Genomic DNA, 57,671 nt, shown 5'->3' with positions numbered 1-57,671 from the left:
TATTCGCAAGGGTTTGTGGTGATGCCTGGCGGTTTTGGGACTCTAGACGAAATGTTTGAGGCAATTACCTTAATCCAAACTAAAAAAATTGCCCGTTTTCCTATTATTCTTGTAGGGACTTCGTACTGGTCAGGCTTACTTGATTGGATAAAAACAGTTTTGATCGAACAAGAGAAAACCGTAAGCCCAGATGACTTAAAACTCATTAAAATTGTAGATACTGAGGATGAAGTGGTCGAGGTACTCGATGCTTTTTATAAGAAATACAATTTGAAACCTAATTTTTAACTAGAAGAGCTGTTTAACAACAGCTCTTTTTTGTTATTTTAGCTATCTACAATCTAATTGCCCCATTTATACGTAATTACTTTTACGATTTTAAACCTACTACCACTTGAGAAACTTGAGGACTATTGCGATTTTCGGTTTTGTTTTATTGGCCTCAATAAAACAATATGCTCAGCATCGTTCCCACATTTTTGCAGAGGTGAATCACGACACCAATACCTTAAATATCAAGCAGGAAATTCATTTTGTAAATAATAGCACAGACACTTTATCGACTATCGTTTTGAATGATTGGAATAATGCCTACGCAAATGTGAATACACCACTCGCTAAGCGATTTTCGGATGAGTTTTATAGAGGTTTTCACTTATCAAATGATAATGAGCGAGGAAGTACTAAAAACATTACCATTTTAGATGGTGCTAATTTATTTTTAAATTGGAACAGAATCAATTTGCATCCTGATGTGATTACGGTTGCGCTCCGAAAAAAACTGGCTCCTAATCAAGAAGCTAAACTACAATTGACCTACAGTGTGAAAATTCCCGCTGACCGCTTCACAAAATACGGATACGGCAGCGACGGAAATATGATTTTGAAAAACTGGTACCTTGCTCCTGCCCGTTTTGAGAATCACCACTTTGTAGTGCACAGCAATGAAAACTTAGACGATATTGCTAATGCACCTACTGACTATCAAGTAGAGATGAAAGTGGATAAAAAGTATGCCGTTACCACCGACTTAGATTTATCATTGACTACAGAGGAAGCTACAACTATTTATTATCAATTTAGTGGTGAAAAAAGAACTGATTTCACTGTTTACATAGAACCTAAAGCTAGTTTTTATTCGATTAGGAACAATGGTATGGAGGTAGTAACAAACCTAAGGGATGAAAATTTAAGTACAATACAACAGGCAAGAGTGATAGAATGTATATCCTTGTTTGTGGAAGATTTGATAGGGAAATACCCAAATAAAAAAATTATCGTATCGCAGCTAGAATATGAGCGTAATCCCTTTTATGGGTTAAGTCAGCTGCCCTCCTTTATCAGACCATTTTCTGATGAGTTTACCTATGAGCTCAAATTTTTAAAAACCTATTTGAATGCTTTTTTAAAAAACAGTTTACAAATAGACAATAGAAAAGATAGTTGGGTTTTAGATGGAATACAAGTGTATGCTATGATGCAATACATAGACAAAAATCATCCTGAAAGCAAAATGCTGGGAAGCGCATCGCAGTTTAAACTTTTAAAAAGCTACAACTTAGCTTCTATCGATTTTAATGAACAGTATAGTTATTTCTACATGCTAATGGCGCGTAAAAATCTTGATCAGCCATTGGAAAACGATAAAAACTCCTTAATTAAATTCAATGAGCAAATCGCCAATAAGTATAGAGCGGGTTTGAGTTTACGCTACTTAAATAAGTACTTAGAAAAACAGGTGATGCCTAGCAGTATTAAAGATTTTTATGCGCTAAATCAGCAGCAGCAGACCAACTCATACACTTTTGAAACTATCCTGAAATCAAAAACCGAGAAAGATATTAGTTGGTTTTTTAACTCTATTGTAAAATCACGACAGGTTGTAGATTATAAAATAGCTTTGGTTTCTAAAACAGCTGATTCGGTTTCCTTTACCTTAAAAAACAAAACAGGTCTGTTTGTTCCTGTACCAATCTATGGTATAAAAAATGGCGAAATTGTTTTAAAAAAATGGCTTGAGCCAAAGGTTGGCGACACTACTTATACTCTAGAGCGTAATGAAGCTGACAAATTAGTGCTCAATTATAAAAATGAAGTTCCAGAATACAATCTAAGAAACAACTGGAAATCTCTGACTGGCTTTTTTCCCAATAATCGCCCCATAAAATTTGTGTTTATGAAGGATTTAGAAGATCCGTATTACAATCAAATTTTATATGTCCCTACGCTAACGTACAACTTGTATGATGGATTAACACCAGGTTTGCGCTTGCATAACAAAACTTTTCTGGACAAGCCTTTTACTTTTGATGTGAATCCATCCTACTCCATGCGAACGAATAATCTATCAGGTTCAGGAGCAATAGCAGTCAATCAAAACTACAGAGAAAGTAGGCTGTTCAATGCCCGATACTCTTTGTCAGGTAATTATTTTCATTACGCTCCTGATGCTTTTTATACTAGAATTAATCCAACCGTTGTTTTAAGAATACGTGAAAATGATTTTAGAGATAATAAAAAGCAAAGTATCGTTTTGAGGCAGATTTTTGTTAATAGAGAAAAAAGTGTTTTTGTTAGCAATGATGGAGAAGATAAATATTCTGTTTTTAATGCTAAATATTTTAGTACTAGAACCGAAGTTACTGACCACAAAAGTTTTAGTACTGATTTTCAGTTAGCCGATAATTTCGGAAAAATAGCAGGAGAATTTGAATACCGCAAATTGTTTGAGAACAATCATCAGTTGAACTTTCGTTTTTATGCAGGGGCTTTTATCTACAATAAAACCAACTCTAACTTTTATAGTTTTGCACTAGACCGACCTACCGACTACCTTTTTGATTACAATTACTACGGACGATCTGAAAATACTGGTTTCTTTAGTCAGCAATTAATTATTGCCGAAGGCGGATTTAAGTCAAAATTAGCGACTCCTTTTGCAAACCAATGGATGACTACAATGAATGGCAGTTACAATATTTGGAACTGGTTAGAGGTTTATGGCGATGCTGGTTTTCTAAAAAGTAAAAACAGTAAAGAACGTTTTGTTTACGATAGCGGTATTCGTTTAAATTTGGTCACGGATTACTTCGAATTGTATTTACCCGTCTATTCTACCTTAGGCTGGGAAGTAGGACAACCACGCTACAGTGAAAAAATTCGATTTGTAGTCACTCTTTCACCAAAAATTTTATTTAATTTATTTAATCGAAAATGGTTTTAATTTGAAACAAAACCATACTAAAACATAACTATTATCATTTTTTTAGCATATTATATAAATTAAACAAAAAAATAAGTACTTTAAATTATATATTTTTGACAATAATTAAATTATATTTCTTTCAGCGAATTATGATAATAAGTACTTTTTAGCTAAATTTGCACTTCAAAGTTATACCTTTTAATTATGATCAAAGAAAAAGCAAGTTCGCCACTCACATTTGAAGATTTTAAAACGGAAGTTTTAAAGGATTACAAGTTAGCAATGATAAGTAGAGAATGTAGTTTATTGGGACGCCGAGAGGTATTGACCGGAAAAGCTAAATTTGGAATCTTTGGTGACGGAAAAGAAGTACCACAGCTTGCGATGGCCAAGTACTTTAAAAATGGTGATTTCCGATCTGGCTATTATAGAGACCAAACTTTTATGATGGCTATTGGTGAATTAACAATCGAGCAGTTTTTTGCTGGTTTGTACGGAAACACTTCTATTGCTCTAGAACCAATGTCAGCAGGAAGACAAATGGGTGGACACTTTGCCACGCATAGTTTAAATGAAGATGGTTCATGGAAAAACTTAACACAACAAAAAAATTCAAGTGCAGATATCTCTCCTACTGCGGGCCAAATGCCCCGTTTATTAGGTTTGGCGCAAGCATCTAAAATATACAGACAAGTTAAAGGGATTACCAATAAAGAAAATTTCTCAGTAGACGGAAACGAAGTCGCGTGGGGAACTATTGGTAATGCTAGTACCTCTGAAGGATTGTTTTTTGAAACCATCAATGCAGCTGGAGTATTGCAAGTACCTATGATTGTAAGTGTTTGGGATGATGAATACGGAATCTCGGTTCACGCAAGACATCAAACAACGAAGGAAAACATATCTGAAATTTTAAAAGGTTACCAACGCGATTCTGAGAATAAAGGATACGAAATACTTCGTGTTAAAGGTTGGGATTACTCTGATTTGATTGCGACTTATGAAAAAGCAGCAACTATAGCTCGAGAAGAGCATGTACCAGTATTAGTTCACGTCAATGAATTGACGCAGCCACAAGGTCACTCAACTTCAGGATCTCACGAACGTTACAAAGATGCAGACCGTCTAGCATGGGAAAGAGATTTTGATTGTATAAGACAAATGCGATTGTGGATGATTGCCATCAACATAGCATCACAAGAAGAATTAGAATTGATTGACGTAAGTGCTAAACAAGAAGTTTTAGTTGGTAAAAAAGCGGCTTGGAGTAATTTTATAGCTCCTATTCTAGAAGAGCAAAAAGAAGTTGTTAGTTTACTTGAAAGAATAGCACAAACTAGCACAAATAAAGAAGGAATTATAAAGCTTGTTGATCATATCAAAGGAATCAAAGATCCTTTGAAAAAAGAAATCTTAATTGCTGCTAGAAAATCATTGCGTCTTTTACTTAACGAAAGTGGACAAGAAGAAGTGGCTACTTGGATTAAGAATTACATTGCTAAAAATGAATATTCTTTTGGTAGCAACTTACATTCAGCATCTAAAGACAATGTATACTCTGTAAACCAAGTACTTCCTACTTACCCTGAAGGAGCAATAGAGGATACGGATGGACGTATGATATTAAGAGATAATTTTGATGCTATATTTACAAAATATCCTGAAGCTCTAATCTTTGGAGAAGATGCTGGAGCCATTGGAGATGTGAACCAAGGCCTAGAAGGAATGCAAGAGAAGTATGGGGAACTACGTGTAGCCGATGTTGGAATACGTGAAGCAACCATCATAGGTCAAGGTATAGGTATGGCTTTAAGAGGCCTTCGCCCTATTGCTGAAATTCAATACTTAGATTATTTATTATACGCAATTCAAATCATGAGTGACGACTTAGCAACCTTACAATATAGAACGGTAGGTAAGCAAAAAGCACCATTAATTATAAGAACAAGAGGTCATAGACTAGAAGGAATCTGGCATTCCGGATCCCCAATGGGAATGATCATAAATGCAGTGAGAGGAATTCATGTTTTAGTACCAAGAAACATGACGATTGCAGCCGGTTTTTATAACAGTTTATTAGAGTGTGATGAACCAGCTTTAGTAATAGAATGTTTGAACGGTTATCGATTAAAAGAAAAAATGCCATTGAACTATGGTGAATTCAAAACGCCGATTGGAGTTATTGATACGATAAAAACAGGTAACGACATCACATTGGTTTCGTACGGTTCTACGTTACGATTAGTGGAGCAAGCAGCAAAAGAATTGCTTGAAGTAGGTATTGATTGCGAAATAATAGATGTTCAATCTTTACTTCCATTTGATATCAACGAAGAGATTGTAAAAAGTGTCGCCAAAACAAATCGATTGCTTGTTATTGACGAAGATGTACCAGGTGGAGCTTCGGCTTATATCTTACAACAAATCGTTGAAAAACAAAACGGTTACCAGCACTTAGACAGTATGCCACAAACATTAACTGCTAAGGCACACAGACCGTCTTACGGAACTGACGGAGATTACTTCTCTAAACCATCTGCCGAAGATATTTATGAAAAAATTTATGCAATGATGAATGAGACTAATCCAACTCAATTTCCTACATTATACTAAGCCATTATTAGTTTCATATACAAATCCTAACCATTTTTGGTTGGGATTTTTTTTATAATGAATTTAGCAGTACATTGTTTCTCATTACTTTAAATCCTAAAAAAAAACAAAATGAAAAAAACAACGATTTTACTAACTAGTATGTGTTTAGTAGCTTTTATTTCTTGTAAAAAAGAAGAAGAAAAACCTGTTATTGAACAAACTATCGAAGTTACTGCTCCAAAAGTTGAGGAAGCAAAAGATAGTACCTCGATTAATATTGGTAAAGACGGAGTAGACATTAATACAAAACGCGGTACTAATTCAACTAACATATCTGTAGGTGGAGATGCCAAGCAAAAGTAAAAGTCTAAAAATAAAGTAGGATCAATAATGAGCCTAAAATTTAGCCAATGTCTATGCACATTGGCTTTTTTTTGATTATTTTAACATAGCCATAAAATTTAAAAAAGTACCTTGTCGTTATTAAAAGTGGTAAGATATAATTTTATATTCTAGACTGCTTTAACAACAAAATTTTAAATTATTATGGAAAAATACGCTTTATTAGCTCGCTTAGAAGCTAAACCAGGAAAAGAAAATGAAGTAGCTGCTTTTTTAAAAAGTGCTTTACCAATTGCAGTCGGAGAAAAAGAAACCGTTAAATGGTACGGATGGCAAATAGGACCTTCTACTTTTGGAATTTTTGATACTTTTGAAACTGAAGAAGGAAGAAAAGCACATTTAGCGGGTAAAATTGCAGCAGATTTAATGGAACATGCTGGAGATTTATTAGCATCAGATCCTGTGATTGAGTTTGTAGACTTACTTGCTGTTAAATAAGTTAGTAACAGTACTTAGATACACTGTTGTAACAAAGGAATAATAAAAATTTTCTATTCCGCTAAAGTACTAGTAATTTTAGTACTTACATCATAAAACCAACATGGTCTTTTTTATGTTGGTTTTATGATATTTATTTTAAATCCAATCTTAAAATTATATAGAATGACATCGTTAAAAGCTGTTTTACATACTATTCAAGATGTAAAAGTAATACAAGAAACCATTGCTTATAGTAACTATTTCCCTATTGATTTATCTGTAGATAATACGCAACTACAGGCAGTATCACTGACCAATGCAGATGAATTTGAGACCTATATCAATAAGTATCTAGATACAAATAAGGCAATAGTAGCTTATGGTGGTTATGATGAACAACGCAATTTGTATAAGAGAAGCAGTGTTTTTAAGGATGAACAAACAGAGGAACGAAATATTCACATAGGGCTTGACCTTTGGATAAAGGAAGGAACGGCTGTTTTAGCCGCTCTGGATGGCTCAATTCATAGTTTTCAAAACAATGATAGCTTAGGAAATTACGGTCCTACCATCATTTTAAAACATCAAGTTGAAAATTGTACGTTCTATACCCTATATGGACATTTATCATTGGAAAGTATCGCACAAATTAAAGTTGGACATATCGTTAAGAAGGGTGAGCAAATAGCGACGCTTGGAGGTGCTGCTGTCAATGGTGATTATGCCCCTCACCTACATTTTCAAATTATTGAAAATATTGGTGACCATATTGGTGACTATCCTGGAGTATGCAGTGCATCCGATAGAGCTTTTTATATAAATAATTGTCCTGATCCTAACCTATTACTAAAAATAAATCTTTAGAAATGAAAAAAGTTATAGTATTCCTGGTTTTAATTGCACTTGTTAGTTGTAAGTCAAAAAAGGTAAGCCCGACTCCTGTAATTGAAGAAGTAAAAACCGTTCAACTTGCACTTACTGCTGTTGACGCTAATCAAAAAGGAAAAGCTTACGATCTTGGCAAAAGAATTTTAATGACCTGTAACACCTCAAAATTCAAACCTTTTACTACTTCTGAAGCTACACAGTCGGTGATAAATAATATTACCTTAGAAAAATTAAGTAAGACATGTGCAAAGCACAGACAATGGTATGGTACATTTATTGACTTGAAATTAGTTGAAGTGTATCAAAACTCGGCAGAACAAAATACAGTTTACCGATTTAAAGCGATGTACACAAAAAAGGTGGCTAATAAAGAGTTACGTGTTTTTATGAATGACGAAAACCAACTAACAGCTATAAAAACATTAGATTGGAACAATGCTTTCACATACTAATAAAATAAACAAATGAATTTAAAACCACTGTTGTTCCTGCTGTTGCTACCACTATTTGCTCTCAGCCAAAATAGTATGCAATATAAAGGAAACACAACCTATCCCGCAACTCAAAGTTGGAATTTCATTTCAGAAAATTATGCGCTTACGGGCGAAGTTATTACGCAAATAGCCAAATCAGAAACTGGTGGAGTACTAAAAATTGCTGTTAGTACGACAAATCCTGAATATAGTATTAGAGGTACAGTCTATATTTACCTAACTGATAGCACTATAATAACTTGTGTTGATAAAGGTGTGTTTGAAAACAAAGAAGATAGGATCATGTCTTATTTTGTTTTATCTAATTCAGAAATGCAACAATTAAAAAAAGTAAATATTCAATCAATTCGATTTACTATTCAAGGAAAAAGTAACAGTTTCAGCAGTCAAGTTGGAAATTTTACCGCATATAATAAAAAGAACTTCTACAAAACAAATTACGGTACACAAATCGAATCATTTGAGACAGCTAAAGAAATAAAAGAACTGTAGACGCAGTACATTTAGTAACTCCTTACTTTCAAACACATTATAATTTTGTAATGTGGTTTTATTTTTTGCTTTTGTTTGTTATAATTTCATCATCTAACAATACTATAACTTTTAAGAGTAATTACGTAAAAGCGAACTTGTACAAGTGCTATATCTTTGTAGAGTAAACTTTAAATAGTATCATCATGTTTTTCTTGAGCTTAATAGCTGTTGTATTAGTTGCTTGTGTCGTTCTGTGGATTATAAATACTTACTTGCCATTTGATGGTGTTTTAAAGAAGATATTTAATACCGCTGTTGCACTAGCGATCATGATATGGATACTAAAATCAATTGAGATCTTTTAAGTTTATTACTTTAAAATTATTTTGATTTGTTTTCAATCACTTTTTATGAATCATAAATAGTAACCTTAATTATAAATACACAATTATGAATCTTAAAAGAATTTTCGGAACCGTTTTAACGACGTTAGGTATAGTAGCATTAATATATGTCGCTATACTATTTAGTGATACTGGAGGAAGCAATCAAGATATCAAGACACTAATAATATATGGAGTATTAGGACTAATATTTTTCACATCAGGTATTAGCTTAGTCAGAACAACGAAAGATGAATCATAAATCAATACTAACTTTATTGAGCTAGAGGGATCTATGTTGATTCACTACTAAGTTCAAAAAAATAAGTACGATTTATTATAAGACAGATCATCGACCTAAAAGCGATGATTTAAGTTTGGTTTTGGTTTGGACTGCTGAAATTCGGCAGTCCTTTTTTTATTTTTAGGAACAAGATATCTAAACCTACTTTCATAAGGGATAAAATAGGTAAAAGTGCAAATATTATAACATTTGCAAAAAGTACTGTAAGACATTATTTCTAGTAATTTCCGAAATTTGTTACATACAAAAAAGGATAACCTTCTAGGTTTAATCAAATAACTATTTATCACTAAAAATAAAAAATATGAGTAACTTACTTTACACCATCGCAGTTATCTTAGTTCTCTTCTGGGCTATTGGCTTTTTTGCCTATAGTGCAGGATCAATAATACACATATTGCTTGTGATCGCAATCATAGCAATCTTATTCAGACTTATTCAAGGAAAAAAATTATAAAAACAAAAACTATTAAAACAAAAACTATGAAAAACAATAAAGCACTATTAGGATTTTTAGGTGGTATAGCAGCAGGAGCATTACTAGGAGTATTATACGCTCCTGACAAAGGAAGTAAAACTAGAAAGAAAATTAAGCAAAAAGGTGGCCAATATGCCGATGATGCTAAAGATAAAGCAGAAGAAATTTTGGAAAATTTTTCTCAAAAATACGAAACTTTGAAAGCAGAAAGCAAAGATCTTATTGCTCAAGGGAAATCGAAACTAGGGAGATAATTCCTCCTATTGTCTTTTCTATTATAAAAATAGAAGTCGACACTCCTCCATATTAAACCACATTTAATACACTTTTCATATTAGTAAGTTTATGTATGTGGTTTAATTTTTTATGAAAATTATTAGATAATTTTCATCCCTACTTAAGACTAAATGAAAACTGTTCCCCATCAGTAATCAATAAATACCGCTAGTTGTTCATTTATAAGTTTCTATTTTAAATCTCATTATTAAGAGGTTGTAGACAACAAAACGAACTTCAAGCTTTAGTAAAATAGTATGTTTTACTAAATCGCTATAAAAATAAATACAGCAAACTATTTTGTCCTAGTCCTAAACGCTTAGTCTTTGGATTATTTTTTTACAATAAAAATTTTAGAATCCTAAATTTCAAATTAGTAATACAGGCGCGATACTCTTTTCCTTAATTGGAATAATAAGTAGTATCAAACCTTTCTTTTTAAAAATTAAAAAAACATATTATGTCTATACAAACAACAAATCCAGCCACGAATAAAGTTTTAAAATCATTCGATGAAATGACAGATGAACAAGTAGATACTGCCGTTACAAAGTCTAATAGCACTTTTAAAGAGTGGAAACAAACTTCTTACAAAGAGAGAGCTACTTTAATCCATAAAGTTGCCAAATTAATGCGTGAGCAAAAAACTAAATTAGCAGAATTAATCACTTTAGAGATGGGAAAAATTATCTCTCAATCAGAAAGTGAAATTGATTTAAGCGCAAACATTCTAGAATATTATGCTGATAATGCTGAAACGTTTCTAGCAGATAAAAAATTAAATCCAGACTCTGGTGAAGCTTTTGTAAGAAGCAGCCCTATCGGAGTACTATTTGGCGTTATGCCATGGAATTTCCCTTTTTACCAAGTAGTTCGTTTTGCTGCTCCAAATATTATGGTTGGTAACACAATTCTATTAAAACACGCTTCTATCGTACCTCAATGTGCCATAGCAATCGAAAAATTATTTCAGGAAGCTGGCGCTCCAGATGGACTCTATACTAATTTAATGATTTCTGGTAAAAGAAGTACAGCCTTAGTTGATGATGTTCGAATCAAAGGAGTTTCTCTAACAGGAAGCGAAGGTGCTGGTGCTAGTATGGCAGCTGCAGCCGGTAAAAATTTAAAGAGATCTGTTCTTGAACTTGGTGGAAGCGATTCTTTTATTGTTCTCGAAGATGCCGATATCGATAAGGCAGTTGAGATGGCTATTATAGGTCGCATGAATAATAATGGACAAAGTTGTGTTGCCTCAAAAAGATTTATTGCTGTAGAAGCCACCGCAGACGAGTTCTTAGAAAAATTTACCGCTGCAATCTCTAGCTTAAAAGTAGGCGACCCTATGGATACTAAAACTCAAGTTGGCCCATTGAGTAGCGAACAAGCATTAAAAGATTTATTGGATCAAGTTACAAGATTTGAAAAAGCAGGTGCTAAAGTTGCTACTGGTGGAAAAAGAGCATTAGAACAAGGTGCTTATATGCAGCCAACGCTATTAACGAATTTAAAAAGAGGTGAACCTACTTTTTACGAAGAATTATTTGGACCAGTAGCCTCATTTTACAAAGTCAAAGATGAGCAAGAGGCAATTGATTTAGCTAATGATTCCCCTTTTGGATTGGGAGGTTCCATTTATACAAAAGATATTGAAAGAGCCATAAAAATAGCAGATCAAATAGATTCAGGAATGGTTTTTATAAATCAACCTACTGCTTCGCAACCTGATCTTCCCTTTGGAGGAACTAAGCGCTCTGGGTATGGCCGCGAGTTAGCTGAACAAGGAATTCACGAGTTTGTAAATAAAAAATTAATTAGAGTAAGTTAATCAAAGTAGACTCTATATGTTATTGTGAGATGCGTAAAAAAAGCATCTGTAAATACTATAACTTTTACAAATAATACTATAAAGCTAATTTTTAAGAGGTTGGCTATCTTTGAACAGTTGTTAAAATAGTTGTGCGATTTAATGATATCATTTCGTATTACCTATGATTTAACTTCAAAACCAAAAACGACTAACCTTTAAATAAACAAACATGAAATCTAAATCAATCGGAATCGTATTAGTAGTAATTGGTGCTCTAATGGTAGTTTACAATGGATTTAATTATGTCACCGAGAAAAAGGTGGTAGACATAGGACCTATTGAAATTAATAAAAAAGAAAATAACCCAGTAAGTTGGTCTCCAATTTTAGGAGGCGTACTACTCGTAGGAGGTATAATTTTAATAGTTTCTGATAAGAAAAAATAAAAATAAGTATCTAAATATTAATTAAAAATAAAATAGAATGAAACCACATATAGGAATAACTGACAAAAATTTAAAAAACAGTATTGAATTACTTTCAATAACACTTGCTGATGCAATGACTTTGTATACAAAAACAAGAAAATTTCACTGGAATGTAACAGGAGAAAGTTTTATGGAAATGCACAAGTTATTTGAAGGTCAATACAAACAACTAGAAATGAGTATTGATGAAATAGCTGAAAGAATTAGTAAGTTAGGAGGAAAAACTATAGGAACAATGGCCGAATTTACTAAAATGGCTCGCTTGAAAGAAGCACCTGATAGCTATCCTGATCGTAAAGAAATGGTTGCTGAATTATTAAAAGATCATGAGGCTGTCGTAGTGCAATTAAGAAAAGACATCGAAACATCTGAGGAGGAAAATGGCGATGTTGGTACAGCCGATTTCTTGACTGCATTGTTACTAGAACATGAGTCAACTGCTTGGATATTAAGAAGATATTTGAGCTAAATCAATACATTCAAGATGCGAAAATTTTGATAAATATCGGTAACACTTGACTACAATCAATTATATTTTGAATAGTAAAAAGACTGTTTTTTTTATAAAGCAGTCTTTTTTTATGGTATAAATTGAATGGAAATTTACACAATATATGTTAATTGTAGCTTAACTTATTTTCTCACCTACTTACAATTGCAACTCATTTACTGACTAAAAGCTGTACTAAATGGTACGTATTTGTCCTCCTAAATATCAGCAATATTCTAATATAGAAAAAGTGTTAATTTTATAATTTTATATAAAAGTATCGCAACAATAAGACTCTATTTTTGATAGATCTTTACAAAAGTTCCATTATTGTAACTCTTACCATATTAACTCTATTTACTATTTTTTAGTAGGTAATTGATTTGCTCTTCATAAAAGTGAATGTTGCTTTTACCAAGTCTAGAAAAAGATCTGTAATAACTAGAGCTAAATTGACATATACAAATAGTTTCATTATAAAAAAGAAAGATTAAACTCTACTTATTTATCGTTTTTGAAGTAATTAAAAGAGCCGTAAACTGAAATAAAGAATCTTTTTTCAACTCGATATAATTTCAATATTAATTAATAAAAAATTAAAATATTAATCATAAAACTTTACTATTTTGACCACATACATTAAAAATAAACTCGATGATGCGGGACATTTAACGCTTTTTATTACTCGGTTTTTTAAAGAAGTTTTCTCTCCTCCCTACGAGTTCAAAGAATTTCTTAAACAAAGTTACAAAATAGGCTATAAATCAATCCCTCTAGTTGCCATAACAGGATTTATAATGGGACTAGTGCTGACGTTACAATCCAGACCTACCCTAGCTAATTTTGGTGCTGAATCTTGGTTACCGAGTATGGTTGCCCTGTCACTCATACGCGAAATAGCACCTGTTATAACAGCATTAATTTGTGCGGGAAAAATCGCATCAGGAATTGGTGCAGAACTAGGTTCTATGAAAGTCACTGAGCAAATTGACGCTATGGAAGTAGCGGCGATAAATCCCTTCAAATACTTAGTGGTTACTCGTGTTTTAGCGACCACATTCATGATTCCGCTGCTTGTCATTCTAGCAGACTTAATTGGAATTTTCGGTGGATATATTGGATTTAATATCCATGGAGATGCTAGTTTGTATTTATACATCATTAAAGTTTTTCATATCCTGACCTTTTCAGATGTATTTCCTGCTACTATTAAAACAATCTTTTTTGGATTTTTTATTGGAATTATAGGATGCTATAAAGGCTATAATGCAAGCAATGGAACTGAGAGTGTGGGTATGGCTGCTAACTCAGCAGTAGTGAGTGCATCTCTAAGTATTTTCATTATTGATATGCTAGCCGTTCAACTAACCGACTTATTATTTTAAGATGAAAGAACAAGCAATAACAGAAGAAGTGACGGTCGAATCTAGCGCAGCCATTGAAATCAAAAATTTACATAAAACTTTTGGCAAAGACAATCACGTCCTTAAAGGGATCAATTTAAGTCTGAATAAAGGTGAGGACTTAGTGATTTTAGGTAAATCTGGAACAGGAAAATCAATCACTATTAAATGTATCGTAGGATTAATTCAAGCTGATAAAGGAGAAATTAAAATACTGGGTCAGGACATTACTAATTTAGATACAGACGATTTAAATAAAATTAGGATTAAGGTTGGCTTCTTATTTCAAAATGCGGCTTTATATGACTCTATGACGGTTCGCGAGAATTTAGACTTTACGCTGCGCAGGCATTTTAAAACACTCAGCGAAAGCGAAATTGATCGAGAAATCAGAGAAGTTTTAGACAGTGTGGGTTTAGAAGAAGCCATTGACAAAATGCCTTCGGAATTATCAGGTGGGATGAGAAAAAGAATTGGCTTAGCTAGAACTTTAATATTAAAACCTGAAATAATTTTGTACGATGAGCCTACAACAGGTCTAGACACAATTACCTCCAAAGAAATAAGCGAATTAATACTTCGCATTCAGAAAGAGCGAAAAACCTCTTCAATAATAATTACCCACGATATGGCCTGTGCTAAAATGACTGCTGATCGAATTATGATAATAAGAGATGGAATAATCTATGCTGAGGGCACTTATTCCGAATTAGAAAACAGTAGTGATGAATGGATAAGCTCCTTCTTTATATAATATAATACTAAAAAGTAAAACGTTATGATCAAACAATCAACTCATATCTGGAAATTAGGAATGTTCGTTATAGGAGCAATAGTGGTTTTTGCTGCCACAATATTCTTTATTGGAAAACAAAAAAATCTTTTTGGATCGACCTTTCGTATCCATGCATACTTCAAAAATGTTAGTGGACTTAGTGTAGGTAATAACATTCGTTTTTCAGGTATTAATATTGGTACCGTAGATGAAATCCAGTTAGTCTCCGACTCCACTGTAGTTGTTAGTATGACAATTGAGAAAGAAGTTCAAAAATTTATTAAAATTGATGCTAAAGCCAGCATAGGATCAGATGGTTTAATGGGAGATAAAGTACTCACTATTTCTCCAGGAACACATTCTCAAAAAATGATATCTGAAAATGGCCGAATTGGTTCTGTAGCCGCTATTGAAATGGATGACATCATGAGAAGTGCTCAAGTCACAATGGAAAATGCAAGTGTAATTACGCAAGAGTTAGCACAATTTACTTATGACATGAATAATGGTAAGGGTACTATATCTAGATTAATGACAGATGAAAAAATGGCCAATAGTTTAGATAAAACAATGACAAATTTACAAAAAAGTACCAAAGGCTTGAACGAAAATATGGAAGCTGCCAAGCACAACTTTTTACTAAGGGGCTATTTTAAGAAAAAAGAAAAAGAAGAACAAAAGAAAAAAGAAGAATTAGAAAAAGCAAAACAAGAAGCAAACGAAAGCAAAAAAAATAAATAGCCATCACCTGTTTCTTACCTATTTATTACAATTCAAAAATAAAAATAAATGAGAAAAACAACGTACACTTTAGTATTCATTACAATCTTAGCTTCGACTCTATTTGTATCGTGTAAAGATACCGCTGATCAAAAATCTACTGAACTTGTAACCAAAGACAAAGGAACATCTGTATTGATAAAAAGTACACTGCAACAAAAGGAATGGGAGCAGTTTAAGGTAAAGACAGATAGTATAATAAAGAATAATGACGTGCGAATTGCTGAACTGAAAATTAAATTAAAAAATAGTAAGAAGAAGACTGATTCGATTTACTTAAAAAAAATAAAATTAATCGAAGATAAAAATCAAGCCTTGAAGACCAATCTTGATTCTTATACTAAGAAAACAACTAAAAACTGGAATGTTTTCAAAAGTGATTTTAGCAATGATCTTCAACAATTTGAATACTCATTTGAGCAGTTTAACGCTGAATTTAAAAGCGAAGACAAATAGCATAGTAACTTGAATCCTAAAAAAAACAACAATAGTTATACAAAAAGGTAAATAATATAACTTTTGAAGGAAGTTATATAACACATCAGCAGTAAAACCTACCGATCTTTGAATTATAAAATTAGTAGTAACAAAAAAACAAACAAAATGAAAAACACAAGCAAATTTTTACTAGCAAGCCTTTTTCTTAGCTGCATAGGATTCACAAACACATATGCACAAGACGGTAAATCGATCCCTGCAACCATAGGTTTTAAAGGAGGTATCAATTTTTCAAATCTGTATACCGATGATGTGGATGACCAAAACGTATTGACAGGATTTAATGCAGGTTTGTATGCAAAACTACCAATCACGAAGTCATTTGCTATTCAACCAGAGATCTACTACACAACTAAAGGTGCTGAATTGACATACAACACTTTAGGAGTAAATGGTGTTGCGAAATTTAATATAAATTATGTAGAGGTACCGGTATTAGCAGTTATTAATTTAACTGAAAATTTTAATATTCATGCTGGTCCTTATGCGGCTTACATGGTTAGTGGAAAAACGACTAATGATTCTAATCTTGGGAGTTCACAATCAACATTAGATACTAACGATTTTCAAAGATTTGATGCTGGTTTAGCTGCTGGTGTTGGACTTGATTTTGAAGTTTTAAGCTTTGGAGTCCGTTACAATTACGGATTAACTAAAATCGAAAAAGAACAATCAAATGGAAACACTTACACTGATGCTAAAAATAGTGTATTTAATGTCTACGTTGGATTATCATTGAATTAATATTAAATAAAAAATCTATTAACTAACTTAAAAACAATAATTATGAGCAATTTACTTTATACAATAGCAGTTATTTTAATCATTTTTTGGGCAATTGGATTCTTCGCATACAGTGCAGGAGGAATTATTCATATCTTATTAGTAATAGCATTAATTGCTGTAATATTGAGAATTATCCAAGGAAGACGATTATAAAATAGTTAAGGTGAAACTAAATCAGAGGTGATCTTCGAAAGACTACATCTGATTCAGAAAATGAACTAATACTTAAAAGGGTTAAATAAATCCTTTACAAACCAGCCATACTGTGTGTGACTATTTAAAAAGATAGTCAAGCATAGTATGGTTTTCTTCAATTGTTTAATCACGTGTGTAAGAGTTTAGTGCAGCTGACAAAATTATAAAGCAATAAAATAGTAATGCTACTGCAAAATTACCAGAATATAAATACTACTTTTACTACTATAAATACAACTCTAATGACCATAAACGAAAAAAAAATAGTAGAATTTTACACCGCTATAAGTACGTGCGACTCAAATAAAATAAGAGAATTATACGCTCCTAATGTTCGATTTCGAGATCCGGCTTTTGGATTATTAATTGGAAATGATGTTACTAAGATGTGGAAAATGTTATTTGCCAATAGCAAGGGTAAATTAAATATCGTTTATTCCGATATAACAGCCGATGACTATATAGGATCTGCTCGTTGGATTGCAACCTACACTTTTAGTAAAACAGGTAGAAAAGTTATCAATGAGATCCACTCTCAATTTCATTTTAAGGACGGTCTTATTATCAAGCAAACTGACTCCTTTGATATATGGAAATGGGCTAAACAAGCGTTTGGCTTTAGAGGATTCCTATTTGGCTGGACAGGATATATGCAAAACAAAATTCAAGAAAAGGCATTGCTTTCCCTACGAAATTATAGAGATAAATAATATTAGTCCTGAAATTTAAATTTTGAATTTTGTACTTCAGCTTTTATTCCTTTAAAATTCTCATCTATAACTGTTAATTTAAACAATTTGTAGGTTTACAAAGGAATAGTAAAACAGACTGTAATCTAACTATGCTACAAGTAGTATCACAGGTACGACACTCAAATAAACACCTAAGTAATTATTTACCAATTAGTTGACTCAATACTTATTTTATAAATAACTTTATTTTTGTTTGTAAGTTTAATCCGAATAAAAATTTCTAAAAATTTATTTAAAAGGATTTACTATAATATTGGGCATTTTATTTCAAATCATTATCTTGCAACCATTCTTACAATCAATAATAAAAAGGATAATGAAACAAGTACTGCATAAAAAATTAAACGAATTACAAGCAACTGCAATTTGCGGAAATGATATAAGTTCCTCTTGCCTTTACGTTTCAGCACTTACAATCATGTATGCTGGTCAATATGCATGGATTTCATTATTATTTGTAGGTGTTGTTTTATTTTTGTTTAGAAAAATATACGGTGAAGTTGTTGGAGCACTGCCTTTAAATGGTGGAGCTTATAATGTACTGTTAAACACATCTTCCAAAAGGCTTGCTTCAATTGCAGCTACTTTAACCGTCCTCTCCTATATGGCGACTGCAGTAATATCAGCTTCAGAAGGAATGCATTACTTGCATAACATTGCACCCGGAATTAATATCCCTATTGCTACAATTATCATATTACTAATTTTTACCGGATTAGCAATTGTTGGTATTGGCGAATCTGCTATAGTTGCCGTTGTTATTTTTATTACGCATTTAACAACCCTGACGTTATTGGTTGCAACTTCAGTTTGGTTCATTTTCATGAATGGTTTGGACGTTTTCAATCTAAACTGGAATCTTCCCATCACTTCAGGAACCATAATGAACGCTTTGTTTCTAGGATTTTCGGCTGCTATGTTAGGGATATCCGGTTTTGAAAGTTCGGCTAACTTTGTTGAAGAACAACAGCAAGGAGTGTTTCCAAAAACGCTACGTAATATGTGGGCAATTGTTAGTTTTTTCAATCCTGCCATTGCATTATTACTTATTTGCATTATTCCATTAGCACAAGTTGGAGAACATCAAGAATCATTACTTGCCTATTTAGGAGAGACAACAGGAGGATCATGGCTCGCTTACTTGATTTCTATTGATGCTGTCTTAGTTCTTTGTGGAGCAGTTTTGACTTCCTTTGTGGGAGTTTCTGGATTATTAAGTCGTATGACCTTAGATAGAATTTTACCCAACTACTTTTTAAAACAAAATAAACGAGGTTCCAATTACCGCATTATCATCAGCTTTTTAGTTTTATGCATCTCCGTTTTATTAGTTACCAAAGGAGAAATTGTGGCACTAGCAGGTGTATATACTTTTTCATTTTTAGCGGTGATGGGACTGTTTGGAGTTGGAAATCTTTTATTAAAATTTAAAAGAAAAAAACTACCAAGACCAGAAAAAGCACGTGGAATTTCAGTAGTTATTGCTGTTGCCTTAATCATAACCGCATTCATAGGAAATATGGAGTTAAATATTAATTCCTTTTATACCTTCTTACAATATTTAGTTCCTGCATTTGGATTTGTTGCTATCATGCTAAATCGCTCTTTGATTATTCGTCTTTTAATTGAAGCACTAGAGTATTTTTACAAACCGCTTCGCAGAATGGTTATAACAAGTAACCGTTATTTATCAAAAATGAATATTAAAATTCAATCACAAGAATTTGTGTTTTTCACCAAAGGGGATGATGTTGCTATCATCAATAAGGTAATGCAATATGTTGAAAATAACGAATCTACTAAAAAGCTTAAAATTGTTAATATCAATAAAGACAATGAAAATAACGATCTTTTAATCTCTGACTTAAAAGTATTAGATAGAGCTTATCCGGAAATTGATATCGAGTTTATTGAACTAGAAGGTGTTTTTGGGCCTGCAATTATCGACGAATTATCCATAAAATGGAATATCCCTAAAAACTTTATGTTTATTGGGTCTCCGGGAGATCGTTTCTCTTATCGTGTTTCTGAGCTTGGTGGTGTTCGTTTAATTATGTAGGGATAGGTTAACTACATCTTTATTTCATTCAAAGAGATTAAACGCCAGTTTTAACCTTGCAATCTACTACTTGCAAGTAGGTATGCCACAATTTGGTTGTAATCTTAAATCGGTTGCTCAATGGTTCTATTTTTAAACGTTTTGACAGTTTTTTTTAGATACCTATTTATCTTTCTATTTAATTCGATTTTACAACTTGAAAGGAGTTTACTATATTTAAATTAGTTTTATTCATCTTACTTAGGAATAACTCAAGATCATTAATCAAGTGAAATTAGCTATTTTTATAACGATTTTATAATATGTAATTAGAACGATCACACGTTTAAGATTAATATGTTCTGATTTATTTATAATTATTGCAAAGAAGTGTTCACTTTAACTCCTACATAATGGAAGAAGAAATAACCGCATACCTGTACAATCCCACCGTCGGTAAAATCGTAACTTTTTTTATTGGTGTTGCCGTAATTTGGATCATTTTAAAAGTAATTCAGAAAAACATATTTTCTAAAATTAAAGACAATGAAAACCGGTATAAGGCTAATAAATTCAGTGTTTTTGTTGGTTATGTATTGTCGATATTGCTTTTAACAATTATTTTTAGTTCCAAACTCGGAAATTTAACCGTTGCCTTTGGGGTAGCAGGAGCGGGAATTGCGTTTGCTCTGCAGGAAGTTATAGCCTCTTTTGCAGGATGGCTAGCTATTATGTTTGGTGACTTTTATGATACAGGTGATCGGGTACAGTTGGGAGGTGTCAAAGGAGATGTAATGGATATTGGCGTATTGCGAACGACTATAATGGAAACTGGACAATGGGTTGATGGTGACTTATACAATGGACGAATCGTTCTAATTGCCAATAGTTACGTTTTTAAAGAACCCGTCTTTAATTATTCGGGCGACTTTCCTTTTTTATGGGACGAAATAAAAATCCCCATACAATACGGAAGTAACTACGACCTCGCAAAACAAATTATTTTACAGGCTGGAACAGAAGTTGCTGGGGAATTAAGTGTTCAATCAAAACAAAAGTGGCATTCCTTGCAGAACAAATACCGACTAGAAGATGCTCAAACAGAACCAATGGTTTCTCTAATTGCCAATGATAACTGGGCCGAATATACACTGCGCTATGTTGTAGGCTACAAAAAAAGACGTTTCACAAAGACAGAATTATTTACTAAAATTCTAACAGCAATAGAGGCAACAAAGGGAGAAGTTAAAATGGCATCAGCAACTTTTCAATTAGTTGAGGCTCCTGACTTTAACATTAATATTAAAAAATAACTATGGACTTATTTCATCTTTTCTCCATACTCATTGTTCTTTCTGCGGGATTCGCCTATATCAATTTTAGAGTGTTGAAGCTACCTAATGCGATAGGTTTAATGTTAGTGTCGTTGATATTCTCTTTCTTTATTTTAATTATAGGCTACTATTTTCCCTCTTTTAAGGAAGATGTTGCCATAAAAATGGAAAGTATCAATTTTAGTGAGTTACTATTAGAGAGCTTGCTGAGTTTCATGCTTTTTGCAGGAGCAATACACATCAAATTCAAAGATTTAAATAATGAGAAATTAAGTATTCTGTTATTTTCAACCATAAGCGTATTAATCAGTACGTTTATAATTGGATTTGCCTCTTTTTATTTATTGAATTTCATGGGAATAGAAGTACAGTTAATTCATGCTATGCTTTTTGGTGCTTTAATCTCTCCTACAGACCCAATTGCAGTTTTAAGTATTTTAAAAAGTGCGGGAGTATCTAAATCTTTAGAGACTAAAATCGCGGGTGAATCCTTGTTTAATGATGGAGTTGCAGTAGTTGTTTTCATTACTATTTTAAAATTAGCAAAACCTGGAACCGAAATTAATATAAGTAGTATCCTAGTCTTATTTGGACAAGAAGCAATTGGCGGATTAGTTCTAGGGGCATTAATAGGCTACATAGGCTACAAACTAATTGCGAGTATCGACAATTACCAAGTAGAAGTTTTGATTACGCTAGCAATAGTAATGGGCGGCTACACATTTGCTCACTACACGCATGTTTCTGGACCACTAGCCATGGTTGTCGCAGGCCTAATCACAGGAAATCATGGCAAAAGTTTGGGAATGTCTGATGTAACTGCTGAATATGTAGATAAATTTTGGGAATTAATCGACGAAATCTTAAACGCGCTTTTGTTTGTATTAATTGGTTTAGAACTACTAATCATTCAAACCAATCAAAAGGTTGTATTTGCTGCTATCATCATCCTGTTAATCACATTAGTTACGCGATATATTTCTGTTTATATTCCATCAATCGCTGTACGTTTGAAAGAACGAATCAACCAGAAAACAATTTTAATATTGACTTGGGGCGGATTAAGAGGCGGAATCTCAATTGCATTAGCGCTGTCAATCAACCCAGAATACAATAAAGACATTTGGGTAACGATTACTTATGTTATTGTTTGCTTCTCAATCTTAGTACAAGGAATGACCATTGGGAAGTTTGCTCAAAAAATGAAGTAAAGAATTAGAGTTTACAAATTAGTATTAAAAAAAAACCGGCTAGTAAATAGTCGGTTTTTATGTCTAAATCTGATTCGAAAATTGCTCCAAACAGTGCTATATACTGTGAAAGTCAAACTGCCACTTTTTATCATTTTTATACCATAATTGTCCTTCAGAAACATCCAGAGGACAATCAAAATTATTCGTATAAAGCGCCCCAGTTCCTAATCCCTGAGGCATTAAATTCTGTTGTAAAAAGGTCCATTGTGCGATAGCATTTAGTCCTATATTACTCTCTAAAGCCGAGGTAATCCACCAACCTATATTATGCTTTTCAGCCAATGAAATCCATTGTTGCGTTCCCTTAAAACCACCCACAAAGCTTGGTTTTAGAATGATATATTGTGGCTTCGTTTTTAGAAGTAATGCCTCTTTTTCATCCATGCTATACACACCAATAAGTTCTTCATCTAAAGCAATAGGAAAAGGAGCTGTTTTACATAACTCTGCCATCCTGTCAGTATTGTTTTTTTGAATAGGCTGCTCTATACTATGTAGTTTAAATTCAGATATTTGTGTTAATTTACCTAAAGCATCATTTAACCCAAATGCACCGTTAGCATCAACCCTAATTTCGATTTGATTTTCATCAAAATTAGCCCTAATAAATCGCAACAAATCTAGTTCTTTTTCAAAATCAATAGCTCCTATTTTTAGCTTCACACAGCTAAAACCTTCGGCTAATTTTTCTTCAATTTGTTGCTTCATAAAAGCAGGTTCACCCATCCAAATTAAACCATTAATAGGTATCGATTTTTCCTCCTTTGTAAAGGCCGAGGGAAAGAGTAAAAAAGGAGTTTCACTTCGTAAAGATTGAAAGGCCATTTCGACTCCAAATTGTATCGATGGAAATTCAATTAAGGCATCCCAAAGCGCCTCTACCCCTAAATGGATATTAGCACAAGTCCACTGCAACTTCTGCTCATAATCTGGTCTATCATCAGCGCTTAAACCTCTTAGGATTCCGCACTCCCCTATTCCTTTTTTTTCATTGTCTTCCAGAACAATAAACCAAGTTTCTTTCTCTGTCATCACACCTCGAGAAGTTCCTGATGGTCGTTTGAAGTCAAGAATATATTTATGATACGTAGCTTTCATTATTTTTGAAATTGCTGTTATATTTTTTTATGCAAAGGATAAAAAATAGACTTCCTTACATGAGTACCTAATTTAACTATGATGTATTTCTACTTGCTTATTTTCATGAGGTATGATAAACCAAAAAGGATTATTCCGAAAAAGCACAACAGCAGATAGACAAGAGTACCTGGCTCGTCTAGAAAATACATTTTGAGGTTAAGAAGTATTCCAATTAAGAATATAAACAATCCAAAATAGCGTGTAATTGTGATTGTAGTTTTCATTTTTGTTTTTTTTTATTTACCCGTCAGGTGGTATTAATTTTGTTGTTATCAGTCTAACAACTTTAAAATGCGATCAAAATCTGTAGTTGGTAAACCTGATTTTTTAAAGATAACAAAATCATCTTTAATTTTTTGCTTCCAACTTGTACTATCCGTTACATTCTGGTTTTGGTATTCTTTATAAATTTCTTTTGCTCTTCTATAATCTCCATTTATCAAATAGGCATGAGCTAAGTTTAATTGCAGTAATAACTCTGTAGCATCTAATTTTTCGCCTGCTTCCATTGCTTTAATAGCTTTGCCATATTGCTTGGTTATCAAATAACTATAACCAAGTCCGTTATAGTCTAAAGCAGTAGCTTTGGGTTGTGCTACAATCATAATATACTGTTTGATTGCAGTAGCATAATCCTTTTTTTGTATTGCTTTATTTGCTACCAATCTCATATCAGTGGTAACTCCTTTAGCAACATTAGTTTCAACAACACAACTTGCTCCAAAGTCTTTATAGACTTTAGTTTGCTCCATTGGCAGCAGTTTCTGAAACTCTTGAAAGGTATACTTTTCCTGAATTTTTTGCTGTAAGCAAATGCAAAAATCATCGGAGTTAGGCATGCTTCGTGCTATCGCAGAGGTTTTGCACTGATCAATAATGAATTTTCTATTCTCAGTAGACCAGCCTCTAGCTAATTTTTTATCTACCCACGGAACTACTTCGAGCACGATTTTTTGTTTCATAATCCAGTTTTTACTTTCGAAACCAAACCATAAATTAGTAGTATTTGTTTTTATGCAAGTAGATTTATCGATAGACAAACGTTTTGCGTCCTTGCTAATAGGTTCGTCTTGAACAAAGCAAGCATCATAGGTTTTGCCCGATTTTTGGTAAGCTGTAGCAAAATCATTAGAAGAAAAGATAGCATACTTTGATTTATCATCTCCCGATACTTTTGACAGTAAAAAGACAGCTCCTGCTGAACCTTGACTGATACCCGTAGGGTCAGGAATTGCTTTTAAAACTGAGACAAGGCTACTAGCCAATTGCTGATTATCATCTAGCAAAGTAATTCTATAAATTAGTTCCGTTGTTCCTACAGGAAAATCATCTGTTTTGATGACAATACGGTCTCTAGCTGAAACAACAATTTCTTTTGTAGTAGCTCTTTCTTTGTCCCAAAAACCGTCCTGCTGTGCAAAAGCAGCGGAGCTAGAAAAACTAACGAATAGTATTGCAATTATTTTTTTCACTTAGGTAATCTTGTATTAGTAATCGATTTTTTTAGCCCTGATAGAAATGAAAATCATTCAGTACCTCCCGATTTTTAAAGGGAGGTACTGAATATTGTAATGGATAGCAGGAAAAAGCTCCAAGAAAAATTACAATTCGATGCTTTCTCCTATTTCTAGTAGCATTAAATCTTTTCCTTTATCAAAAAACTGCTGTATGGCTTGTTTATGATCGATTTTAATATAACCAAAAGTATCGTAATGGTAACCTAAAATTTTGTCGCATTGTACAAATTCAGCTGCAATAATTGCATCCTCAACATCCATTGTAAAATTATTCCCAATTGGGAAAATAGCCAAATCTAGTTTGGTGCGCATTGGAATAAGCTTCATATCCATTGTTAAAGCAGTATCGCCAGCTATGTAAATGTTTTTATGCTCACCTTCGATTACGAATCCGCCAGGATTACCACCGTTAGTCCCATCAGGAAACGAACTAGAGTGAATGGCATTTACGTATTTTACTTTTCCGAAATCGAAAGTCCAACTTCCGCCATGATTCATAGGGTGCGCGTTTAAGCCTTTATTGCTGTAATAGGTAGCAATTTCAGCATTAGAAACAATAGTTGCTTTAGTGCGCTCAGCAATAGCCTCAACGTCTAAAACGTGATCTCCGTGAGCATGTGTCAACAATATATAATCGGCCTGCAAATTATTGATATCAATATGAGCCGCTAAGGGGTTTCCTGAAATAAATGGATCTACTAAAATGTGTTTTCCAGCTACTTCAATTCCTAGGGATGCGTGTCCGTAAAAAGTTATTTTCATTTTTATAGTTTTATATTTAAATTATATTATTTGTTTTGCTCTATTACCTACCGCCTAAAAACACGTTGACAAACAAGTCAGCAACTAATGATACCATGCAAATTGAAAGGAGAATACTTAGAAAAAAAGTGCTAAGCGCTAGTTTCTTTAATTCAGGATCCAATGCTCTAGAGTCTTGATTTTTATACACTGTTAGTAAATGCTTAACTAAAGGCACAAATGCAATTAAATACAAGTATTGATCGAATCTATAATTGCTAAGAACTGAAAAAAGTACCACTAGTACCATCGCACTAATTATTAGAAAGTAGTGGTATTTTTTTGCCTTTGCTCCTCCTATTTTTACAACGATAGTGTTCTTACCTACTTTTTTATCTGACGCTTCGTCCCTCATATTATTAAGGTTTAAAACACCTACACTCAATAAACCTATGGATATGGCTGGTAACAATAATAAAGCATCTATTTGTTTAGAATACAAGAAATTGACACCCATAGTACTTACTAAACCAAAGAAGACAAAAACAAATAAATCTCCAAAACCACGATAGCCGTAGGCTGTGTTACCTACTGTATATCGAATTGCAGAGAAGATCGCTAAAATTCCTAAGACAAGATAAAACAAAGAATAAAACAAATTAGTATCCGTAAAAGCATAATATATTAACGCCATTGCAGAACATAAAGTTAAAAATGACGTTATAATTATTGCTTTTTTCATAGCAGCGGGAGTGATTACTCCACTTTGAATCGCCCGTTTAGGACCTACTCTATCTTCATTGTCAGTTCCTTTTATTCCGTCACCGTAATCATTTGCAAAGTTGGAAAGTATTTGTAAACCAAGAGTAGTTAATATCGCAAAACCAAAAATATTCCAGTTAAAAACATCAGTAGGTGTCAATATTTCGTCCGTAGGGTGCGCTAATGCATAAATACTACCTACAATAATTCCAGATACAGATAATGGTAAAGTGCGCAATCGTGCGGCTTCAATCCAATGTTTCATTTTATTTATTTTATTTTATTTATTATTCTTTTCAATTTTTAATTACAGCTCGCGGCAAATTATTCTTTTCTATATTCTCTTTAAGAAATTACATCCAATTGCTATTAGATACCTCTATTTTATACAGCCATCGATTAACATAATCTTTAATGATCGAGAAATTTCCCAATTGAAAAGAAAGGTTTCCGCCTGCAGTATGAATAGTAACCGAACCAATATCCGCTTTTTTGTGCCAAAACAATTGCGAGGTCGTAATGGCTTGTATTTTGCCGGTTTCAACAATTGTACTATCAATATCCCAAGCACCACTTTGCTTAATTATAAAACCATCCGTAATAAACAATCGGTTGTTTCTAAATCCAAAAATCAATATCATTCCTATAAAAAACACATAACAAACTGCTCCCATATAGTATTGAAAAAATTGTGGCTCAATGTAAGTTGCAAAAGCGACATAACCTGAAAAAGGCAAGATGAGAAACAAAAAAATCGAAAAAACTAACTTTCTATAATTTGGCTTTAAAGCCAATCCTTTGTCCGGAATTTTATCATACAAAAGGGATAAAATCGCCTCTTTTTCCTCATTGTTACAACCTGGTATTTCTATAAGCACTTTCTTCTCTTGCTTTTCGCCACTGGTAGCTTGTTTTATTTTGAGTTCCAAAATATTCATTTTCTTTTGGAAATAATTACTTGTAACGGTAACTAACTGCACTTTATCTGACTTAATAATGGTGCTTTTTGTATTTAGCAACCCAAAAGATAATAATAACGATTTGTTTTGCTTTACTACTGTATAATCGAAATACTTAAAGACGACGCGAACCAAATTAATAATAAGAATCAAACACAACGTTACCAAAACAAGTGGTATTATCATTGCGCTTTTTTCAAAATAACTATCAATATTTTGATTCTGAACTTCAAAATCTGATTCAGACAATACATTCTTAGTGTTTTCGTAAATTGTAACAAAAAAAGCTAAAATTAAACTAAACGTCTTTACGTAATTTGATGTGATCCCAACTTTAAGTAAACTCAAAAAACTAATTTTAATAAACGAGTTCTCAGATTCCTTTTCTTCTACTGTTTCTGCATTTAAAATCCTTTTATTTTCACCATCTTCATAATTTTCTTTTTCTAAAAGTCGTGCTTTTAACGCTAGTGCCAAAGAATGTGTAATTGCCTTTATTTGCCCTTCCTTTTCGGCACTTCCCGCTGTATCAACATTAATCTCATAAACATTTACTAATCTTTGAATAAACGACTGATTTATATTTACTTGTTGAATTCTATCCAATTGGATAATTGTTTTTGTTTTATTTAAAACGCCCTCTTGGATCACAAACTCTTTATTATCGCTATCGAGATAAAAAGTGAAATTTTTATATTTTAAAAAAGCAACAACCACAATCAATACTAAAAAAACAAAAACTCCTAAAATTACATATGCTTTATTTAAGTCTTTGAATCTAAAAAAATAGATCAGAACAACTGGTCCTAAAGCACGCAACCATTTTTGCAAAGTATTGATAAACATAATCAAAATACCAACTAAGGATTGCCTTTGTGGTTGTCCAAATTGTTCCTGCATTACAGTTGCTTTTGAATTTTCCCCATTAGTAATTGTTTTATGTCTTCGGCTTGCGCCAAAGCGATTCCCGGAATTGAAATATCACTTGCACTTCCGCCAGCCGTAAAAATTTCTACTTTGGCTAAACCAAAAAATCTAGCAACAAATCCTTCATGCAAAGCTACATGTTGAACTCTATTATATGGAATTACAATAGTATTCGTAGCCAGCACACCACTCTGATAAATTACATCATGGGTTCTAAAAGCAAAAGCTTTTTTCTTTAAACTCACAGCTGAAAAAAATACCACTATGGCGACTAAAATCACATAAAGAACTAAAAGCTGTTGCCAATAATTTTGCAAATCTTTATTAAAAAATAATAAAGCAACAAGTCCACCTCCAAGAATTAAAAAAGTAATTAAAATATTGAATCCAATAACCTTACCATAATTAGGATTCAACTTAGACAACCCTACTGTTTCAAATCGAGGCAGCTGCTTAATGTCAATTACTTCATTTGTAAAATGCTCCATGTAAATTTTTTAAAATTTATTAATTTAAAAGTTTTATGGTAACCATTTTTTTTCAAAGTTAGGTTTACGTTTTTCTAGAAAAGCATTTCTTCCCTCCTTAGCTTCTTCAGTCATGTACGCTAAACGAGTTGCTTCACCAGCAAAAACTTGCTGTCCAACCATTCCATCATCAGTAAGGTTCATGGCAAATTTCAGCATTTTGATAGCCATAGGAGATTTTCCTAATATTTCCTGTGCCCACTCGTATGCCGTCGCTTCTAATTCGTCATGAGGTATTACGGCATTTACCATTCCCATATCCATTGCTTCTTGAGCAGAATAATTACGTCCCAAGAAGAAAATCTCTCTAGCTTTTTTCTGCCCAACCATTTTAGCTAAATAAGCTGATCCATATCCACCATCAAAGCTAGTTACATCAGCATCAGTTTGTTTAAATATAGCATGTTCTTTACTTGCAAGTGTCATATCACAAACTACATGCAAACTATGACCACCGCCCACAGCCCAACCTGGAACTACTGCAATTACTACCTTAGGCATGAAACGGATTAGACGCTGCACCTCCAAGATATTGAGACGGTGTTGCCCATCATCACCTACATATCCTTGATGCCCGCGTGCATTTTGATCGCCACCACTACAAAAGGAATAGACACCATCTTTAGTTGATGGACCTTCAGCAGACAATAAAACAACTCCTATTGAAGTATCTTCTTGCGCATCATAGAATGCATTGTAAAGTTCTGCAGTTGTTTTAGGACGAAAAGCATTGCGAACATTAGGTCTATTAAAAGCTATTCTTGCAACTCCATTGCATTTCTTATAAGTAATATCTTCGTATTCTTTTGCCGTGATCCAATCCATTGTTATGGGTTTAAATTATTATAGCGTAAAAATAGTGCATTTTTCAGACTTTATACAATAACAACAGCATTACATTATCGAAGTATAAATCATAAAATAACTGTAATTATTAAGAAAAAGTTATTTCTCAAATTTGATCCACTTTATCTTTAGGATTTCTACTGTTAATTTGTTATATTTACTGATATATCGTTTTGATTACCAAAACGTTAAAACAAAAAGTAGTCTTTTATGGTTGTATTACAAAAATATACATCTCGAATTAAAACCAATACTACCGCATCTTTCAACTCCTACAAAGACCTTAGCTATTGGCGCGATGATATGTTTACTAATACCATGTTATTTATTTTACCGTTAAGTTTAATCGCTCTAATTCCGTCACTAATCTGGGCAATTCAATCTAGTTATTATGCGGTTGCCTTTGTTGATCTGTTAAGCATTACCATGATTATGATCATTAGTTTTAAAAAAGGCATTGACATTAAGCATCGAAAAATATTATTTATTACTACCGTTTATGTATTAAGTTTTGTCTTGATTTATTATATAGGACTCAACAGCACGCTTTACCTACTAGCTACATCTGTTGTAGCCATATTAATTTATTCGTTTAAAAATCAATATCTTCCAGCCATAATAAATACTGTTCTTTCTTGCGCATATGTGCTTTTGTATTATTTCGAACTAGTTCAATTTCATAATAACGACTTCACTGTAACTGAATTACTCGCTGTTTTTGGTAATTTAATTTTTTTAAGTTTTTTAGTCTGTTTTCTAATTCCACAACTTTTTATAGGACTCGACGACAGCATAAAACAGCGTATTTTACATATTGAAAAAATAGAAGAACAAAACAGAACCTTACGAGAAATTACATGGATGCAATCTCACACAGTTAGAACACCTTTATCGCGATTAATGGCATTAACTGGACTATTAAAGGATCGTGACATTACGGATGCTGAAAAAGATTTTTTGATTGAAAATATTTTAACTTCAAGTCATGAACTCGATGCAATCATAAAGGACATTGTACTAAAATCAGAGTTTAGCAATCAACAAGAGGAAAAGAGTAGTAAAAACCTTTAGGTCATAAAAAAAGCTAATCAAAAAATGATTAGCTTTTCATGTGATTGCATTATTTTATTTTTGTAAAACTACTGCTCTGTGATAAGATAAATCCCATCGTCTTTTATTTCAATTAGCTTTTCTCTATACAAGGCCCCAATAGCTTTTTTGAACGTTTTCTTACTCATCTTTAAGACTGTCTTGATATCCTCTGGATGTGAATTGTCGTTAAGTCTCAAAAATCCACGACTAGCTCTTAACTCATCTAAAATCTTATCGGCATTAGGCTCTATACTTTCATAACCTTGAATTTGCAGTGAAACATCAATTTTGTTATCAGGACGCACATTTTTAATATAGCCTCTCATACGATCACCTGTACGAATGGCATCATCATAAACCTCGTCTTTGTATAATAAGCCCTTAAACTGCTCATTGATTATTACATTAATACCTAGTTCCGTAATATGAGATACGATTAAATCTACTTCCTCTCCTTTTTCAACTGTAATAGTATCATTTTTTAGAAACTGATTCGTTTTGCTTGAAGCAACTAGACGGTTTGTTTTTTCATCAATGTAAAGGTAAACAAGATAACGTTTCCCTTTTTCCATCGGACGAGCTTGCTCCTTAAAAGGAACTAATATATCTTTTTCCATTCCCCAGTCCATAAAAGCACCTACTTGATTAACATAGTTTACACGTAAAAGTGCAAATTCGTTCAATAAGATGTATGGCTCTAGTGTAGTAGCAACCGGTCTTTCTTCATGATCTAAATAAACAAAAACAATAAGTTCTTCCCCTATTTCAAATTCATTTGGAACATATTTGTTAGGTAAAAGGATATCGTGAATTCCTTCTGGATCCGTTTCTGGAGTTCCCAAAAATAAACCAACTTTAGTATCACGAAGTATGGTAAGCGTATTGTATTTTCCTATTTCAATCATGTTATTCTAATTTTCTAAAGCGCAAAGGTACGAACTTTGAAAATAGTATTTAGAATGAAATCATATCATTAAAAGAATTCCAATAATTTATTTAATTTTCACTAAATTTGAAGTTACCAAAAACAATTAAATTTTTAAAATGAGACTACAAAAAATCCTTTACTTATTGCCGATGGTGCTTTTTTCACCAGTAATAAATGCTCAAGCTTTACAAAATGACCCTGAGATCAATAAAATGGTTAGCGAAATAAAAGCCAATAGTCTGGAGTCAACTGTTGTGAAATTAGTGTCGTTTGGAACCAGACATACTTTAAGCGATACTAAAAGTAAAACTCGTGGAATTGGTGCTGCACAAGCTTGGGTTAAATCAGAATTTGATAAATATGCTTTAGAATCTAACGGGCGATTGACATCGAAAATAGATTATTTTACTATAAAAGCAGATGGAAGAAGAATCGCTGTGGATAGCCAATTAGGTAACGTGATGGCTACTTTAAAGGGAACAGATCCTAGTGATGATCGTGTATTTATAATAAGTGGTCACTTAGATTCTCGTGTGACTGATGTGATGAACACGACTGCAGATGCACCAGGAGCAAATGATGATGGATCAGGTGTAGCGGCAATGATGGAACTAGCAAAAATAATGAGTAAACGATCTTATCCTTGTACAATTATTTTTGTAGCTGTAACTGGCGAAGAACAAGGATTATACGGAGCGCGACATTTAGCAGAAATGGCTAAGGCAGAAAAATGGAATGTTGCCGCTATGCTTAATAATGACATGATTGGGAACAGTTTATCAAGTGGTACACGTTTAAGCAATAATACTAAAGTGCGTGTGTTTAGTGAAACTATTCCTTACTTAGAAACGGAAGAAGAAGCTAAGATGCGTAAGGCTATCAACAGTGATAATGATAGTCCATCAAGACAATTAGCACGTTACATCAAAACTGCTACTGAGCAATATGTTCCGCAATTAGAAGTAGAATTAGTATACAGAAACGATCGTTTTTTACGTGGAGGAGATCATACTCCTTTTAGTCAAAATGGATTTACTGCTATCCGCATGTGCGAAATGAACGAAAACTACGATCACCAGCACCAAGATTTACGAACTGAAAAAGGAGTGAAATACGGAGATTTACCAGAATTTATGGATTTTGATTATTTACGTAAAACCACCGCAGCTAATTTAGCTAGTTTAACAAACTTAGCATGGTCACCAAGATCTCCTAAAAATGTAGGAATTGAGGTAAAAGAGTTAACTAATTTCTCTACTTTAGTTTGGGAAGCTCCAGAAGGAAAAGCACCTTTTGGTTACCAAATTTTAATTAGAAGCACAGCCGATTCACAATGGCAGAAAACAATTTTTGTTAAAGAAACAAAAGCTGAAATTGCCTACTCAAAAGATAACTTTTTCTTTGCGGTTCAAGCAGTAGACGAACTAGGACATCCTAGCTTAGCTGTCTTTCCAAAACCAATACGATAATAGTAAACAATTAAAAAGCGCCTTAACGGGCGCTTTTTTTGTGTTATACCTAAAGGATACTATACAAGTTCTTTAAAAAACTGCAATAATATAGCATCATTTTTTAATGTAGGAGTAAAAACTTCAAGTAGTACTGGCTTGTCATTTTGATCATACATGTTTTTTAAACCTAGGGTTAAACTATTGCTATCACTTGCTGTAATATAATCTAAACCATACATCGCAGCTAAATGTTCAGCTGTTAAGCAATGTGCCGTTTCAAAATAGGTATTAAAAACAGGCGTTTCTTCATGACCAGGTAAAATTCGAAATATACCTCCTCCTCCGTTATTTATTAATATAATTTTAAAATTTTTAGGAATATAACTATTCCACAAAGCGTTACTATCATACAAAAACCCTATATCTCCCGTTATAAAAACAGTCAGTTTTTTATTTGCTACAGCTGCTCCAATAGCCGTTGAAGTGCTACCATCGATACCGCTAGTACCTCTATTACAAAACACTTCAATTGTAGGATCAATTTCGATTAATTGGGCATAGCGAATAGCAGAACTATTACTTAATTGAAATTGAGAGTTTTTAGGTAAACTAGAGATAACTTTATCAAAAACCACAAAATCCGAAAAAGGAATCTTAGACAAATATGTTTCACCCTTTTCTTTTCTAATAAATTTTACTGCATCTAAGTCACTAAAATAAGCGCTATTTACGTTGCTTGTTAACGGTAAAAACGCATCAAAAAATAAATTTGGTTCTACCTCAAAATGCTTTGTTAGTGCACTAAAAGTATCATAAGCACGCAACGAATCAATATGCCAATGGTGTTCCGGCTTGTACTTTCTTAAAAAAGCTTTTATTCGTTTAGAAACAATCATGCCGCCAAAAGTGATTAATATCTCCGGACGAAAGTTCTCGAAATCAGTTGCTGTAAAAGGCGTAATTATCGTATCTATATTGTTAATAAAACTAGGATGATGCAAGTTTGAAGTGGTCTCCGTTAAAACAACTACTGAAGCATCATTTGCAAAAGCTTCTATGGTCTCATACTTTAAAGTATTAGGATCAGCGACTCCTACGAGGACCATTTTTTTTGACGAATTATCCCAAATACGAGCATATTCCTCTACCTCAGCTTTAGAAATTGATTTTGTTTCTGGTTGGAAAGCATCTATTTTACTTCGTACAGACAATTCAGTAACCTTTTCGTATAAAGGCTCTTCAAAAGGAGCATTAATATGCACTGGTCCTTTTTTAAATAAAGCAGTATCAATAGCTTGATTTATTTTAATGTCATTTTCGAGAGACACCTCTTCATTTAGATTGGCATTATACAAACTATGATTAGCAAAAACATTTTCTTGGCGAATCGTTTGTCCATCACCGATATCAATTTTATTTTGAGGCCTATCTGCCGAAATTACAATTAAAGGAATTTGACTGTAAAAAGCTTCCGCAAACGCAGGATAATAGTTTAATAAAGCTGATCCTGAGGTACAAACTAGTGCCACTGGTTTTTTAGTTTGTTGCGCAATTCCGAGTGCAAAAAAAGCCGCTGAACGTTCATCAGCAATACTATAACTTTTAAAAGCGGTATTGCTTGCAAAACCTATCGTTAGAGGTGCATTTCTAGAACCAGGTGAAATAATGATAGTGTGTATTCCTTTAGCGCCACAAATTTCGATAATGCTTTGTGCTAAGGGTATTTTGGGGTAAATCATGGTATCTTTTTCTGTGTTACAAAGATACAAAGATGTAAAGGTTTTTCCTTAATCTTAAATAGTTTTATTAAATTTGAAAGCAAAATAAAAGCTACACATGGAAATTAAAATTAGACCGTATAAAATAGAAGATACGCAATTAATATTGGACATCATAAACTATAACATTCTACATTCAACAGCATTATATGATTACAATGTAAGAAGCTATGAGGTACAAAAAGATATTCTTGCCGATAAAATAAAAAAAGGATTTCCCGTAATTATTGCAGAGTTAGATGGAGTGGCTGTCGGTTTTGGAATGTACAGTGAATTCAGGTTCAAAGAAGCTAATAAATTTACTGTAGAGCATTCTGTTTATGTGAGCACTGATTTTCACGGAAAAGGAATTGGCAAGGTGCTATTAGGTGATTTAATTGAACTTGCTAAAAAACAAGGATTACATACCATGATTGGAGTAATTGATTCAGAAAACCAAAGCAGTGTTGACTTTCATGCAAAATTCGGCTTTAAAACTGTCGGAATTATTAAAGAATCTGCTTTTAAATTCGATCGTTGGCTGCATTCCGTCTTTGTGCAGTTAATTTTAGAGTAAATAGAATAGGCTTTCCGAAGTGGGAAAGCCTATTCTATTTCAATTGGTTTTAAAAATTATAATTCCATAATCCAATCAGTAATTGATGAGTCAGTGGGTGAAGTCTGCGGTTTAATCACTTTTTCAAGTTCTCCGTTTTGATTAATTAAATATTTTTGGAAGTTCCATTCTACTTCAGAATCTTGGAATCCATTTCTGGATTTTTGAGTTAAAAATTGATAAATGGCACACATATCGTCTCCTTTTACAGATACTTTTGCCATCATAGGAAAAGTTACTCCATAATTGAAGCGACAAAAAGTAGCAATTTCACTATTTGTTGCCGGTTCTTGCGCACCGAAGTTATTAGCTGGAAAACCAACCACTACAAAGTTAGAATCTTTATATTGGTCAAATAAAAGTTCTAAATCTTTATACTGAGGTGTCAAACCACATTTAGAAGCTGTATTTACGATCATCACCTTCTTGCCTTTTAAACTGGAAAAATCAAATTCGTTTCCTATTAAATCAGCTACTTTAAATTGATAAATATTTTCTTTGCCCATTTTTTATATTTTTTTAGTTTAATTTTAAAATGACCTGCTTGTCAAAAACTAAGTACTAAAATTAAAGTAGCAAATTTACTATTGTACATTGTCAAAAATAATCAAAAGATAAATAAAATACGAATGTGCAACAACTATTTTACTATGATAAGGCACAAAAAAAGCCCAACGTCCAGTAGGAGAACGTTAGGCTTAACTAACAAAACAAACAATCGTTTATTAATTAGATATTCTATTTTAAACTAGCAGTTAAGCAAAAAAAGGGCTTGACATTACTACTACTTCTAATCAATTAATTTGTAACAAATAGTTTTCTTTCATTTGGAAAACAACACATTTTATTATCACAAAATCCCCTTTGCGAACAAAAATGTGTGTCTTTTCCATAAGATATGCGATAATAAACAGCTATTTTGATTTGCTAATCCAATAAGTTTATGTACTTTTTATTCAAAGGTAATTTCGCGTTCAAATAATTAACCTTTTACTTATTTACGATACTTTTTAAGTATTGGATTTAAAAAAAGTATTTTATTTTTTAAAATAATCACCTTAAAAAAGTTGTTTGAAACAAATAAAAAACATTTAATTCCTCGCAAGCAATAAATATGTAATGTATAATGACTAATTTTAGCAAGTTTTATACAACAAATGATGTGTTTACAGCTAGAAAAAAAAATCATATGACTCAAGAAGAATTATTAGTATTAGTTTACAAGAAAGATGAGCGGGCTTTCACTCATTTATACGACATGTACTCCAAAAGTTTATTTTCAGTAATAAATGTTTTGGTAAAAAATAGAGAAGAAGCAGAAGATGTACTTCAAGATGTATTTGTCAAAATATGGAAAAATATTGATTCTTATAACGAAAGTAAAGGTCGTTTTTATACTTGGATTCTAAACATTGCAAGAAATACATCAATAGACAAATTACGTTCTAAAAACTTTAATAACAGTCAAAAAAACCTATCTTCAGATAATTTCGTAAATCTATTTGACGACTCCAACAAACTCGTTGACAAAGTAGACACTATAGGGTTGCAAGACTTTGTAAAAAGACTAAAACCTAAATGTATACAAATTATTGATTTATTGTTTTTTAAAGGATACACTCAGCAAGAGGCCTCTGACGAGTTAGCTATTCCCTTAGGAACTGTAAAAACGCATAATCGTAATTGTATAAATGATTTAAGAAATTATCTAAACGTATAATGGAAACAAAAGAATATATAGAATCAGGTATTTTAGAACTTTATGTTTACGGATTATTATCGGAATCCGAAAATGAAGAAGTTGCACTAAAAGCAAAAGATAGTCCAGAAATAAATAGTGAAATAGTAGCAATCGAGAAATCTATCGTCTCGTTGTCTTCTAGTTTTTCACCATTCCTTTCTGTATCAAACTATGAAAAAATTAGAGAGAAATTAGAACTTAAGTATGCTAAAGTAATTCCGCTTGAACCTAAAACAAATTGGGGACAATATGTGGGATGGGCTGCAGCTGTGCTCCTATTAGTAGGTATTGGTTTTCAATACACACAATTAGACCAAACCAATACTCAGGTCGTAAATGCAACTGCTGAAAAAGCTAAGATTGAGCAACAACTTAATCTATTAGAATTAGCAAAAAAGCAAACGGAAACTACTTTAGCTGTTGTTAGAGATACAAATAACACTGTAGTTGAACTAGGAGGACAAGCTGTCGCACCTACCTCATCTGCCAAAGTATATTGGAACAAAAACACGGAAGTGGTTTACGTTGACGCCGCAGGCTTGCCAGAACCTCCTAAAGGAATGGTATATCAAGTTTGGGCCTTAAAACTAAATCCGTTAACACCTACAAGCATAGGTTTACTGGATAAGTTTGATAGCAATACGCAACGCATGTTTGCCGTTAGCAATACCGGCGATGCCGAAGCTTTTGGTATAACACTTGAACCAGCAGGAGGAAGCTTATCACCAACAATGGAACAATTATATACTTTAGGGAAAGTTTAAAACTCATTTTTATTTTATCAAAAAAGACTTTCTTATGAAAGTCTTTTTTTGTTTGTACTACTTATGGTTTTCATTGACTATATTTGCCTAATTTAAATTTTCATGAGCTACACCCTACTCTCTTCCCCTTTACAAGGCTTTACCGATTACCGTTTTAGAAATGCACAAAATAAAATTTTTGGCGGAATTGACACTTTTTACGCACCTTACATTCGATTAAATGGAAAATTAGTAATCAAGTCGTCCTACCAGCGTGATTTATTACCGGAAAATAATAACACTTTAGAAGTAATTCCGCAAATTATAACGAATGATGCCGATGAATTTTTATTTGTTTCTAAATATGTACAAGAATTAGGATACAAGGAGTTAAACTGGAATTTAGGTTGTCCCTACCCTATGGTTACCAAATGTGGAATGGGCTCAGGACTCATCAGTAATACTGAAAAAATCGAGCAGATTTTACATAAAGTAAAAAATGAATCGGACATTATTGTGTCGATGAAAATGAGACTAGGATACGATACAACAGAGGAAATTTTAAATGTACTACCAATTTTAGAAAAGTACGACGTAAAAAACGTAGCTGTTCATGCCCGACTTGGAAAACAATTATACAAAGGTGGCGTTCACTTAGACGCCTTTCAAGCTTGCGTAGATCAAAGCAAAGTAAAACTGTATTACAACGGAGACATCACAAGTGTAGCGAAATTTAAAGAAATGCAAGACCGTTTTCCTGCAATAGATCACTGGATGATTGGACGTGGTTTGATTGCTGATCCCTTCCTACCAAGTATGATAAAAAACGACACTTTAGAATACCCCAAAAACAAAATGGAATTATTTGCTCAATTCCACGAGACTTTATATGCCGGATATAGTGAATCCCTTTCGGGTGCGACACATATATTGTTAAAAATGCATCATTTATGGGAATACTTCTCCGTTATTTTTGACAACCCGCACAAAGTACACAAAATGATTAAAAAAGCAAAAAGTATCAGGAATTATGAGCAAGCAGTTAAAGAGATAATTAAGGTGAGATAAATACTTATATTACAAAAAAAGGTTCAACTTATTGTTGAACCTTTTTTGTGGTTACTGCTATAATCACTACTCACTTTAATGAAAAAGAGGATAGGAATGACCTAAAATTATTTACAAATAAGTTACAACTATTCCGGATAATAAATTAATCTCATAATAACTTTCCCCCAACCGTCTGTTAGCACAGTAAGTTTGTAAGTCTTTGAGCTATTATAAACACTTAAGTCTGCTTCAAGTTTAAAGTAATAAGTACCAATTTCCTGCTTTACACCGTTAGCATCATCTAACAGACTAGACCAAGTTCCCACATTAGCGCTGGCAATTGTTGTTCCATATTTTGGTGTGACTGGTCCTCCAGAACCATCTAGATTAGCATTAAAAGCACCAGAATTTCCATTGTATACGGTAGCATATACTCCTACTGTGCTAGGGTCACTATAAGTCAGTCTAGAAATTTCTAAAATTTTATTATTCACTCTTATTGATAAACCTCCAACCGTAACAGGAGTCTGATCATTTGTATTATTTGATAGAATAACTTGCTTATATTGAATATTATTCTCCCAACTTGCTAGTCCGCTTACACTCATAGTTAAAACCTGACCAGATGTGCTATTGTGAGCATTAGGATAAGTTACTGATCCTGCTTTTATTACTCCACTAGTGTTCACATTAGTAATTGCAGGATAGGAACCACTGCCATCTGAACCTAGCTGAATGGTATTGGAAGTTGTTACAAAAGCATTTGCTCCTATAGCTACCGAATTTGAAATTCCGTCAGAAGATACATCTGCACGCTTACCAATTGCAGTATTAGATGAGCCTGAAATATTAGTTTCTAGAGCTTGACTTCCGACAGCTACATTATCAGAGCCTGAAACATTATTAACTAATGCTATATACCCCAGCGCTGTATTGCCACCATTGGATAGATTTGAAGCCAAAGCTCCTCTACCTACTGCAGTGTTTGCATAACCCTCATTATTTTCTAAAGCACCCAGTCCAATAGCAGTATTTGAGTTTTCGTTAAATTTTCCTCTTCCAACAGCAACGCCATTTATAACTACATCCTTTTCAAATACCTTATTTCCTGCAATATTTTGATCCGTTGATAGATCAACAAAAGTACTGCTTGATGCCGTTGCTGGTGTAATCCACGAAACAACTCCTGATCCGTTAGTACTCAAAACTTGTCCAGCATCACCATCGGTATTTGGAATTGTGATAGCTCCTGTAGTTATTTTACCACTGGTAATAACATCCGTAATTGCTGAGTTTCCTAATATAATGGTGTTACTCGCATCTACTTTTGCTCCGCTTCCAATTGCTGTTGCATTATTTATGGACCCATTTACTTCTGAATTGATACCAGTTCCACTACCTAAAAAAGTATTGTAACTTCCTGTACTTATATTCATTCCTGCTAAATTTCCGATCGCTGTATTTTCTGAACCCACAGCTTGTGTCATAGTAAAAGCTCCTACCGCTGTATTTCTATTTCCGGCTTGCGCATTGGTTAAGGCAGCGGTTCCAACAGCAGTATTTTCATCTCCAGATCCACCGTCTCCTTGTCGTATAGCATTTGTTCCTATAGCTGTATTGTTGCTTCCTGATGATGATGTAAAAGCAAAATTCCCGATTGCCGTATTATTCTGCATGGTGCTCGTATCACCATAAACGTAATTAGCAATTCCAAATCCAATATTTCCTGTATCAGAAGCTCCAAAAGATCCTATCGTAGTTTCACGAACTAGAATATTATTTGAAAAGCGTTTATCTCCATTAATCGATTGATCGGCTGTTAAATCTACAAAATTACCTACAGCAGTCGAAGACAAATAAGTGTTAGTATCTATGCTACCATCGGCTTTTAAGAATTGAGATGCCGTTCCATTCAAAATTTTAAAAGCAGTTGCGGTAACATCACTAGTGAATCGGCCGTCACCTTGAACATCTAGTTGATATAAAGGATCATAATTTGCACCTATACCAAATCTACCTTCTTCATCAATGGTTAGTCTTCTACAACACCCCCCTTGAACCAATGCAATCCCATTTCCATTAGGACCTAAATCCCATGAACGAGTATTACCTACTAAAGTCAATGAACCAACTCTAAAGTTAGATGAAAAATCCCCATATGTCCCTTTCAATGTTCCAGTCAATACCCCGCCATTCAATGCTAAAAAATTGGCGCCTGAGGTTGAAATTGCAGTTGTTACATATTCAGTTGTAGCAATTTGTATCGAATTCGTTTCAGCTGCCGCTGTTGGAGCTAATGGAGTTCCCGTTAATGTTGGCGAATCTAAATTTGCTTTTGTGTCTAATGCCGTTTGCGCTGCTGTAGAAACTGGTTTATTCGCATCTGATGTATTATCTACATTAGACAATCCAACCATCGTAGCTGTAATACCCGATACTGTTCCAGTAAAAGTTGGCGAAGCTACATTTGCTTTTAAATCCAAATTGCTATTCGTAGCAAAACTGCTCAAATCTTGATCTCCCGTGTTGCTGCCAGTTATTGCTGCTAATTTTGTTTTATCTACCGTCGAATAATCTTCGGTTGACAAACCTTTGCCTATTTCCTTATCTACTTTAGTGTCTAATGCCGTTTGTGTAGCTATTGAAACTGGTTTATTAACATCTGATGTATTATCTACAATAGACAATCCAACCATTGTAGCTGTAATTCCCGATACTGTTCCTGTAAAAGTTGGCGAAGCTACATTTGCTTTTAAATCCAAATTGCTATTCGTAGCAAAACTACTCAAATCTTGATCTCCTGTATTGCTACCTGAGATAGCGGCTAACTTTGTTTTCTCTGAAGAAGTGTAATCTTCTGTTGACAAACCTTTACCAGCTACTTTATCCACTTTTAAAGCCAAGTTTGTGTTAGTAGCAAAACTACTCAAATCTTGATCTCCAGTATTGCTACCTGAGATAGCGGCTAACTTAGCTTTCTCTACTGTTGAATAATCTTCTGTCGACAAACCTTTACCAGCTACTTTATCCACTTTTAAAGACAAGTTTGTGTTAGTAGCAAAAGTACTTAAATCTTGATCTCCTGTATTGCTACCTGAGATAGCGGCTAACTTGGTTTTCTCTAAAGAAGTGTAATCTTCTGTAGATAGACCTTTACCTGTTTGTTTATCTACTTTTATACCTAAAGCGGTTTGGGTAGCAGTTGAAATTGGTTTATCTAGATCAGCTGTATTATTAACATTCTGTAATTGTAAATTAGTTTTAGCTTGAATGACTGTAGTAGCATTAGTACCTCCATTTTCGATAGAAACAACTCCTGTAACATTTTCTGCATTTGTTGCGGCGTAAGCAAAAGGAACAAAAGAAAAATCCTGATTACTGATCTCAATAAATGTGGTGCAATTACCATTGGTATTAACACCAACAACTAGCTTCTTGTTTGACGTCGACCAGCTGATATCGCTAAATGAAGAAGCATACCCAGCAGTTTGTTCTCCGGAACCAATTATTAAGTTTACCATGCCGTACGAGTCAGTCTTCGCTTGCACGACTTCTTGATATTCTACATTTGAAAACTCATCTACAAATTTAAATGACATGCAAATTTGCTTATCCATAAGAGGAAGGTTTTGACCTACTCCCCTAGTTTGATTGCCTGCTGGATTAAGTAAAACAGCTTGATACGTTATCCCTTTAGTCTGTGAGTAACTTGCTAAAGCAAAAAAGAATATAAAAAGTAAAGTTATTTTCTTCATAATTATAATTTTAAAGTGGTAATTATTGCTATTGTTTTTTAATGATTTTTGTAAAGTGAATAAAGTTAGTAGCACTTAATTTTACTAAGAACTCCTGACCTGTAATTACGTCTAAGTTAAACGTCAGTATTTTATCTGTAACCATCTGTTCTTTTTTAAAAACCAAATGACCAAGGAAATCATAAATGGAAACTTCAACCATTCGATTCATCACTGCCGAAAATTCAAAATTAACAGTTCTGATAAATGGATTGGGGTACGTGGTTGTAATAATCTTACTAAAATCATTAAGCAAAATGTATTCTGCCCAACTATTTTGCTGAAAACCTTGTATAACTGTAAAACCATTAACAGAGGTTCCAACTACACTTTGCTGTCCTATGGACTGACTAACAACAATACCATTTGATAATGTTTTAGATTCACCTTGCGATCCTATCATTTGGTGGTGCAAAACTTGTCCGTGAAACGTCACGGTGAAGAGTAATAGTAAATACTTCATAGGCACATTTTTTTATGATTGAAAAAGAATAGATTAAGAAATAAGTACATTTCTACTAATTAGCACCATTTCAAAACCTAAACGAATATATAGATTAAAAGCATATAAATCCGATAAACTACAAGTTATTTTATAAAAAAATGTTAAATCAAACATAAGCATACTTTTTTTCCCATAAAAAATCAAGGCGAAAGTTCTGTATAAGCACGATAAAAGCAGCTACTACTTACTTTGTATAATGATAACAGGTAAGAGTAGATACATTTGAAATAATTTCAATGCAATAATGCATCTTCGTTGAATATTGCTTCGAACTAGATAAAAAGTACACATTAGCTACTACAAAATCCCTCACTAAGAATTAATTAAAGTGGTACCAGAACAAAAAAAGCCCAATCTTGCGATTGGGCTTAGTATTTATTAGAATACCTATTTACTTTTTGTAATACTTTTTATATTTTGGGTAAGCAAGAGCTCCTATAACTGATATAGTTCCTAGTGAATACCAAATCCAACTCAACGAATGTGCTTCCCCGCTTGCATATGAATGTAAACCAACTAGGTGGAAGTTAACTCCGTAATATGTAAATAAGATAGAAACAAAAGCAAACATACTCATTAAGTTAAATATCCATTTACCTCTTAATGCAGGTACAAAACGGGCGTGAATTACAAAGGCATATACCATTATACTTATCAATGCCCATGTTTCTTTAGGATCCCACCCCCAGTAGCGTCCCCAACTTTCATTGGCCCACTGACCTCCTAAAAAGTTTCCTATGGTCAGCAATATCAAACCAATAGTTAAAGCCATTTCATTGATGTAAGTTATCTCTTGGATATTTAAATCCATTTTTTTCTTGTTCTTATCATTTGTAAAAAAGATCAATAACAAGGCAACAAAACCTAAAATCATTCCAAGAGCAAATGGTCCATAACTAGCTACAATAACTGCTACGTGAATCATTAACCAATACGAATTAAGTACAGGTTGTAAATTTGCAATTTCTGGATCAATCCAATTCATGTACGCAGCTGCTAAGATCATTGATGTAACAAATGCTGCTGATGCTACGGTTAATTTCGATTTAACATCAAAAGCCAAACCAAAAAACATCGTTGCCCAAGCCACATAAACTATTGCTTCATAAGCATTACTCCATGGTGCATGACCTGATATGTACCAACGGGCAATTAACGTTATTGTATGCATTACAAATAATAATGCGATCACAACATGCATACCGTTAACTAGCCTTCTTATTAGCTTACTATCTTTAAAAATTTCAATCACAGTGAAAAGCAGCATCAATATGGCCGCAAATAGATAAGCATAAGGCAGTTTTTGTAAAATATCATATTTATTATATACTATTTCAGCTGTAATTTTATCGTCACTAGGGCGTACTTTGCTTCCAAATTTCTTTTGAAAACCATTCAAACTCTCCACTAAATCATTAGCATTAGAATAATCATCAGACTGCGATGCATTATTCAATGAACCATAATACAGCGGCAAAACACTTTTGGTGTAGGTCGAATCCATTCCTTTAAGTCCAGCTTCATTCAATTCTAAGGAAGATACCCATTTATTATTTGGATCATTTGGAATTGGGAAAATCTTCAAAATTCGGCCACTCAAGGCTGATTCCATTAAATTTACCTTTTTATCTGTCTCAATAAAGTCCTTCTCAAACTGATTTGGATTTGCGGCCTTGTAAGCAGCATCTAAATAAGGAGATAATTTGTAATTTCCTTTGTCATCAAAAAAAGCAATAAAAGGGGCATTCTCTGCTTTTACATCAACTCCTATTAATTTTCGGATACTATCATTACCGCTTCTTAAGTAAATTATCGGAATCTCAATCCAGAATTGCGCGTATTGGGACATCGATAGGAAAACCTGATCTGAATTCATCCCTTTATATTTATTGGAATGACTTACCTTTCTCAACAATTCTGATGAAAAAGTATTGATAGGTTTCATTCTTCCTCCAGCATCTTGAATAATCAAACGGCCAAATTTAGCCGCATGCTCCTCCTTTACCTTAAATTTATTAAGTAGTGAGTCTAGTTGCTTTTCAGTTGGCGCTACACGTGTATGTGTAGAACTTTCGGTGTGATCCTCATGATTTCCGTTTGCGTCATGTTCATGATTGTGTGCTTGCGAGAATCCACTCATACTTACGAGCAACACTAAAATGGTCAGTAATTTTGATTTTTTTTGCTTTACCACTTCTAATTTTCTTTTCAAATCCGTAAACCTCGCATCCTTGGTGAACATAATAGCCATCATAGCAAAGAATAACATAAAATAACCTGCATAGGTAATCGCTGTACCCCAAAAATCATGATTAACTGATAGCACAGTACCTTTTTCATCTGGATCAAATGAGGATTGAAAAAATCGATACCCTTTATGATCTAAAACATTGTTCATATATATACGTGCATCAAAAGTTTCTTCAGGATCTTGAACGGTAACTTTACTTTCAAAAGAAGAATAACTCTTCTCAGTACCAGGGTATTTTTCAGCTATAAAGTCGTTTAATTTTACTTTAAACGGCAACACATAGGCCTTACTTCCGTAAAAAACAGAATATTCTATGTTTCCTATTTTTACTGTTTTAGGCACACCAATGGATCCTTTAGATCCTAAAACTGTTATATCTTTTTCTTGTCCATCTGCCCTAACAGTCAAAACAAGTGCGTCTTGATGCACTTTCGCTTTGTAATCATTATTCGATTCATAGTCAATTACTCCTTTAACTGCAGGATCTGGAAAAACAAAACGTTTCTCACCTATACTATACAACGAACGCATCATTAAAGGTTGAACGATATCTTTTTGAACAGCACCTTCAAGCTTATCAGCCATACGCATAAAATTCCCTTCAAAAGGAGTTTGTATCGTGCTCTTATCTCCGTCTATCGTGATATTGATTGCTCCCTCTGTGTATTTATTTAATGCAAAGAGTACATTGTGAATATTTTGAACTTCCCCTTCCTTCAAGAAATGTTCCTCACGACCTCCATCACCAGCCTCTACTAATTTAAAATACAAAACTCCTGTAGGATCAGGCTTAACAATCTCTTTAGCTCCCATGATAAAATTCTTGAATTCTACTTCAAATGGAGTATCGGCAAATTTATCGCTAATTCTAAAGTTGTTGTTTGCAACCGGAGACAATAACAATGGTTTTTCAAAAGCCCTGCGTTTCATTTCTCCCTTGTATTCACCATCAACAAAAAGCGTTAAAAATGTTTTATCTGAATAAAACTGATTCTCGGCAGCTCCTTCACGTATAGGCATCATACCTTCATAACTAATGTATCGTGTAACAAAAGCACCTGATATAATAAAAATCCATGATAAATGGAGCAGTAAAGTTGCCCACTTTTCTTTCTTCATTAGTTGATATCGCTTAATATTTCCGATGAAGTTAATAACAAATACAACCATAATTGCTTCAAACCACCATGCATTGTAAATCATTATTCTGGCAGTGTCCGTATTGTATTTACTCTCTATGAATGTACCAACGCCCATTGCAATTGCAAAAGCTAGAAAAAGAACAGCCATGAGGCGCGTAGAAAATAAAAAGGACAGTATTTTTTTATCCATTTGTAAGGAATTAAAATTTTTAAAAGTGACACAAAAGTACTTAAAAATGTTGACTATAATTGCGCCACAATTGTTAATTTAAACCAAAAATAAGCCTTCAAAACAGTTTGAATTTCTGTTTTTTTGGGCATGTCCTTGTTTAGTAAAAAAAAGCGAGACAAGGTCGGGTGATCTGCTATATTCCTTCATGTAAAATTAAGACTCAAACCTTGTATAATCGTACAAAAGATGGCGCTCCTTTCTTCATGTAAAATTTCCACCTATTCCCATTCTTTATGTAAATAAGTATTAATTCCTTACAAACTATTATTATAAAAACTATATTAGCAACACCTAAGAAAAAAATTTAATTGACCAGAACATGAAAAAATTAGCACTTTTATTCCTGCTTGCATTACCTTTTACCTTTTGTAAAGCTTCTGACAAAAAAATAATTGCAACAATAGTTTTTGAAAACGCAACTGGAAAAACCTTTAAGTCTGGCGAGTTTTATAGTTACGGCACAAACCAAAAAATTCAAATTAGCACTTTGGATAGTTTTAAAATCGCACTGCCCGAAAAAGGAAAATACCAATTCTCTTTTTATACTAGCGATTTTGAAACTTATACTTTTTATCCTGCCTTTATCAATGAGAATAAAAACACGATTACTATAAAATTAGTGGAGAAAGTGGTGTTAAAAGAGCTATCGCCAATTTCAATTGGGTTTTCAAAACCATTAAGCATAGACAGAAACTTAACCGAAAAACAAATTGAACAATTAATAATCTCTGGACAAGCACATTTTATTATGCACGGGCTCAATAATGAGATTCCTGATGAATATATTGTTTTTCAAAAAAAATATGGTGTGTTCTTAAAGAAAGAAAATTGTATACTCGACCCTTTAACTTTTAAAGCAACAACCCAAAATAACCAAATTATCGCCAACTACTTAACCCAAAAATATGGTGATGCTTGGTTACTCGATTTAGCAACGAAACCTTTTGGTATAAAACAAAATGAAGCAAATTGATAAAATAGCTTGGATCGAAATTCAAGACAAAAAAATACTATCCACACGTACCTTCGGAAAAGACAAGTACTATATCCCTGGAGGTAAACGAGAATTAAATGAAACAGATGCACAAGCGCTTGTTAGAGAAATCAAGGAAGAGCTAAGTGTAGATCTTGACCAAAATAACCTAGAATATATAGGAGTTTTTGAAGCGCATGCTCATGGCCACGATGCAAGTACAACAGTTAAAATGACCTGTTATAGTGCAAAATATTCGGGTACTTTGAAAGCAAACTCAGAAATAGAAGAAATGATTTGGCTCACATCTGCTGATAAAGATAAGATATCACCTGTCGATAAAATAATTTTTGATTTTTTGCACCAAAATGACCTACTCGATTAAATTCTGATTTCTTTCATAGAAGAACCATTTTAATCAAAATTAGTTTCTATACCAATTAATTTATGCTTTGTCACATTAGCCGTGCTACTCCGTTTTTTTTGTTAATTTTGCGACATGATTAAAGTAAGTATTATTGGCTCCGGAAATGTAGCACAGCACTTAATAAGCGCTTTTACTGCGATTCAAAAATCAAGTTCTAAAATAGAACTTGTACAAGCCTACTCTAGAAAAAAGGAGTCTCTAGTTCATCTGCTAGATAACAGTCAAATTATTACAGATATTCAAAATTTGAGCGAAGCCGACGTTTATATTGTTGCTGTTTCTGATGATGCTATTGCATCTGTTTCGCAACAATTAGCTTTTAAGAACCGATTAGTCGTGCATACTTCTGGAAGCGTTAGCGTTGCTGTTATTTCTGATGCCAACCGAAAAGGTGTTTTTTATCCGTTGCAAAGTTTTACAAAAAACAAAGAAGTCGATTTTTCTACTATTCCTATTTGTCTGGAAGCAGAAAACGCAACTGATTTTCAGCTCCTTGATACAGTAGCTAAATTAATTTCGACTAAAGTTTACGCTATCAATTCGCAACAGCGTCAAGCATTGCATGTCGCTGCCGTTTTTGTTAATAATTTTACGAATCATTTGTACCAAATAGGAAAAACAATTTGTGATGAAAACCAAATTCCGTTTACTATTTTACAACCTTTAATTACTGAGACAGCTCAAAAGATAGCAACTTTATCGCCAGCACAATCGCAAACAGGACCTGCAATTCGCAAGGATGAGAAAACGATTGCCGCACACGAAGCTTTCCTTACTGATGAAAATCAAATAGCGATATATAAAATTCTAACACAATCAATACAAAATAATGGCAAAGAGTTATAAAGAATTAATGAACGAAATCACCACTTTTATTTTTGATGTGGATGGGGTACTTACCGATGGTTCCGTTTTTATCAATAATGAAGGAGAGATGCACAGAACCATGAATATCAAAGATGGTTATGCTATGAAAGCAGCAGTAGATAACGGCTATAATGTTTGTATTATTTCAGGCGGTAGTAATGAAGGCGTTCGGGTTCGTTTGCGAAATCTTGGAATCACAAATATTCATCTAGGGTCACCTGATAAGGTAGCCACTTTTAACGAATACACGGATGTTTACGGTATAAATCCAGAACAAGTACTGTACATGGGTGACGATATACCAGATTATCACGTGATGAAGCTAGTAGGATTACCTACTTGTCCACAAGACGCATGCCCTGAAATAAAAGGCATTTCAAAATACATTTCTCATAAAAATGGCGGTAAAGGTGCTGTTCGTGATGTTGTAGAACAAGTCATGAAGGTGCAAGGAAAATGGATGGAGTCTTTTAATGGAAAATTAGACTAATTTATTTTTTTACCTTTTAATTCTTTGCTCCCTATGAAATTTCTAAATCTAATTAGGTACAAGAACCTATTGATGCTTGCATTTATGCAGCTTATATTCCGAATTGACTTTGTTGAATTACAACATATCCCTTTAGCTCTAAATAATTGGCAATATGCATTACTTGTTTTAAGCACTGTTTTAATTGCAGCTGCAGGATACGTTATCAATGATATTTTTGATCAAGAAACGGATGCTATTAATAGACCCAAAAAAGTAATCGTGGGTAAAAGTATTAGCGAGAACAGCGCCTACTCAATCTATGTTGGACTAAATATTACGGGAGTTTGTATTGGTTTTTATCTTTCTAATGTGATTATGAAACCTAGTTTTGCAACCGTATTTATTTTGATCGCTGCTACGTTATATATTTATGCTACAAGTCTAAAACAAATGCCTATTATTGGAAACATAATAGTTGCACTAGTATTATCGTTAAGTGTCATTATCATAGGTGTTTTTGATATCTATCCTGCTACTTTTAAGGAAAACCAAGGGCTGATGGCAAATTTATTTGCGATCCTTCTCGATTATGCCATCTTTGCATTCATGATCAACTTACTGCGAGAAATGATTAAAGATTTAGAAGACGTTAAAGGAGATGGCATTACAAAAATGAGAACTTTACCAATAATTATTGGTATTGATAAAACTTCTAAAATTATCTTCGTTTTAAGTTTTATACCAATAATTGCATTACTTGTCTATGTCAATAATTACTTTGTTGGTAATGGTTTATATGTAGCTACCGGTTATGCTTTTATATTCGTTCTAGCACCTTTGCTTTATTTTACAACAAAGATGGCTTCAGCTAAAACGAAGGAAGATTTTCATACCTTAAGTTCACTTTTAAAATGGATTTTGTTCTTCGGAATTTTGTCCATAATCATAATTACTTTTAATATAAACTACAATGTTACGCGATAAATTAAAACACTATAAATTAATCTTAGCTTCCGGTTCGCCGAGAAGACAACAATTCTTTAAAGATTTAGACTTAGATTTTGAAATTCGTCTTAAAGAAGTTGAAGAGGTCTATCCTACCGAACTAAAGCGAGAGGAAATTACTAATTATTTAGCTCTTCTAAAATCAGATGCATTTAAAGAGTCATTACAAGAAAACGAAATAGTAATCACTAGTGATACAATAGTTTGGCATAATAATAAAGCCCTAGGCAAACCTAAAGATAGAGAAGATGCCGTTGCTATTTTACAGTCATTATCGAATGCAACTCATGAGGTAGTTACCTCCGTTTGTTTTAAAAGCAAGTACAAAACGGACGTCCTATTTGGGGTAACGGCAGTAACTTTTCATACTTTAAGCGACGAAGCGATTCATTATTATGTAGATAAATACCAACCTTTTGATAAGGCTGGAGCTTATGGTATCCAGGAATGGATTGGATTTATAGGTGTAGCTAAAATAGAAGGCTCTTACCCTAATGTTATGGGCTTACCCGTTGATAAAGTGTACGAATATTTAAGTAACTTAGCCTAAAAACCATCACAAATGACCTTTATTACCGATTTTACGAAAGAATTAATCGCATCAGGTATCTTACTAGTTTTGCTTATTGCAGTGCGTATTATTACCACTAAGCTGGTAAAACGTTTTGCTGTAGCAACTACTAGGTTAGAACACCGTACTAATTTGGTCATAAAGTATCTTCATTTATTAGCAAACATACTTGCATTGATAGCCTTTATTATTATTTGGGGAGTACAACCTAAGGACATAATTATTGCTATTTCGTCAATAACTACTGTTGTTGGAGTAGCGATGTTTGCGCAGTGGTCAATCCTAAGCAATATTACTTCAGGTGTTATTTTGTTTTTTTCTTTTCCGTTTAAAATAGGAGACACTATTAAAATTCATGATAAAGATTTTCCAATAGTAGCTGAAATAGAGGACATAAGAGCCTTTCATGTGTCACTCATTACTGAAGAAGGAGAGATGATCGTTTACCCTAATAATCTGCTTTTTCAGAAAGGAATTTCTATTATTAAGCAATAAGGTAATTGATTGCTGGATTAAACAATAAAAAAAAATAATGGTACGATGCAATACATTATTTTATCATTTAAAATGATAATAGTGTAATATATAAAAACGATCTCGTAACGTTTTGCATATTAAAAAAGTTCATTTTTGCTTCTAGAATAATTAACCAAAGCATTAAATTGCTACTTTAAACCAAAATCTTATGAGTAACGCAATTAGGTATCCATTTTATGTTAGATTAAGCTGTATTTTAGTCAGTTTAATTGGTATAACGTACATATTTTCGGTAGGACAATCTATATTAACCCCTCTCCTGCTCTCCTTTTTGTTTGCTGTATTGTTACTACCAATCGATCATTTTATAAATTCGAAATTACGTTTTCCCCACACCTTATCTGTTGCCATAACAGTATTAATCTTTATTTGTTTTATTGTTTCCATACTAGCTGTGTTATCCTACCAAATAAGCGATATTGCAAGTGATTTTGATAAAATCAACAAAAATGCTAACATTTTCATCACGGATGTTCAAAAACATATTAGAACAAATTTTAATATCAGTTTATGGGAACAGCGTAAATACATGAATGATGTTGCTGAAGATTCTGTAAAAAAAGGAAAAGAAACTATTGGTACCACTTTATCATCTGTATCTGATACTTTAATAGATTTAACTTTAATTCCTATATACACTTTCTTAATTTTACTATACCGAACTCATTTTATCACTTTTTTAGTAAAACTTTTTAGAAAAGAATACCATTCCAAATTAAGAGAGATCTTAGGTCAAATCAAAGTATCAGTACAAAGTTATATTTCAGGATTGTTATTAGAAATGATATTTGTTTCTATTTTAACGGGGGCTGGTCTATACTTTATCGGAATCAAATATTTTATTTTACTAGGTATTCTCACGGGTATATTAAATCTGATACCGTATATCGGAATTTTAATCGCTGGGGTATTAACAGTTATAGCATCGCTTACAGGCACACCAGATGCTTCGATAATTATTGGTATCGTTGTAGTTAATGCAATCGTACAACTAATTGATAACAACATTTTAGTTCCTTTAATAATCAGTTCGAAAGTTCAAATAAATGCCTTAGTATCAATAGTGGGTATCATTATAGGAGGAGCACTTGCAGGAATTGCAGGAATGTTTCTGGCAATACCGATACTAGCTATTCTTAAAATAATATTTGACAGGACCGAAAATTTAGAAGCTTGGGGTTATTTAATGGGGAATGATGTCCCTAAAACGTTTATTTGGAAAATTAGATCAAAGCAAATTACAAAAAAAGAAAAGATTGCTATAATTAGTGAGGATGAAGCCTCTACTTCTAATGAACCACCTACAAATTAATTTGTAACTGAATTATTTTAATAACTTGCTGTTTTAGAATTATTTCAATTATCTACATAACAAAACTTTGAGATATAAATAATCATCGTTTTTTAAATTTCAGCAGAAATGAAAATTCTCGTTTTTCTGGCTCTTTTTGCAATGCAACTATCTTTTTCTCAAGTAAATAAAACTGAAAAAGATACTAGTTCTATGTATAACAACATTCAGAAATATTCAAAAAAACGTAAATACACAAAGTTCTTACATGGTCTAATTTTTCGCTCTTCACAAACGAGCAAAAGCGAAAAAATAATTGCTCCCAAAGTACATTTAAATGCTGAGGGGAAAATTATCAGAAAAATACAAATTATAACTCTTGATCCTTTTGGATATTCAGATACAGATAGCACTGCTCTGCCTAAAAATTGGGGAGAACGCACTGGAAATTTCATTCACCTTAAAACCAAAAAATTTGCTATTAGAAACTTTTTGCTTTTTAAAGAAAACAGTGTTTACGATGAGTTTAAGATCACAGAAACAGAGCGTATTATCAGAGCACAAAACTTTGTGAATAGAGTGACAATTACAGAAGAGCTAATCTCACCAAAATCTGATTCAGTAGATGTATACGTACGTGTGCTAGACACTTGGAGTTCAATTCCTAAGTTTTCGATCTCAAGTAGCAGAATAGGAATTGGTTTTAGAGATCGAAATTTTTTTGGCTCTGGAAATCAGTTAGATTACAAGTTCACAAATCGTTTTTCTGACGGAAAAAACGCAAATGATATCGCCTATGTCATCCCTAATATTAAAAATACCTTTATAAAAACTACTTTTCAATACGCCATAGATCTTGATAATTACTACAGTAAAAGCATTGCAATTGAGCGTCCTTTTTATTCCCCTTTAACTAAAACTGCAGGTGGAATTACCATAGGTCAATTTTTTAGGAGGGACTCATTACAAAATCCTATAAAAGAGTACAAGTGGCAAAATTTTAAATTTAGCACGCACGACTTATGGCTTGCCAAAGCTTTTAATGTAATAAAAGGGAACTATGAGGGCGCCAATACGACTAATCTAATTATCTCTGGTCGCTATTTAAACATTCAGTACAACGAAAGTCCTATTGAAGAATTGGATCCTATCAATTTTTATTCCTCTGAAAAGTTATTTCTCACTGGTATTGGTTTAAATAGTAGGGAGTTTGTTCAAGACCGTTACATATTTAGAAATGGAATTATAGAAGATGTACCTATTGGAAGTGTATACGGAATTACGGCAGGATATCAGTATAAAAATGATCTTTGGAGACCTTACATAGGTTCTCAATTTTCCTTTGGAACCTTCCATAAATGGGGCTTTTTAAGTTCTAATTTTGAAATAGGAACTTTTTTTAGAGACGGTAAAACGGAGCAAACGACCTTTTCGTTCCAGGCAAATTACTTTACTAATATTATTCATATTGGGAATTGGAAAATTCGACAATTTATCAAACCACAAGTAGTAATAGGAATTAATCGACAAAATTCTATTGGAGACAAGCTTAGTATAAACGGAGAATACGGTATACAAGGGTTCAACAGTGCGCTTTTTGGATCCAATAAAATGATATTAACTTTTCAAACACAGTCGTATGCTCCAAAAGACATCGCTGGTTTTAGGTTAAATCCTTATCTAAATTATTCTTTTGCCTTGATTAATACTAATGATAATAATATCAAATCAAACAAAGCCTTTTCTAGAATTGGAATTGGGGTATTGATCAGTAATGATTATTTAGTGTTTAGTTCCTTTCAATTATCCCTTTCCTACTATCCTACAATCCCTTTTGTGGGCGACAATTTAATTAGAACAAATGCATTTCAAACAGTTGATTTTGGTTTTCAAACATTTGAACTAGCTAAACCAAAGATTGTTCAATATAAATAAGTGAATGGCTACAATTAATTAACAACCTACTTTAAAAATTATCGATTAATTTACAAATATGAGAATATTACAATTTTTCAATAAAATTTTACAATTCAAAACCGTAAATAGTAAGTATCTTTATAAAAATAACCGTTTAAATTAAAACCAATAACAAATGAAAAAATTAAACTTCTTTTTAATGATAATGTTAATGTCATTATGCGTATTCCCAACAACGATGTTGGCAAATGAAAAAAACCCTGCGGCTAAAGAAGTTCCTGCTGCAGTACAACTTAAATTAGATCGTCTAGAGGAAATCAAAGAAATGGACAAATCTGATATGAGTCGTGCTGAAAAAAAAGAACTTCGAAAAGAGGTTAAAGAAATCAAAACTGATTTGAAATCAACAGGTAATGGAGTATATTTATCTGTTGGCGCAATTATTATTATTGTTCTTTTATTGATACTGTTACTATAATATCAGTACAGCTTAATTGTAAAAAAGGGAAAGATTATAAGTTATAATCTTTCCCTTTTTATTTGATGCAAACCCTACTGCAATTCAAATTTAATTCCATTGGCATAGTTGTTGAAAACACTAAAATGTAGCGAGCGTATAAATTCACAAAACATAATATCAAGAAAATATGAAAAATTTAAAATCAATACTTATTGCCCTGCTTTTTCTAATAGCAGGACAATCTCAAGCACAAGTTGCAGTAAATGTAAATATAGGCACACCACCTGCTTGGGGACCTGTAGGCTACTCCAATGTTGATTATTATTATTTACCTGACGTCGAGGCCTACTACGATATTAGAGCATCGCAATTTATTTATTTTGGGAATGGTAAATGGAATAGAAACAAATATTTACCTGGTTCTTACAGAAACTACGATCTTTATAATGGCTACAAAGTTGTTTTAAATGACTATCACGGTAAAAGTCCCTATACTTATTTTAAAACACATAAGGTAAAATATTATAAAGGGTACAAAGGAAAGCCTCAAAAAACAATTGGTACCAAGAATTTTAAACACAGTGGTAAAAGTTATAAGAAAAACAGTAAGGATAATAAGGGCAAAAGCGGTCATTCTAAAAATAAGTAATTATACTAAAAAAAAAAAAAAAACGCTCGGACGTTTCTTTTTTTTTTTGCGCCAGTTAAGCACTATCTAAATCAGCACTATCATGTTTTGGCACAGTAATTGGAAATCTGTAAAAAGAAGAAAAGATAATTTAAAAAAATAAAAGTCATGAAAACTTTAAAACTATTAGCTTTTGGAATAGTACTTTTAATCGCTAACACAACTACTGCACAGCTTTCCGTTAATGTAAATATAGGAGCGCAACCTTCATGGGGACCTGTAGGTTATACAAATATAGATTACTATTATTTACCTGATGTACAAGCATATTATGATATCAGGGCATCCCAATTTATTTATTTTGGAAATAACAGATGGGTACGATCTAGGTACTTACCAAGACAATACCGAAACTATGACTTGTACAGTGGTTATAAAGTGGTATTGAACAATTACCATGGACGAACACCTTACAATAATTTCAAAAATCACAGAAGAGATTATAGAGTTGGGTACAGAGGACATTACCAAAGAAATATTGGAAGCAGACAGGTACAGCAACGTTACACTCAAAGGCCTAACTACTCGCGCAGTAATAGATACAATGACAACCGAAGGTATGCTGATAATAAAAGGTATTCGAAAAAACAAGATAAAAAAGGTCACGATAACCGACATGGAAACAAAGGTCGGAATAGAGATTAATTCCATACAATAATGTAAAAAAGGGAACTCAGAAATGTTGTTCTCTTTTTTGTTTAATAGTACTTGAACTTTTGTTAAATTATTATTTATTAGATTTATAAAAATTTTTAATTACTACTTTTGAAGCTACCGCAATTTAATTCTAATATAATGTTGAAAAATAAAATTTCGTTTTTTTTACTATTCGTTTTCGCATCGCAGCTACTCTTGGCTCAAAAACCAGAAAAACCAAACGCTGTTGAAATTTATAATCAAATTCAAAAACTTAATTTTTTAGGAACTGTCCTGTACATCGCTGCTCATCCAGATGATGAAAACACCAGACTTATTTCCTATTTAGCTAATAAAAATAAAGCAAGGACAGGCTATTTGTCCTTAACTAGAGGAGATGGTGGACAAAATTTGATTGGACCGCAGCTAAGAGAACTTCTTGGAGTGATAAGAACGCAAGAATTAATTGAAGCTAGAAAAATTGATGGAGGCGAGCAATTTTTTTCCCGAGCCAATGATTTTGGATTTTCTAAAAATCCAAATGAGACTTTAGAAATTTGGGATAAACAAAAAGTACTATCTGATGTAG

The 57,671-nt window shown here is 33.0% G+C and carries 57 protein-coding genes (2 of these 57 running past the window's edge); 43 read left to right on the top strand and 14 right to left on the bottom strand.

What is annotated here, in order from left to right; genetic code table 11:
- From H8R22_RS15410 to H8R22_RS15300, 24 genes are all read left to right on the top strand, one after another.
- A protein-coding gene (locus H8R22_RS15410; RefSeq protein ID WP_187011295.1) for an LOG family protein crosses the window boundary here: on the top strand, positions 1–288 show its final stretch. 441 nt of this gene lie to the left of the window's left edge; only the last 288 of its 729 coding nucleotides appear in the window; its start codon lies off the left edge, out of view; the stop codon is at positions 286–288.
- Between the two features lie 106 nt (positions 289–394).
- Positions 395–3,223, top strand: coding sequence for a gluzincin family metallopeptidase (locus H8R22_RS15405; RefSeq protein WP_225876038.1), 2,829 nt, complete (start codon positions 395–397; stop codon positions 3,221–3,223).
- A gap of 186 nt (positions 3,224–3,409) precedes the next feature.
- Positions 3,410–5,818, top strand: coding sequence for an alpha-ketoacid dehydrogenase subunit alpha/beta (locus H8R22_RS15400; RefSeq protein WP_187011294.1), 2,409 nt, complete (start codon positions 3,410–3,412; stop codon positions 5,816–5,818).
- Between the two features lie 111 nt (positions 5,819–5,929).
- Entirely contained in the window at positions 5,930–6,163 is a 234-nt protein-coding gene (locus tag H8R22_RS15395; protein ID WP_187011293.1) for a hypothetical protein, read from the top strand.
- A 183-nt stretch (positions 6,164–6,346) separates the two neighbouring features.
- The gene (locus H8R22_RS15390) at positions 6,347–6,640 is read left to right on the top strand and encodes a putative quinol monooxygenase (protein ID WP_187011292.1); all 294 of its coding nucleotides are present in this window, start codon (positions 6,347–6,349) and stop codon (positions 6,638–6,640) included.
- Positions 6,641–6,805: 165 nt separating this feature from the next.
- Positions 6,806–7,486, top strand: coding sequence for a peptidoglycan DD-metalloendopeptidase family protein (locus tag H8R22_RS15385; protein WP_187011291.1), 681 nt, complete (start codon positions 6,806–6,808; stop codon positions 7,484–7,486).
- A gap of 2 nt (positions 7,487–7,488) precedes the next feature.
- The gene (locus H8R22_RS15380; RefSeq protein ID WP_187011290.1) at positions 7,489–7,962 is read left to right on the top strand and encodes a hypothetical protein; all 474 of its coding nucleotides are present in this window, start codon (positions 7,489–7,491) and stop codon (positions 7,960–7,962) included.
- 75 nt (positions 7,963–8,037) lie between these two features.
- Positions 8,038–8,496 carry a hypothetical protein gene (locus H8R22_RS15375; protein WP_187011289.1) on the top strand — a complete coding sequence of 153 codons (459 nt, stop codon included), beginning with the start codon at positions 8,038–8,040 and terminating at the stop codon, positions 8,494–8,496.
- Between the two features lie 185 nt (positions 8,497–8,681).
- On the top strand, positions 8,682–8,843 hold the full coding sequence (locus H8R22_RS15740; protein ID WP_394368139.1) for a Thivi_2564 family membrane protein: 162 nt from the start codon (positions 8,682–8,684) through the stop codon (positions 8,841–8,843).
- A gap of 626 nt (positions 8,844–9,469) precedes the next feature.
- Entirely contained in the window at positions 9,470–9,622 is a 153-nt protein-coding gene (locus H8R22_RS15370; protein ID WP_187011288.1) for a lmo0937 family membrane protein, read from the top strand.
- Between the two features lie 26 nt (positions 9,623–9,648).
- On the top strand, positions 9,649–9,897 hold the full coding sequence (locus H8R22_RS15365; RefSeq protein ID WP_187011287.1) for a YtxH domain-containing protein: 249 nt from the start codon (positions 9,649–9,651) through the stop codon (positions 9,895–9,897).
- A 482-nt stretch (positions 9,898–10,379) separates the two neighbouring features.
- Positions 10,380–11,744: an NAD-dependent succinate-semialdehyde dehydrogenase gene (locus tag H8R22_RS15360; protein WP_187011286.1), complete on the top strand. Its 1,365-nt coding sequence runs from the start codon at positions 10,380–10,382 to the stop codon at positions 11,742–11,744.
- 211 nt (positions 11,745–11,955) lie between these two features.
- On the top strand, positions 11,956–12,171 hold the full coding sequence (locus H8R22_RS15355) for a YidH family protein (protein WP_187011285.1): 216 nt from the start codon (positions 11,956–11,958) through the stop codon (positions 12,169–12,171).
- 37 nt (positions 12,172–12,208) lie between these two features.
- On the top strand, positions 12,209–12,682 hold the full coding sequence (locus tag H8R22_RS15350; protein WP_187011284.1) for a Dps family protein: 474 nt from the start codon (positions 12,209–12,211) through the stop codon (positions 12,680–12,682).
- Positions 12,683–13,329: 647 nt separating this feature from the next.
- Positions 13,330–14,088, top strand: coding sequence for an MlaE family ABC transporter permease (locus tag H8R22_RS15345; RefSeq protein ID WP_187011283.1), 759 nt, complete (start codon positions 13,330–13,332; stop codon positions 14,086–14,088).
- A 1-nt stretch (position 14,089) separates the two neighbouring features.
- Complete coding sequence (locus tag H8R22_RS15340) at positions 14,090–14,860, top strand: ABC transporter ATP-binding protein (protein WP_187011282.1); 771 nt, start codon at positions 14,090–14,092, stop codon at positions 14,858–14,860.
- Positions 14,861–14,884: 24 nt separating this feature from the next.
- Positions 14,885–15,622: an MlaD family protein gene (locus tag H8R22_RS15335; RefSeq protein WP_187011281.1), complete on the top strand. Its 738-nt coding sequence runs from the start codon at positions 14,885–14,887 to the stop codon at positions 15,620–15,622.
- A gap of 48 nt (positions 15,623–15,670) precedes the next feature.
- Positions 15,671–16,117: a hypothetical protein gene (locus tag H8R22_RS15330; protein WP_187011280.1), complete on the top strand. Its 447-nt coding sequence runs from the start codon at positions 15,671–15,673 to the stop codon at positions 16,115–16,117.
- Between the two features lie 147 nt (positions 16,118–16,264).
- Entirely contained in the window at positions 16,265–16,903 is a 639-nt protein-coding gene (locus H8R22_RS15325; RefSeq protein ID WP_187011279.1) for a porin family protein, read from the top strand.
- Positions 16,904–16,945: 42 nt separating this feature from the next.
- A complete protein-coding gene (locus H8R22_RS15320; RefSeq protein WP_187011278.1) occupies positions 16,946–17,098 on the top strand; it encodes a lmo0937 family membrane protein in 153 nt (50 codons plus the stop codon).
- Positions 17,099–17,382: 284 nt separating this feature from the next.
- Positions 17,383–17,850, top strand: a complete 468-nt coding sequence (locus tag H8R22_RS15315) for a nuclear transport factor 2 family protein (RefSeq protein ID WP_187011277.1) — start codon at positions 17,383–17,385, stop codon at positions 17,848–17,850.
- Between the two features lie 358 nt (positions 17,851–18,208).
- Positions 18,209–19,951, top strand: coding sequence for an APC family permease (locus H8R22_RS15310; RefSeq protein ID WP_187011276.1), 1,743 nt, complete (start codon positions 18,209–18,211; stop codon positions 19,949–19,951).
- 392 nt (positions 19,952–20,343) lie between these two features.
- Positions 20,344–21,243, top strand: coding sequence for a mechanosensitive ion channel family protein (locus H8R22_RS15305; RefSeq protein ID WP_187011275.1), 900 nt, complete (start codon positions 20,344–20,346; stop codon positions 21,241–21,243).
- 2 nt (positions 21,244–21,245) lie between these two features.
- Positions 21,246–22,475, top strand: coding sequence for a cation:proton antiporter (locus H8R22_RS15300; RefSeq protein WP_187011274.1), 1,230 nt, complete (start codon positions 21,246–21,248; stop codon positions 22,473–22,475).
- A 96-nt stretch (positions 22,476–22,571) separates the two neighbouring features.
- On the opposite strand, the gene H8R22_RS15295 is transcribed toward H8R22_RS15300, so the two are convergent.
- From H8R22_RS15295 to H8R22_RS15260, 8 genes are all read right to left on the bottom strand, one after another.
- Positions 22,572–23,615, bottom strand: a complete 1,044-nt coding sequence (locus tag H8R22_RS15295; protein WP_187011273.1) for an o-succinylbenzoate synthase — start codon at positions 23,613–23,615, stop codon at positions 22,572–22,574.
- An 89-nt stretch (positions 23,616–23,704) separates the two neighbouring features.
- Complete coding sequence (locus H8R22_RS15290) at positions 23,705–23,881, bottom strand: hypothetical protein (protein WP_187011272.1); 177 nt, start codon at positions 23,879–23,881, stop codon at positions 23,705–23,707.
- A gap of 48 nt (positions 23,882–23,929) precedes the next feature.
- Positions 23,930–25,129 (bottom strand): tetratricopeptide repeat protein, encoded by a 1,200-nt coding sequence (locus H8R22_RS15285; protein WP_187011271.1) that lies wholly within the window; start codon positions 25,127–25,129, stop codon positions 23,930–23,932.
- Positions 25,130–25,258: 129 nt separating this feature from the next.
- Complete coding sequence (locus tag H8R22_RS15280; protein ID WP_187011270.1) at positions 25,259–25,936, bottom strand: metal-dependent hydrolase; 678 nt, start codon at positions 25,934–25,936, stop codon at positions 25,259–25,261.
- 43 nt (positions 25,937–25,979) lie between these two features.
- Positions 25,980–26,942: a 1,4-dihydroxy-2-naphthoate octaprenyltransferase gene (gene menA, locus H8R22_RS15275; RefSeq protein ID WP_187011269.1), complete on the bottom strand. Its 963-nt coding sequence runs from the start codon at positions 26,940–26,942 to the stop codon at positions 25,980–25,982.
- Positions 26,943–27,030: 88 nt separating this feature from the next.
- Entirely contained in the window at positions 27,031–28,536 is a 1,506-nt protein-coding gene (locus tag H8R22_RS15270) for a PH domain-containing protein (RefSeq protein WP_187011268.1), read from the bottom strand.
- Positions 28,536–29,051: a PH domain-containing protein gene (locus tag H8R22_RS15265; protein WP_187011267.1), complete on the bottom strand. Its 516-nt coding sequence runs from the start codon at positions 29,049–29,051 to the stop codon at positions 28,536–28,538. Before H8R22_RS15265 ends, H8R22_RS15270 begins: the two co-directional genes overlap by 1 nt.
- Before the next feature lie 33 nt (positions 29,052–29,084).
- On the bottom strand, positions 29,085–29,915 hold the full coding sequence (locus H8R22_RS15260; protein ID WP_187011266.1) for a 1,4-dihydroxy-2-naphthoyl-CoA synthase: 831 nt from the start codon (positions 29,913–29,915) through the stop codon (positions 29,085–29,087).
- Between the two features lie 231 nt (positions 29,916–30,146).
- Between H8R22_RS15260 and H8R22_RS15255 the strand changes: the two genes are divergently transcribed.
- Positions 30,147–31,007: a hypothetical protein gene (locus H8R22_RS15255; RefSeq protein WP_187011265.1), complete on the top strand. Its 861-nt coding sequence runs from the start codon at positions 30,147–30,149 to the stop codon at positions 31,005–31,007.
- Between the two features lie 68 nt (positions 31,008–31,075).
- Here the strand turns inward: H8R22_RS15255 and H8R22_RS15250 are convergent, their stop codons facing one another.
- On the bottom strand, positions 31,076–31,933 hold the full coding sequence (locus H8R22_RS15250) for a CvfB family protein (RefSeq protein ID WP_187011264.1): 858 nt from the start codon (positions 31,931–31,933) through the stop codon (positions 31,076–31,078).
- A gap of 139 nt (positions 31,934–32,072) precedes the next feature.
- On the opposite strand from H8R22_RS15250, the gene H8R22_RS15245 reads away from it, so the two are divergent.
- Positions 32,073–33,425: a M20/M25/M40 family metallo-hydrolase gene (locus tag H8R22_RS15245; protein ID WP_187011263.1), complete on the top strand. Its 1,353-nt coding sequence runs from the start codon at positions 32,073–32,075 to the stop codon at positions 33,423–33,425.
- 59 nt (positions 33,426–33,484) lie between these two features.
- Here the strand turns inward: H8R22_RS15245 and menD are convergent, their stop codons facing one another.
- The gene (gene menD / locus H8R22_RS15240; protein WP_187011262.1) at positions 33,485–35,146 is read right to left on the bottom strand and encodes a 2-succinyl-5-enolpyruvyl-6-hydroxy-3-cyclohexene-1-carboxylic-acid synthase; all 1,662 of its coding nucleotides are present in this window, start codon (positions 35,144–35,146) and stop codon (positions 33,485–33,487) included.
- 97 nt (positions 35,147–35,243) lie between these two features.
- On the opposite strand from menD, the gene H8R22_RS15235 reads away from it, so the two are divergent.
- Positions 35,244–35,741, top strand: a complete 498-nt coding sequence (locus H8R22_RS15235; protein WP_187011261.1) for a GNAT family N-acetyltransferase — start codon at positions 35,244–35,246, stop codon at positions 35,739–35,741.
- Between the two features lie 56 nt (positions 35,742–35,797).
- Here H8R22_RS15235 and H8R22_RS15230 read toward each other — a convergent pair whose 3' ends face one another.
- On the bottom strand, positions 35,798–36,286 hold the full coding sequence (locus tag H8R22_RS15230) for a glutathione peroxidase (RefSeq protein ID WP_187011260.1): 489 nt from the start codon (positions 36,284–36,286) through the stop codon (positions 35,798–35,800).
- Between the two features lie 683 nt (positions 36,287–36,969).
- Between H8R22_RS15230 and H8R22_RS15225 the strand changes: the two genes are divergently transcribed.
- The 3 genes from H8R22_RS15225 to H8R22_RS15215 all read left to right on the top strand — a co-directional run bounded on the left by H8R22_RS15225 (position 36,970) and on the right by H8R22_RS15215 (position 39,332).
- A complete protein-coding gene (locus H8R22_RS15225; RefSeq protein WP_187011259.1) occupies positions 36,970–37,500 on the top strand; it encodes an RNA polymerase sigma factor in 531 nt (176 codons plus the stop codon).
- Positions 37,500–38,285 (top strand): anti-sigma factor, encoded by a 786-nt coding sequence (locus H8R22_RS15220; RefSeq protein WP_187011258.1) that lies wholly within the window; start codon positions 37,500–37,502, stop codon positions 38,283–38,285. Before H8R22_RS15225 ends, H8R22_RS15220 begins: the two co-directional genes overlap by 1 nt.
- Before the next feature lie 102 nt (positions 38,286–38,387).
- On the top strand, positions 38,388–39,332 hold the full coding sequence (locus H8R22_RS15215) for a tRNA dihydrouridine synthase (RefSeq protein WP_187011257.1): 945 nt from the start codon (positions 38,388–38,390) through the stop codon (positions 39,330–39,332).
- 128 nt (positions 39,333–39,460) lie between these two features.
- Here H8R22_RS15215 and H8R22_RS15210 read toward each other — a convergent pair whose 3' ends face one another.
- From H8R22_RS15210 to ccsA, 3 genes are all read right to left on the bottom strand, one after another.
- Positions 39,461–43,069 (bottom strand): beta strand repeat-containing protein, encoded by a 3,609-nt coding sequence (locus H8R22_RS15210; RefSeq protein ID WP_187011256.1) that lies wholly within the window; start codon positions 43,067–43,069, stop codon positions 39,461–39,463.
- Positions 43,070–43,097: 28 nt separating this feature from the next.
- A complete protein-coding gene (locus H8R22_RS15205; RefSeq protein WP_187011255.1) occupies positions 43,098–43,571 on the bottom strand; it encodes a T9SS type A sorting domain-containing protein in 474 nt (157 codons plus the stop codon).
- A 433-nt stretch (positions 43,572–44,004) separates the two neighbouring features.
- Entirely contained in the window at positions 44,005–47,196 is a 3,192-nt protein-coding gene (ccsA, locus tag H8R22_RS15200; RefSeq protein WP_187011254.1) for a cytochrome c biogenesis protein CcsA, read from the bottom strand.
- Between the two features lie 361 nt (positions 47,197–47,557).
- Between ccsA and H8R22_RS15195 the strand changes: the two genes are divergently transcribed.
- The 13 genes from H8R22_RS15195 to H8R22_RS15135 form a co-directional block, all read left to right on the top strand.
- Positions 47,558–48,211: an FEKKY domain-containing protein gene (locus H8R22_RS15195; protein ID WP_187011253.1), complete on the top strand. Its 654-nt coding sequence runs from the start codon at positions 47,558–47,560 to the stop codon at positions 48,209–48,211.
- Positions 48,198–48,596 (top strand): NUDIX hydrolase, encoded by a 399-nt coding sequence (locus H8R22_RS15190; RefSeq protein ID WP_187011252.1) that lies wholly within the window; start codon positions 48,198–48,200, stop codon positions 48,594–48,596. Before H8R22_RS15195 ends, H8R22_RS15190 begins: the two co-directional genes overlap by 14 nt.
- Positions 48,597–48,710: 114 nt before the next feature.
- Positions 48,711–49,484, top strand: coding sequence for a Rossmann-like and DUF2520 domain-containing protein (locus tag H8R22_RS15185; RefSeq protein ID WP_187011251.1), 774 nt, complete (start codon positions 48,711–48,713; stop codon positions 49,482–49,484).
- Positions 49,468–49,995 carry a KdsC family phosphatase gene (locus tag H8R22_RS15180; RefSeq protein WP_187011250.1) on the top strand — a complete coding sequence of 176 codons (528 nt, stop codon included), beginning with the start codon at positions 49,468–49,470 and terminating at the stop codon, positions 49,993–49,995. Before H8R22_RS15185 ends, H8R22_RS15180 begins: the two co-directional genes overlap by 17 nt.
- Before the next feature lie 33 nt (positions 49,996–50,028).
- Positions 50,029–50,961 (top strand): geranylgeranylglycerol-phosphate geranylgeranyltransferase, encoded by a 933-nt coding sequence (locus tag H8R22_RS15175; RefSeq protein WP_187011249.1) that lies wholly within the window; start codon positions 50,029–50,031, stop codon positions 50,959–50,961.
- Positions 50,948–51,532: a Maf-like protein gene (locus tag H8R22_RS15170; protein WP_187011248.1), complete on the top strand. Its 585-nt coding sequence runs from the start codon at positions 50,948–50,950 to the stop codon at positions 51,530–51,532. Before H8R22_RS15175 ends, H8R22_RS15170 begins: the two co-directional genes overlap by 14 nt.
- Positions 51,533–51,544: 12 nt before the next feature.
- Positions 51,545–52,048, top strand: coding sequence for a mechanosensitive ion channel domain-containing protein (locus tag H8R22_RS15165; RefSeq protein WP_187011247.1), 504 nt, complete (start codon positions 51,545–51,547; stop codon positions 52,046–52,048).
- 190 nt (positions 52,049–52,238) lie between these two features.
- On the top strand, positions 52,239–53,402 hold the full coding sequence (locus tag H8R22_RS15160) for an AI-2E family transporter (RefSeq protein ID WP_187011246.1): 1,164 nt from the start codon (positions 52,239–52,241) through the stop codon (positions 53,400–53,402).
- Between the two features lie 108 nt (positions 53,403–53,510).
- On the top strand, positions 53,511–55,316 hold the full coding sequence (locus H8R22_RS15155) for a BamA/TamA family outer membrane protein (protein ID WP_225876037.1): 1,806 nt from the start codon (positions 53,511–53,513) through the stop codon (positions 55,314–55,316).
- A gap of 157 nt (positions 55,317–55,473) precedes the next feature.
- The gene (locus H8R22_RS15150; RefSeq protein ID WP_187011245.1) at positions 55,474–55,776 is read left to right on the top strand and encodes a hypothetical protein; all 303 of its coding nucleotides are present in this window, start codon (positions 55,474–55,476) and stop codon (positions 55,774–55,776) included.
- A gap of 169 nt (positions 55,777–55,945) precedes the next feature.
- Entirely contained in the window at positions 55,946–56,407 is a 462-nt protein-coding gene (locus H8R22_RS15145; RefSeq protein ID WP_187011244.1) for a hypothetical protein, read from the top strand.
- A gap of 147 nt (positions 56,408–56,554) precedes the next feature.
- Positions 56,555–57,091 carry a hypothetical protein gene (locus H8R22_RS15140; RefSeq protein WP_187011243.1) on the top strand — a complete coding sequence of 179 codons (537 nt, stop codon included), beginning with the start codon at positions 56,555–56,557 and terminating at the stop codon, positions 57,089–57,091.
- Positions 57,092–57,241: 150 nt separating this feature from the next.
- On the top strand, positions 57,242–57,671 hold the beginning of the coding sequence (locus H8R22_RS15135; protein WP_187011242.1) for a PIG-L family deacetylase. 2,090 nt of this gene lie beyond the right edge of the window; 430 of the gene's 2,520 nt are visible here — the first part of the coding sequence; it begins with the start codon at positions 57,242–57,244; the stop codon falls past the right edge of the window.

The organism is Flavobacterium kayseriense (genome assembly GCF_014305095.1).
GTDB lineage: Bacteria > Bacteroidota > Bacteroidia > Flavobacteriales > Flavobacteriaceae > Flavobacterium > Flavobacterium kayseriense.
The sequence above is the reverse complement of the archived record's forward strand: the minus strand, read 5'-3'. Positions and strand labels throughout refer to the sequence as shown.

What these genes read in the sequence shown, in the direction of transcription:
- H8R22_RS15370 (WP_187011288.1), top strand. Translation starts at nt 9,470, where the DNA reads ATGAGTAACTTACTTTACACCATCGCAGTTATCTTAGTTCTCTTCTGG.
- H8R22_RS15160 (WP_187011246.1), top strand. Translation starts at nt 52,239, where the DNA reads ATGAGTAACGCAATTAGGTATCCATTTTATGTTAGATTAAGCTGTATT.
- H8R22_RS15140 (WP_187011243.1), top strand. Translation starts at nt 56,555, where the DNA reads ATGAAAACTTTAAAACTATTAGCTTTTGGAATAGTACTTTTAATCGCT.
- H8R22_RS15295 (WP_187011273.1), bottom strand. Translation starts at nt 23,615, where the DNA reads ATGAAAGCTACGTATCATAAATATATTCTTGACTTCAAACGACCATCA.
- H8R22_RS15365 (WP_187011287.1), top strand. Translation starts at nt 9,649, where the DNA reads ATGAAAAACAATAAAGCACTATTAGGATTTTTAGGTGGTATAGCAGCA.
- H8R22_RS15315 (WP_187011277.1), top strand. Translation starts at nt 17,383, where the DNA reads ATGACCATAAACGAAAAAAAAATAGTAGAATTTTACACCGCTATAAGT.
- H8R22_RS15330 (WP_187011280.1), top strand. Translation starts at nt 15,671, where the DNA reads ATGAGAAAAACAACGTACACTTTAGTATTCATTACAATCTTAGCTTCG.
- H8R22_RS15400 (WP_187011294.1), top strand. Translation starts at nt 3,410, where the DNA reads ATGATCAAAGAAAAAGCAAGTTCGCCACTCACATTTGAAGATTTTAAA.
- H8R22_RS15170 (WP_187011248.1), top strand. Translation starts at nt 50,948, where the DNA reads ATGTTACGCGATAAATTAAAACACTATAAATTAATCTTAGCTTCCGGT.
- H8R22_RS15740 (WP_394368139.1), top strand. Translation starts at nt 8,682, where the DNA reads ATGTTTTTCTTGAGCTTAATAGCTGTTGTATTAGTTGCTTGTGTCGTT.
- H8R22_RS15300 (WP_187011274.1), top strand. Translation starts at nt 21,246, where the DNA reads ATGGACTTATTTCATCTTTTCTCCATACTCATTGTTCTTTCTGCGGGA.
- H8R22_RS15190 (WP_187011252.1), top strand. Translation starts at nt 48,198, where the DNA reads ATGAAGCAAATTGATAAAATAGCTTGGATCGAAATTCAAGACAAAAAA.
- H8R22_RS15270 (WP_187011268.1), bottom strand. Translation starts at nt 28,536, where the DNA reads ATGCAGGAACAATTTGGACAACCACAAAGGCAATCCTTAGTTGGTATT.
- H8R22_RS15250 (WP_187011264.1), bottom strand. Translation starts at nt 31,933, where the DNA reads ATGATTGAAATAGGAAAATACAATACGCTTACCATACTTCGTGATACT.
- H8R22_RS15310 (WP_187011276.1), top strand. Translation starts at nt 18,209, where the DNA reads ATGAAACAAGTACTGCATAAAAAATTAAACGAATTACAAGCAACTGCA.
- H8R22_RS15265 (WP_187011267.1), bottom strand. Translation starts at nt 29,051, where the DNA reads ATGGAGCATTTTACAAATGAAGTAATTGACATTAAGCAGCTGCCTCGA.
- H8R22_RS15210 (WP_187011256.1), bottom strand. Translation starts at nt 43,069, where the DNA reads ATGAAGAAAATAACTTTACTTTTTATATTCTTTTTTGCTTTAGCAAGT.
- menD (WP_187011262.1), bottom strand. Translation starts at nt 35,146, where the DNA reads ATGATTTACCCCAAAATACCCTTAGCACAAAGCATTATCGAAATTTGT.
- H8R22_RS15305 (WP_187011275.1), top strand. Translation starts at nt 20,344, where the DNA reads ATGGAAGAAGAAATAACCGCATACCTGTACAATCCCACCGTCGGTAAA.
- H8R22_RS15230 (WP_187011260.1), bottom strand. Translation starts at nt 36,286, where the DNA reads ATGGGCAAAGAAAATATTTATCAATTTAAAGTAGCTGATTTAATAGGA.
- H8R22_RS15195 (WP_187011253.1), top strand. Translation starts at nt 47,558, where the DNA reads ATGAAAAAATTAGCACTTTTATTCCTGCTTGCATTACCTTTTACCTTT.
- H8R22_RS15165 (WP_187011247.1), top strand. Translation starts at nt 51,545, where the DNA reads ATGACCTTTATTACCGATTTTACGAAAGAATTAATCGCATCAGGTATC.
- H8R22_RS15150 (WP_187011245.1), top strand. Translation starts at nt 55,474, where the DNA reads ATGAAAAAATTAAACTTCTTTTTAATGATAATGTTAATGTCATTATGC.
- H8R22_RS15395 (WP_187011293.1), top strand. Translation starts at nt 5,930, where the DNA reads ATGAAAAAAACAACGATTTTACTAACTAGTATGTGTTTAGTAGCTTTT.
- H8R22_RS15225 (WP_187011259.1), top strand. Translation starts at nt 36,970, where the DNA reads ATGACTCAAGAAGAATTATTAGTATTAGTTTACAAGAAAGATGAGCGG.
- H8R22_RS15325 (WP_187011279.1), top strand. Translation starts at nt 16,265, where the DNA reads ATGAAAAACACAAGCAAATTTTTACTAGCAAGCCTTTTTCTTAGCTGC.
- H8R22_RS15320 (WP_187011278.1), top strand. Translation starts at nt 16,946, where the DNA reads ATGAGCAATTTACTTTATACAATAGCAGTTATTTTAATCATTTTTTGG.
- H8R22_RS15245 (WP_187011263.1), top strand. Translation starts at nt 32,073, where the DNA reads ATGAGACTACAAAAAATCCTTTACTTATTGCCGATGGTGCTTTTTTCA.
- H8R22_RS15260 (WP_187011266.1), bottom strand. Translation starts at nt 29,915, where the DNA reads ATGGATTGGATCACGGCAAAAGAATACGAAGATATTACTTATAAGAAA.
- H8R22_RS15390 (WP_187011292.1), top strand. Translation starts at nt 6,347, where the DNA reads ATGGAAAAATACGCTTTATTAGCTCGCTTAGAAGCTAAACCAGGAAAA.
- H8R22_RS15215 (WP_187011257.1), top strand. Translation starts at nt 38,388, where the DNA reads ATGAGCTACACCCTACTCTCTTCCCCTTTACAAGGCTTTACCGATTAC.
- H8R22_RS15335 (WP_187011281.1), top strand. Translation starts at nt 14,885, where the DNA reads ATGATCAAACAATCAACTCATATCTGGAAATTAGGAATGTTCGTTATA.
- H8R22_RS15255 (WP_187011265.1), top strand. Translation starts at nt 30,147, where the DNA reads ATGGTTGTATTACAAAAATATACATCTCGAATTAAAACCAATACTACC.
- H8R22_RS15380 (WP_187011290.1), top strand. Translation starts at nt 7,489, where the DNA reads ATGAAAAAAGTTATAGTATTCCTGGTTTTAATTGCACTTGTTAGTTGT.
- H8R22_RS15290 (WP_187011272.1), bottom strand. Translation starts at nt 23,881, where the DNA reads ATGAAAACTACAATCACAATTACACGCTATTTTGGATTGTTTATATTC.
- H8R22_RS15235 (WP_187011261.1), top strand. Translation starts at nt 35,244, where the DNA reads ATGGAAATTAAAATTAGACCGTATAAAATAGAAGATACGCAATTAATA.
- H8R22_RS15360 (WP_187011286.1), top strand. Translation starts at nt 10,380, where the DNA reads ATGTCTATACAAACAACAAATCCAGCCACGAATAAAGTTTTAAAATCA.
- H8R22_RS15375 (WP_187011289.1), top strand. Translation starts at nt 8,038, where the DNA reads ATGCAATATAAAGGAAACACAACCTATCCCGCAACTCAAAGTTGGAAT.
- H8R22_RS15385 (WP_187011291.1), top strand. Translation starts at nt 6,806, where the DNA reads ATGACATCGTTAAAAGCTGTTTTACATACTATTCAAGATGTAAAAGTA.
- H8R22_RS15180 (WP_187011250.1), top strand. Translation starts at nt 49,468, where the DNA reads ATGGCAAAGAGTTATAAAGAATTAATGAACGAAATCACCACTTTTATT.
- H8R22_RS15350 (WP_187011284.1), top strand. Translation starts at nt 12,209, where the DNA reads ATGAAACCACATATAGGAATAACTGACAAAAATTTAAAAAACAGTATT.
- H8R22_RS15175 (WP_187011249.1), top strand. Translation starts at nt 50,029, where the DNA reads ATGAAATTTCTAAATCTAATTAGGTACAAGAACCTATTGATGCTTGCA.
- H8R22_RS15145 (WP_187011244.1), top strand. Translation starts at nt 55,946, where the DNA reads ATGAAAAATTTAAAATCAATACTTATTGCCCTGCTTTTTCTAATAGCA.
- H8R22_RS15155 (WP_225876037.1), top strand. Translation starts at nt 53,511, where the DNA reads ATGAAAATTCTCGTTTTTCTGGCTCTTTTTGCAATGCAACTATCTTTT.
- H8R22_RS15280 (WP_187011270.1), bottom strand. Translation starts at nt 25,936, where the DNA reads ATGAAAATAACTTTTTACGGACACGCATCCCTAGGAATTGAAGTAGCT.
- H8R22_RS15355 (WP_187011285.1), top strand. Translation starts at nt 11,956, where the DNA reads ATGAAATCTAAATCAATCGGAATCGTATTAGTAGTAATTGGTGCTCTA.
- ccsA (WP_187011254.1), bottom strand. Translation starts at nt 47,196, where the DNA reads ATGGATAAAAAAATACTGTCCTTTTTATTTTCTACGCGCCTCATGGCT.
- H8R22_RS15340 (WP_187011282.1), top strand. Translation starts at nt 14,090, where the DNA reads ATGAAAGAACAAGCAATAACAGAAGAAGTGACGGTCGAATCTAGCGCA.
- H8R22_RS15185 (WP_187011251.1), top strand. Translation starts at nt 48,711, where the DNA reads ATGATTAAAGTAAGTATTATTGGCTCCGGAAATGTAGCACAGCACTTA.
- H8R22_RS15220 (WP_187011258.1), top strand. Translation starts at nt 37,500, where the DNA reads ATGGAAACAAAAGAATATATAGAATCAGGTATTTTAGAACTTTATGTT.
- H8R22_RS15205 (WP_187011255.1), bottom strand. Translation starts at nt 43,571, where the DNA reads ATGAAGTATTTACTATTACTCTTCACCGTGACGTTTCACGGACAAGTT.
- menA (WP_187011269.1), bottom strand. Translation starts at nt 26,942, where the DNA reads ATGAAACATTGGATTGAAGCCGCACGATTGCGCACTTTACCATTATCT.